At 65.2% G+C, this 57,671-nt stretch carries 46 protein-coding genes (2 of these 46 cut by a window edge); 26 read left to right on the top strand and 20 right to left on the bottom strand.

The genetic code is table 11. The features are described 5' to 3' along the window. From J4P02_RS02000 to J4P02_RS01980, 5 genes are all read right to left on the bottom strand, one after another. A protein-coding gene (locus J4P02_RS02000; protein WP_426187245.1) for an SDR family oxidoreductase crosses the window boundary here: on the bottom strand, positions 1–83 show its start. It extends 679 nt beyond the left edge of the window; 83 of the gene's 762 nt are visible here — the first part of the coding sequence; it begins with the start codon at positions 81–83; its stop codon lies beyond the left edge, outside the window. Beyond that, positions 80–1,462: an aspartate aminotransferase family protein gene (locus J4P02_RS01995; RefSeq protein WP_426187243.1), complete on the bottom strand. Its 1,383-nt coding sequence runs from the start codon at positions 1,460–1,462 to the stop codon at positions 80–82. The genes J4P02_RS02000 and J4P02_RS01995 overlap by 4 nt, the downstream gene beginning before the upstream one ends. A gap of 105 nt (positions 1,463–1,567) precedes the next feature. After that, positions 1,568–2,368, bottom strand: a complete 801-nt coding sequence (locus J4P02_RS01990; RefSeq protein ID WP_426187241.1) for a molybdenum cofactor biosynthesis F family protein — start codon at positions 2,366–2,368, stop codon at positions 1,568–1,570. A gap of 77 nt (positions 2,369–2,445) precedes the next feature. Next, positions 2,446–3,120, bottom strand: a complete 675-nt coding sequence (locus J4P02_RS01985; protein WP_426187239.1) for a helix-turn-helix transcriptional regulator — start codon at positions 3,118–3,120, stop codon at positions 2,446–2,448. Between the two features lie 165 nt (positions 3,121–3,285). Then, the gene (locus tag J4P02_RS01980) at positions 3,286–4,620 is read right to left on the bottom strand and encodes an aspartate aminotransferase family protein (protein ID WP_426187237.1); all 1,335 of its coding nucleotides are present in this window, start codon (positions 4,618–4,620) and stop codon (positions 3,286–3,288) included. 229 nt (positions 4,621–4,849) lie between these two features. Here J4P02_RS01980 and J4P02_RS01975 point away from each other — a divergent pair, with 229 nt between their 5' ends. The 5 genes from J4P02_RS01975 to J4P02_RS01955 all read left to right on the top strand — a co-directional run bounded on the left by J4P02_RS01975 (position 4,850) and on the right by J4P02_RS01955 (position 10,443). Then, positions 4,850–6,337 carry an aldehyde dehydrogenase family protein gene (locus tag J4P02_RS01975; protein ID WP_426187235.1) on the top strand — a complete coding sequence of 496 codons (1,488 nt, stop codon included), beginning with the start codon at positions 4,850–4,852 and terminating at the stop codon, positions 6,335–6,337. 205 nt (positions 6,338–6,542) lie between these two features. Continuing rightward, positions 6,543–8,063 carry an APC family permease gene (locus tag J4P02_RS01970; RefSeq protein WP_426187233.1) on the top strand — a complete coding sequence of 507 codons (1,521 nt, stop codon included), beginning with the start codon at positions 6,543–6,545 and terminating at the stop codon, positions 8,061–8,063. Continuing rightward, positions 8,029–8,622 carry a DUF3156 family protein gene (locus tag J4P02_RS01965; RefSeq protein WP_426187231.1) on the top strand — a complete coding sequence of 198 codons (594 nt, stop codon included), beginning with the start codon at positions 8,029–8,031 and terminating at the stop codon, positions 8,620–8,622. Before J4P02_RS01970 ends, J4P02_RS01965 begins: the two co-directional genes overlap by 35 nt. Before the next feature lie 149 nt (positions 8,623–8,771). After that, a complete protein-coding gene (gene feaR, locus J4P02_RS01960) occupies positions 8,772–9,707 on the top strand; it encodes a transcriptional regulator FeaR (RefSeq protein ID WP_426187229.1) in 936 nt (311 codons plus the stop codon). Between the two features lie 277 nt (positions 9,708–9,984). Further along, positions 9,985–10,443, top strand: coding sequence for an REP-associated tyrosine transposase (locus J4P02_RS01955; protein WP_426187227.1), 459 nt, complete (start codon positions 9,985–9,987; stop codon positions 10,441–10,443). Between the two features lie 138 nt (positions 10,444–10,581). Here J4P02_RS01955 and J4P02_RS01950 read toward each other — a convergent pair whose 3' ends face one another. Next, complete coding sequence (locus J4P02_RS01950) at positions 10,582–11,385, bottom strand: response regulator transcription factor (RefSeq protein ID WP_426187225.1); 804 nt, start codon at positions 11,383–11,385, stop codon at positions 10,582–10,584. A gap of 205 nt (positions 11,386–11,590) precedes the next feature. Here J4P02_RS01950 and J4P02_RS01945 point away from each other — a divergent pair, with 205 nt between their 5' ends. The 12 genes from J4P02_RS01945 to J4P02_RS01890 all read left to right on the top strand — a co-directional run bounded on the left by J4P02_RS01945 (position 11,591) and on the right by J4P02_RS01890 (position 31,495). After that, positions 11,591–12,955, top strand: a complete 1,365-nt coding sequence (locus tag J4P02_RS01945) for an APC family permease (protein WP_426187223.1) — start codon at positions 11,591–11,593, stop codon at positions 12,953–12,955. 9 nt (positions 12,956–12,964) lie between these two features. Beyond that, complete coding sequence (locus J4P02_RS01940; RefSeq protein ID WP_426187221.1) at positions 12,965–14,065, top strand: P1 family peptidase; 1,101 nt, start codon at positions 12,965–12,967, stop codon at positions 14,063–14,065. 300 nt (positions 14,066–14,365) lie between these two features. After that, positions 14,366–15,814: a serralysin family metalloprotease gene (locus J4P02_RS01935; protein WP_426187219.1), complete on the top strand. Its 1,449-nt coding sequence runs from the start codon at positions 14,366–14,368 to the stop codon at positions 15,812–15,814. Between the two features lie 91 nt (positions 15,815–15,905). Beyond that, positions 15,906–16,292: an AprI/Inh family metalloprotease inhibitor gene (locus J4P02_RS01930; protein ID WP_426187217.1), complete on the top strand. Its 387-nt coding sequence runs from the start codon at positions 15,906–15,908 to the stop codon at positions 16,290–16,292. Positions 16,293–16,501: 209 nt separating this feature from the next. Next, complete coding sequence (locus J4P02_RS01925) at positions 16,502–18,283, top strand: type I secretion system permease/ATPase (protein ID WP_426187215.1); 1,782 nt, start codon at positions 16,502–16,504, stop codon at positions 18,281–18,283. Further along, on the top strand, positions 18,280–19,614 hold the full coding sequence (locus J4P02_RS01920; RefSeq protein WP_426187213.1) for an HlyD family type I secretion periplasmic adaptor subunit: 1,335 nt from the start codon (positions 18,280–18,282) through the stop codon (positions 19,612–19,614). The genes J4P02_RS01925 and J4P02_RS01920 overlap by 4 nt, the downstream gene beginning before the upstream one ends. Positions 19,615–19,628: 14 nt before the next feature. Then, a complete protein-coding gene (locus J4P02_RS01915; RefSeq protein ID WP_426187211.1) occupies positions 19,629–20,978 on the top strand; it encodes a TolC family outer membrane protein in 1,350 nt (449 codons plus the stop codon). 47 nt (positions 20,979–21,025) lie between these two features. Then, complete coding sequence (locus tag J4P02_RS01910) at positions 21,026–22,711, top strand: polyurethane esterase (protein WP_426187210.1); 1,686 nt, start codon at positions 21,026–21,028, stop codon at positions 22,709–22,711. 148 nt (positions 22,712–22,859) lie between these two features. After that, positions 22,860–25,844, top strand: a complete 2,985-nt coding sequence (locus J4P02_RS01905; RefSeq protein WP_426187208.1) for an autotransporter domain-containing protein — start codon at positions 22,860–22,862, stop codon at positions 25,842–25,844. Positions 25,845–26,002: 158 nt separating this feature from the next. Continuing rightward, positions 26,003–29,002, top strand: a complete 3,000-nt coding sequence (locus J4P02_RS01900; protein WP_426187705.1) for an autotransporter domain-containing protein — start codon at positions 26,003–26,005, stop codon at positions 29,000–29,002. A gap of 109 nt (positions 29,003–29,111) precedes the next feature. After that, positions 29,112–30,965, top strand: coding sequence for a polyurethane esterase (locus tag J4P02_RS01895; RefSeq protein WP_426187206.1), 1,854 nt, complete (start codon positions 29,112–29,114; stop codon positions 30,963–30,965). Between the two features lie 188 nt (positions 30,966–31,153). Further along, entirely contained in the window at positions 31,154–31,495 is a 342-nt protein-coding gene (locus tag J4P02_RS01890; protein ID WP_426187204.1) for a hypothetical protein, read from the top strand. A gap of 14 nt (positions 31,496–31,509) precedes the next feature. Here J4P02_RS01890 and J4P02_RS01885 read toward each other — a convergent pair whose 3' ends face one another. Continuing rightward, entirely contained in the window at positions 31,510–31,734 is a 225-nt protein-coding gene (locus J4P02_RS01885) for a YgdI/YgdR family lipoprotein (RefSeq protein WP_426187202.1), read from the bottom strand. A 204-nt stretch (positions 31,735–31,938) separates the two neighbouring features. Between J4P02_RS01885 and J4P02_RS01880 the strand changes: the two genes are divergently transcribed. Continuing rightward, positions 31,939–33,591 (top strand): VRR-NUC domain-containing protein, encoded by a 1,653-nt coding sequence (locus J4P02_RS01880; RefSeq protein ID WP_426187200.1) that lies wholly within the window; start codon positions 31,939–31,941, stop codon positions 33,589–33,591. Then, positions 33,588–35,858, top strand: a complete 2,271-nt coding sequence (locus J4P02_RS01875; protein ID WP_426187198.1) for an ATP-dependent DNA helicase — start codon at positions 33,588–33,590, stop codon at positions 35,856–35,858. Before J4P02_RS01880 ends, J4P02_RS01875 begins: the two co-directional genes overlap by 4 nt. Before the next feature lie 43 nt (positions 35,859–35,901). On the opposite strand, the gene J4P02_RS01870 is transcribed toward J4P02_RS01875, so the two are convergent. From J4P02_RS01870 to J4P02_RS01845, 6 genes are all read right to left on the bottom strand, one after another. Continuing rightward, the gene (locus J4P02_RS01870; RefSeq protein WP_426187196.1) at positions 35,902–36,312 is read right to left on the bottom strand and encodes a TIGR03067 domain-containing protein; all 411 of its coding nucleotides are present in this window, start codon (positions 36,310–36,312) and stop codon (positions 35,902–35,904) included. A gap of 21 nt (positions 36,313–36,333) precedes the next feature. Beyond that, a complete protein-coding gene (locus J4P02_RS01865) occupies positions 36,334–36,981 on the bottom strand; it encodes a response regulator (RefSeq protein WP_426187194.1) in 648 nt (215 codons plus the stop codon). Positions 36,982–37,057: 76 nt separating this feature from the next. Then, a complete protein-coding gene (locus J4P02_RS01860) occupies positions 37,058–40,237 on the bottom strand; it encodes a response regulator (protein ID WP_426187192.1) in 3,180 nt (1,059 codons plus the stop codon). 109 nt (positions 40,238–40,346) lie between these two features. Continuing rightward, a complete protein-coding gene (locus J4P02_RS01855) occupies positions 40,347–41,537 on the bottom strand; it encodes an EAL domain-containing response regulator (protein ID WP_426187190.1) in 1,191 nt (396 codons plus the stop codon). Beyond that, the gene (locus J4P02_RS01850) at positions 41,524–44,358 is read right to left on the bottom strand and encodes an ATP-binding protein (RefSeq protein ID WP_426187188.1); all 2,835 of its coding nucleotides are present in this window, start codon (positions 44,356–44,358) and stop codon (positions 41,524–41,526) included. The genes J4P02_RS01855 and J4P02_RS01850 overlap by 14 nt, the downstream gene beginning before the upstream one ends. 145 nt (positions 44,359–44,503) lie before the next feature. Further along, the gene (locus J4P02_RS01845) at positions 44,504–45,325 is read right to left on the bottom strand and encodes an aldo/keto reductase (RefSeq protein ID WP_426187186.1); all 822 of its coding nucleotides are present in this window, start codon (positions 45,323–45,325) and stop codon (positions 44,504–44,506) included. A 207-nt stretch (positions 45,326–45,532) separates the two neighbouring features. On the opposite strand from J4P02_RS01845, the gene J4P02_RS01840 reads away from it, so the two are divergent. Beyond that, positions 45,533–45,748 carry a TOBE domain-containing protein gene (locus tag J4P02_RS01840; RefSeq protein ID WP_426187184.1) on the top strand — a complete coding sequence of 72 codons (216 nt, stop codon included), beginning with the start codon at positions 45,533–45,535 and terminating at the stop codon, positions 45,746–45,748. A 72-nt stretch (positions 45,749–45,820) separates the two neighbouring features. Here the strand turns inward: J4P02_RS01840 and J4P02_RS01835 are convergent, their stop codons facing one another. Further along, positions 45,821–46,750: a LysR family transcriptional regulator gene (locus J4P02_RS01835; protein WP_426187182.1), complete on the bottom strand. Its 930-nt coding sequence runs from the start codon at positions 46,748–46,750 to the stop codon at positions 45,821–45,823. A gap of 88 nt (positions 46,751–46,838) precedes the next feature. On the opposite strand from J4P02_RS01835, the gene J4P02_RS01830 reads away from it, so the two are divergent. Beyond that, positions 46,839–48,359, top strand: a complete 1,521-nt coding sequence (locus J4P02_RS01830) for an MFS transporter (protein ID WP_426187180.1) — start codon at positions 46,839–46,841, stop codon at positions 48,357–48,359. Between the two features lie 9 nt (positions 48,360–48,368). Here the strand turns inward: J4P02_RS01830 and J4P02_RS01825 are convergent, their stop codons facing one another. After that, positions 48,369–49,280 (bottom strand): cupin domain-containing protein, encoded by a 912-nt coding sequence (locus tag J4P02_RS01825; protein WP_426187178.1) that lies wholly within the window; start codon positions 49,278–49,280, stop codon positions 48,369–48,371. A gap of 104 nt (positions 49,281–49,384) precedes the next feature. Between J4P02_RS01825 and J4P02_RS01820 the strand changes: the two genes are divergently transcribed. From J4P02_RS01820 to J4P02_RS01800, 5 genes are read left to right on the top strand one after another with little or no spacing between them, the layout of a single operon-like run. After that, positions 49,385–49,945 carry a carboxymuconolactone decarboxylase family protein gene (locus J4P02_RS01820; protein ID WP_426187176.1) on the top strand — a complete coding sequence of 187 codons (561 nt, stop codon included), beginning with the start codon at positions 49,385–49,387 and terminating at the stop codon, positions 49,943–49,945. 48 nt (positions 49,946–49,993) lie between these two features. Next, positions 49,994–51,061, top strand: a complete 1,068-nt coding sequence (locus J4P02_RS01815) for an acyl-CoA dehydrogenase family protein (RefSeq protein ID WP_426187174.1) — start codon at positions 49,994–49,996, stop codon at positions 51,059–51,061. Further along, entirely contained in the window at positions 51,058–51,897 is an 840-nt protein-coding gene (locus J4P02_RS01810; protein ID WP_426187172.1) for an ABC transporter ATP-binding protein, read from the top strand. The genes J4P02_RS01815 and J4P02_RS01810 overlap by 4 nt, the downstream gene beginning before the upstream one ends. Further along, the gene (locus J4P02_RS01805; protein WP_426187170.1) at positions 51,863–53,062 is read left to right on the top strand and encodes an ABC transporter substrate-binding protein; all 1,200 of its coding nucleotides are present in this window, start codon (positions 51,863–51,865) and stop codon (positions 53,060–53,062) included. The genes J4P02_RS01810 and J4P02_RS01805 overlap by 35 nt, the downstream gene beginning before the upstream one ends. Next, on the top strand, positions 53,062–53,826 hold the full coding sequence (locus tag J4P02_RS01800) for an ABC transporter permease (protein WP_426187168.1): 765 nt from the start codon (positions 53,062–53,064) through the stop codon (positions 53,824–53,826). Before J4P02_RS01805 ends, J4P02_RS01800 begins: the two co-directional genes overlap by 1 nt. Positions 53,827–53,985: 159 nt before the next feature. On the opposite strand, the gene J4P02_RS01795 is transcribed toward J4P02_RS01800, so the two are convergent. From J4P02_RS01795 to J4P02_RS01775, 5 genes are all read right to left on the bottom strand, one after another. After that, positions 53,986–54,762 (bottom strand): type 1 glutamine amidotransferase domain-containing protein, encoded by a 777-nt coding sequence (locus J4P02_RS01795; RefSeq protein ID WP_426187166.1) that lies wholly within the window; start codon positions 54,760–54,762, stop codon positions 53,986–53,988. A 61-nt stretch (positions 54,763–54,823) separates the two neighbouring features. Further along, positions 54,824–55,222, bottom strand: coding sequence for a DUF3224 domain-containing protein (locus J4P02_RS01790; protein WP_426187164.1), 399 nt, complete (start codon positions 55,220–55,222; stop codon positions 54,824–54,826). A 153-nt stretch (positions 55,223–55,375) separates the two neighbouring features. Continuing rightward, a complete protein-coding gene (locus J4P02_RS01785; RefSeq protein WP_426187162.1) occupies positions 55,376–56,218 on the bottom strand; it encodes a metal-dependent hydrolase in 843 nt (280 codons plus the stop codon). 36 nt (positions 56,219–56,254) lie between these two features. Beyond that, positions 56,255–57,154 carry an SDR family NAD(P)-dependent oxidoreductase gene (locus tag J4P02_RS01780; RefSeq protein ID WP_426187160.1) on the bottom strand — a complete coding sequence of 300 codons (900 nt, stop codon included), beginning with the start codon at positions 57,152–57,154 and terminating at the stop codon, positions 56,255–56,257. Next, positions 57,141–57,671, bottom strand: partial view of a flavin-containing monooxygenase gene (locus J4P02_RS01775; protein WP_426187158.1) — the 3' end only. Its footprint extends 1,038 nt past the window's final position; 531 of the gene's 1,569 nt are visible here — the last part of the coding sequence; its start codon lies off the right edge, out of view — the gene reads right to left on this strand; it ends in the stop codon at positions 57,141–57,143. The genes J4P02_RS01780 and J4P02_RS01775 overlap by 14 nt, the downstream gene beginning before the upstream one ends.

Here is a 57,671-nt window from a genome sequence, read left to right as displayed (position 1 = left end):
GCGAACAGCTGGGCGATTGCCCGGCCGATGCCCTGGCCCGAGCCGGTGACCAGGGCGATGCGTCCCGCTTGATCCTGGTTCATGCCGGGGCTCCTTGTCGGACCTGGGCGATGCACTGCTCCAGCAGTTGGTTGTGCAGATCGACCTGGGCCTCACTGGCGCTGGGGCAGAGCAGGGCCATGTTGTGGAACGGGGTCAGCAGCACCCCGCGATTGAGCAGGTACAGGTGCAGATAGGCTTCGATCAGCCCGTGGCGGGCGTGGTGGGCCTCGCCACCGTTGCGTGGTGCCTGCTGCATGAACAGGTATTCCACCCGGGCGCCGATGCGGGTCACGTGCCAGGGCAGGCGATGCCGCTCGATGATCGCCGCCACCCCGGCCCGCAGGCGCTCGGCCAGCGCGAACATGCGCCCGTAGTTCTCATCGTTCATCACTTGGCTGAAGGTGGCGCGCATGGCGGCCATTTGCAGGGCATTGCCGGCCAGGGTGCCGCCGAAGCCGAAGTGGTTGATCGCCTGGCCCGGCTGGAAATGCGGCAGCACCTGCCAGATGCGCTCGGCCATGGCCTGGCTGCTGCCCCACACCGCGCAGGGAATGCCTCCGGCAATCGACTTGCCGAGCACGAAGAAGTCCGGTTGCAGGCCATGCTCGCCACAGTAGCCGCCGGGGCCGCAGGACAGGGTATGGGTTTCATCGATGATCAGCGGCACGTCGTAGCGCCGGGTCAACGCCCGCAGCCCCTCATGAAAGCCCGCGGCCGGAGGCACCATGCCGACGTTGGTCATAAAGGGTTCGGTCAGCACCGCCGCCACGTCGCCATGGGCCAGGGCCGCTTCCAGAGCCGGCAGGTCGTTGAACTCCACCAGGCGCGTGGTGGCCTGGTGCTGCAGGCCGTTGGCGTGCACGCCGTCCCGGGCAATCATCTGCCCCTGGGCATCGAACTCCACCTGGGACTCGTCGACGCTGCCGTGGTAGTTGCAGTTGAACACCAGCACCTTCTGCCGCCCGGTGATCATCCGGCACAGGCGCAGCACGAAGCGGTTGGCATCGGTGGCCGAGGTGGTGACCTGCCAGTAGGGCAGGCCGAAGCGCCGGCTCAGTTCCTGGCCGACCCACAGGCTGTCGGCGGTGGGCAGCATCAGGGTCGAGCCGCGCTGCACCTGCTGGGCGATGGCCGCGCTCACTGCCGGCTGGGCATGGCCGAACATGGCGCCGGTGTCACCCAGGGCGAAGTCCACGTATTCATGGCCATCGCAGTCGACCAGGGTGGCGCCTTGGGCCTCGGCCACGGTAATCGGGTAGCGGCCGGGCCACTGCTGCATCCAGTGCAGCGGCGCGCCATACAGCCAGTGCTTGAGGTTGTCCTGGTAAAAGGCGCCGGAGCGCGGATGGCGTTCGGCGAAGCGTTGCAGTTCAGCCTGGTAACACTGGCTGACAAGGTCTAGATCGAGGCCCAAGGTCATGGAGAGGTCCTGAGCAGCTAGCGGCAAGCGGCTAGCTGCAAGTGAAAAGCCAAAAAATCCAAACGCCAGCCTGCATGTGACTGGCAGTGAACTTACCGCTTGTAGCTAGCCGCTTGCCGCTGCTTGTGCGCCTACTGGGAAGTTGGCGGCCTGGCTGAAGTCGCTGCCCTGGTAGCCGAAGATCTTGCCGTCGCTGCGCCCGGCCTTGAGGTCGATCAGCACCAGGCCCAGGGTCGGGATGATCTTTTCCCGCCAGACGAACAGATACAGCTGTTCGGCGATCTTGTAGTAGTGGCAGCGGTCGGTGTCCGCCAGGCCTTGTTCAACCCCTCGCAGGCATTGCCAGCTGTAGAAATTGGCATTCAGGTAGTAGTGCTCGTAGGCCTCGCTGGCGCTGTAGACATATTGCTTGCGCAGGCCAATCAGCTCGTCGGTGGGGGCATGGGCCGGGGTTTCGGCGCGGCTCGGGCGGTCGATGCCGCCGTGCAGGAACTGCGCCTTGACCGAGGTCAGCTCGCCGCCGGCCAGGGCTCGGCTGAACAGGTCGACGCTGGCTTCGGCGCGGCTGGGCATCTGGCCGATCACCGCAGTGAAGCACTGGCGCTCAAGGTCGAGGATCAGGCTTACCGAGTGGGTCTGGCCCTGCTCCTGCTTGAGAAAGTCCACCAGGACAATGCCCGGGCGTACTGACGTGGCGCGATAGGGCAGCTCGGCACTGGCGCTTTCGCCCAGCAGGTTCCAGCTCAGGCTGCTGCTGGCGAAGTGATGCTCGATCTGCCAGCCATTGTCGAAGTGCAGGGTCAGGCTGCGGCCGGCCAACTGGTCGGTTGCCTCGAGGATGTGGTTGTCGTGGGCGAAACCATCGGCCAGGGCGCCAACGGTGATCCATTCAGGTTGCGAATTCATGGCAAGGCTCTTGTCTGCCGGAGGAGAGCCCATGTTCGGCATTCAAGGCAGCGCTGCCCATCAACCTTATGGTTGAACTAGAGGAACAATGTGCGCACCAGCTCCGTGCGACTGCCGACCCCGACCTTGCGGAACAGGTTGATCAGGTGGGTCTTGACCGTTGGCAGGCCCAGGTCCAGGCGACGGGCAATGGACTTGTTGTCCGCGCCGTCACGCAGCAGCCAGGCGATCTGCCGCTCCCGCGGGGTCAGCCCGGACAGGCGTTCATCGACCTGGGAGTAGGGCGCCAGGGCAGCCATTTCCAGCAGGCCCTGCAGGGCATCCAGGGTGCCCAGTTCCTCGACGCTGAAATGCCCCAGGGCGCTGTCGCGCAGCAGGGACAGGCCGGCGATGGGGCGCCCACCGTCATGGGCGAGAATCTCCACCACGTCCAGCACTCCGTGACGTTGCAGGAAACCCTGGTAGATCTCGCTGGCATGGCGACCTTGCTGGGCCATGCCCATGCGCAAGGACAGCACCGGGCGCCCGGCGGCGGCGCAGTGGCGCGGTTGCAGGGGGTCGTACTGGCGGTAGCGTTGCAGGTAGGCCTGGTGCATCGGCTCGGGCATGCGGTACAGCGAGAAGTCCCGGGCCTGCAGCGCTGGGTCGATGCGGTAGAAGGCGCAGAGGGTGGCGGGCACCACCCGGGTAAAGGCGGCGATGCAGCGTTGCCCCAGCTCGTGGGCCTCGGGCAGGGAGGCGGGCGTGCTCATGGCAGGGCTCCTGGGCTGCCCGGCGGGCAGGGGCTGCGGTGGTTGGCGTGAGGTTGAATCCTGTGGGGGCCGCGGCTGCGGCCAGGTGATTGAACGCCCGTAACGACCAGCCTGGCAATAGTTGCGGGCACAGGCTGCGAACGCTCTCGCAGCCTGTGCCGGCCATCAGCGCCTGGCCTGGCTCAGGCCTTCGGCCAGGGCCGCGACTATGGCGTCGGCCTGGGCCTGCTGGATCACCAGCGGCGGCGAGAGAATGATCTTGGTGCCCACCGGGCGCACCATCACGCCGTTGTCCCGGGCGATCTGCGCCACCTGGTTGGCATAGCCGCTCATGGGGTCGATGGGCTCGCGGGTGGTCTTGTCCGCCACCAGGTCCAGGGCCAGCATCAGGCCCTGGCCGCGCACCTCGCCAACGCTGTCGAAGCGCTCGGCGAACGGGCGCAGTTGCTGCAGCAGGTAGTCGCCCATCTTCGCCGCGTTGGCCGGCAGGTCTTCCTTCACCACTATGTCCAGGCAGGCCAGGGCGGCGGCGCAGGCCACCGGGTGCCCGGAATAGGTGTAGCCGTGCATGATCGCGCCGGTGAAGTTGGCGTTTTTCTCGAAGGCCGCCTCGACCCGCCGGTTGACCAGGGTGGCGCCCAGGGGGATGTAGCCCGAGGTGATGCCTTTGGCCAGGCACATGATGTCGGGCTTCACGCCCCACAGGCGGCTGCCGAACATCGAGCCACTGCGGCCGAAGCCGGTGACCACCTCGTCGGCGATCAACAGCACGCCGTACTTGTCGCAGACCTCGCGAATCAACGGCCAGTAGTTGGCCGGCGGCACTATCACCCCGCCCGCGCCCTGGATCGGCTCGGCGATAAAGGCCGCCACGGTGTCCGGGCTCTGGAACTGGATTTCCCGTTCCAAAAGGTCGGCGCAGATCTTGCCCAGCTCTTCCGGATCCTGGCTGTAGGGGTTGCGGTACAGCCAGGGGGTGTCGATATGGAAGCAGCCGGGCAGCAGCGGCTCGTAGTTGCGCCGGAACACCGTGTTGCCATTCACCGAAGCGCCGCCGAAGTGAGTGCCGTGGTAGCCCTGGCGCAGGGAGATGAACTTGGTGCGGTCGGCCTGGCCTTCAAGCTTCCAGTACTGGCGGGCCAGCTTCAGCGCGCTTTCGATGGCGTCCGAGCCGCCGGAGCTGAAGGTGACCCGGGCCATGTCCTCGGGTTCGGCGAGGTTCATCAGCACCCGCGACAGCTCCTCGGCGCGTGGATGGCTGACGCCGTCGAACAGCTGGAAGTACTCCAGCTCGTCGAGCTGGGCGGTGATTGCCGCCTTCACTTCCTTGCGGTTGTGGCCGACGTTGACGTTCCACAGCCCGGCCACGCCGTCCACCAACTGGTGGCCCTGGTCGTCATACACATAGCAGCCATCGCCGCGGACGATGCGGATCGGTTCGCGTTGCTTCATTTCGTTGGGGTGCAGCATGGGGTGCCAGAAACGGCTTGCTTGGCTCACGTTGAATCTCCTGATGGGGCAAGGACAGCGTGGGGCTATTAGTGCGTCATTTATTGGCGCCTGGCTTGCCTCTGTGTGCCAGGGCATTTGATCCAGGCTGCCAGTGGTGCAGTGGGGGTGGGCAGCGCTGGCAGCCAGGGCCAAGTTTTGCGGCAGCCAGAATCAAGACGCCAGTGCGCTTTGCGCTCAAAGTCCTCCTCGAACAAGGCCCCTATTGCGAGGTTTCAAGATGAGCGTTGCCATCGACCCACGTGTCGCCGCATTCATAGACAGTCAGCACGGTCTGCTGATCGACGGTCACAGCCAGCCGGCGCTCGGCGGCGGGCGTATGCCGGTGTACAACCCGGCCAGCGGCGAGCAACTGACCGAGGTCGCGGCGGCAGCCCAAGCCGACGTCGACCTGGCGGTGGCTGCCGCGCGCCGGGCCTTCGAGGGCAGCTGGAAGGCCCAGCGCCCGGCCGATCGCGAGCGCCTGCTGCTGAAGCTGGCCGACTTGCTGGAGGCCCATGGCGAGGAACTGGCCCAGCTGGAAACCCTCAACAATGGCCAGTCGATTCATTTGGCGCGGGCCCTGGAGGTGGGGGCGGCGGCGGAGTTCACCCGCTACATGGCCGGCTGGGCCACCAAGATCGAAGGCAAGAGCCTGGACCTGTCCATCGCCGCCGTACCGGGTGCCCAGTACCGTGCCTATACAGTGCCCGAGCCGGTGGGCGTGGTGGGGGCCATAGTGCCGTGGAACTTCCCGTTGCTGATGGCCATCTGGAAGGTGGTGCCGGCCCTGGCCTGCGGTTGCACCCTGGTGCTCAAGCCGGCGGACGAAACCCCGCTCACCGCGCTGCGCCTGGGCCAGCTGTGCCTGGAGGCGGGCATTCCTCCCGGCGTGGTCAATGTGATCACCGGCAGCGGTGCCGGGGCCGGTGCGGCGCTGGCCGCCCACCCGGGGGGCGACAAGCTGGCCTTCACCGGTTCGACCCAGGTCGGCAAGCTGATCGGCCATGCCGCGGTGGACAACATGACGCGCTTTTCCCTGGAGTTGGGTGGCAAGTCGCCGGTGATCGTCCTTGACGACTGCGACCCGCAAACCGCCGCCGCCGGGGCTGCGGCGGCGATCTTCTTCAACCAGGGCCAGGTCTGCACCGCCGGTTCGCGGTTGTATGTGCAGCGCGGGATCTACGATCAGGTGCTGCAGCGGCTGGTGGCCATCGCCGAGTCACTGAGCATTGGCCCGGGCCTGGACGAGCAGGCGCAGATCAACCCGCTGATTTCCGCCAAGCAGCAGCAGCGCGTGCTGCAGATGATCCAGCGTGGGGTCGAGGAGGGTGCCAGGCTGCTCTGCGGCGGTGTTGCCCATGGCGAGCGCGGCTTCTATGTGCGGCCCACGGTGGTGGCCGATGTCGGCGCCGAGCAGCAACTGCTGCGCGAGGAAATCTTCGGCCCGGTGCTGGTGGCTACGCCCTTCGACAGCCTGGAGGAGGTGGTGGCCATGGCCAACGACAACCAGTACGGGCTGGGGGCGAGCATCTGGTCCAACGACCTGGGGCGGGTCATGCAACTGATTCCGCAGATCCAGGCCGGTACAGTCTGGGTCAACACCCACAATATGCTCGACCCCTCGATGCCCTTTGGCGGCTACAAGCAGTCCGGCATCGGCCGCGAGATGGGCCATGCGGCCATCGAGGCCTACACCGAGAACAAGTCGGTGTGCATCGCCTATTGAAATCGGCCTGTAGGAGCCGGCTTGTCGGCGAACGGGCACTTGGTTTGGGCGCTGCTCTTGCCGATGCCTTCGCTGGCAGGCCAGCGCCCAGCGCCTTGAAGATTACAGCTGCAACAGACAGCCAAGCCCTACGCCTCGGTTTTCGGCGTGCCCTTGAAATGCCTAGAACAATAATCATCAACCCCTGCTTTCGAGGTTTACCATCATGTCGCTCAACGACAGACTCAACCGCCACCTGGATCGAGGGGTGGTCGGTTTTCCCACGGCGCTGGCCAGTGCCGTGGGCCTGATCATGGCCAGCCCGGTGATCCTCACCGCCACCACCGGCTTCGGCATCGGTGGCGGGGCATTTGCCATGGCCATGCTGATTGCCCTGCTGATGATGCTGGCGCAATCCACCACCTTCGCCGAAGCCGCCTGCCTGTTGCCCACCAACGGCTCGGTGTACGACTACCTGGCCTGCGGCCTGGGGCGCTTCTTCGCCATCACCGGCACCTTGTCCGCCTACCTGATCGTGCATGTGTTCGCCGGCACTGCGGAAACCATTCTCAGCGGCATCATGGCCCTGGTGAACTTCGAATCCCTCAATACCCTGATGGAGCAGAGCGGCAGCGCCTGGCTGGTGGGGGTCGGCCTGGTGCTGTTCTTCGGCCTGCTCAACGCGGTGGGCATCACCGCCTTCAGCCGCGCCGAGGTGATCCTGACCTTTGGCATGTGGACCACCTTGATCATCTTTGGCGTGCTGGGGCTGATCAAGGCGCCGGCGGTGGCGCTGGATGGCTGGTTCGGCGCTTCCATGGTGGGCAGCGACTTGCCGACCATCCTCTCGCTGGTGGGCATGGCCATGTTCATGTTCGTCGGTTGCGAGTTCGTCACCCCGTTGACCCCGGATGTGCGCCAGGCTGCGCGCAACATTCCCCGAGCCATGGCCCTGGGGTTGGTGGGGGTGGCGGCGTGCATGTTCATCTATGGCGCGGCGATGAAGCGCCAGGTGGAGAACGTCGCGCTGAGCGCGGATGGCAGCGTGCATCTGCTGGAAACCCCCATGGCCATCCCGCATTTTGCCGAGCAGGTGATGGGCCCGTTCGGGCGCATCTGGCTGGGAATCGGCCTGCTGTTCGCCGGGGCTGCCACCATCAATACGCTGATGGCCGGCCTGCCGCGGATTCTCTATGGCATGGCCCTGGACGGCGCCTTGCCCAAGGTCTTCACCTACCTGCATCCGCGCTTCAAGACGCCCTTGCTGTGCATTGCCGTGGCGGTGCTGATTCCCTGCCTGCATGCCTGGTGGCTGGGGGGCAGCACCGACAGCATCATGCACCTGGTGCTGGCGGCGGTCTGCGCCTGGAGCACGGCCTACCTGCTGGTGACCCTGTCGGTGGTGATGCTGCGCATTAGTCGTCCGGACCTGCCCCGGGCCTACAAGTCGCCGTGGTTTCCCTTGCCGCAGATCCTGTCGTCGGCGGGCATTCTGCTGGGCATGTGGTTTATCACTCCGCCGGGGATGAACCCGCGGGATATCTATGTGCCTTTCGGCAGCATGCTGGGCCTGACCGCGCTCTATGCCCTGGCCTGGACCCTGCTGGTGCAGAAGGTCAATCCGTTTCGTCCGGTGCCGGTTGAAGAGGTGCTGGAACAGGCCCTGGGCCTGAGCGCGGCAACCACCGACAGCCCACGGGAGGGCCTGGCCGATGAGCATTGCAAGCTGGCGACAAAACCTCTTTGAATACTGGCACCGGCCGCCTTCGGGCTATCGCCCGGGGGTGACCCTGGGGCAGTTACGGCGGGATCTGGCGGGGCTCGACTTCACCCCGAATGGTGCGGCCCAGGGTGTTTTCCGTTGCCCGCAAAGCGCCCTTGCGTTCGAGGTGCAGGAGCGGCCCCAGGCACAGTTCCTGATGCATATCGTGGTGTGCCAGTGGTGCATGCGGGTGCCGGTGGCACGGCCCGGGTCGGCACGTATCAGCCTGCGCCATACCGGGGCTATCCGCCGCCAGGGCGTCGCCGCCCGCTTGCTTGCAGGCGCTGCGGTGCCATGGGCGCCCCTGCTGCAGCGGCTGGACAGCGACCCGCAGTTGCTGGCGCGGCTGCTGCCTTTGGACTTCAAGCACCTGGAGTTACAGCGTGATGGGCAAGGCTGGCAGGTACGCCTTGAACACTTCGGCGCCAGCGAGGTGGTCAATCGCTTGCCGGGGTTCCGGCGTTACATCCGCCTGAGCGCTGAACAGCGGATTGCCCTGCTGGGCAGCTTCACCGAGTTGTACAGGCTTCTGCGAGAGTTCTGACCCAAATAACCGTAAGTGCTGGCATACACCCTGCTTGAGCCATAACAAGCTATCCATGCTGACAGGCTTCTTGCCTGGCAAATAGATAACATGTTAATGATATCGCCATAACAACAAAGGCGGTCTGAACCGGTTTCTGGAGGTGCACAGTGCTTGCTACCCATAGTTTCAGTTCCTGGTTGGGCGCCCTGCAGGGCGTATGCGGTCGCTTCGACGCGCGTCCGGCGCGCGATCCTTCCTTGTTTATCGGTGAGGTGGGCATGCAGGACTACGCCGGGCTGGAGGTGGCGCAGATCCGCACCAATGCCGGGCTGATTTCCCGGCAGGGCACCAAGGTCGACCAGGAGGACGACCGCCATTGTTTCCTGATCGTCCAGCGCAGCGGCCATGCGCGTTTGAGCCAGGGCGGCGAAAGCATCGAACTGGCCCCCGGCGACATGGCCTTGCTGGATTCTGCCGGCGCCTGCGAAATCGTGCCCCACGGCTTGATCGAGCACGCCTCGTTCCACCTCTGCCGGGAAGAGGTCTACCGGCACCTGCCGAGCCAGCAGCGCAAGTTCGGCAAGCTCTCGCAGAACTGCGCCAGTGGGCGCCTGATGCGCCTGCTGGTGGAGCAGGTCTGCGCCGGCGAGCTGCAAGGCTGCAGCGCCCGCCAGGAGGGGCAGGCCCTGCAAGAAGCGTTGATTGCCCTGCTCGGGCCAACCCTGTGCCACAGCCAGACCCTGGACGGCCTGGACCACAGCCTGCATGGCCAGTGCCTGCGGGATCAGGCACGGCAGCTGATCCAGCAGTCCCTCAATGAGCCGGGGCTGACTCCGGTATCCCTGGCCGGGCAGTTGAATATCTCGGTGCGTCAGCTGTACCGCCTGTTCGAAGAACAGGGCGACAGCGTCTGCCGCTTCATCCAGCGTTCGCGGCTCAAGCGCAGCGCAGCGGACCTGAGCAACCCGCATCTGCGCAATGAATCGATCACCGATATCGCCTTCAAATGGGGCTTTACCGACTCTGCGCATTTCAGTCGTACCTTCAAGAAGCATTTCGAGCAATCGCCCCGTGACTATCGGGCCCGCTCCCTGAGTGCCTAGGTGTCCGGCCATCGGGGGCGGTGTTCTTGCGACCGCCGCGCTGCGTAGGAGCCGGCTTGCCGGCGAATAGGCCCTTGAGCCTTGCGCAGGGCTTGCGGGCGCTTTCGCGGGCAAGCCCGCTCCTACGGCGGTTGCGGTGCCGGGTAGCGTTTTTCGTAGGAGCCGGCTTGCCGGCGAAAGGGCCGCCACAGACATGCCTTGATCCACCATTCACCGCGACATTCGCCCATCACGCATTAGCCTTGCGTTGTGTGCCCATCACTCGGAGGGCAAGCCAATGTCCCAACGCTTTCATGGCAACCGATTGCGCGTTGGACGCCATTCCCAGCAGGGTCAGATCTACCTGCTCACTGCTGTGACCCATCGACGTGAACCGTTCTTCAATAACTGGCGCATTGGCCGTCTGCTGGTACGTCAACTGCGTCTGGCCCAGGCCGAGAGCCTGGCCAATTCTCTGGCCTGGGTGGTGATGCCGGAGCATTTTCACTGGCTGTTGGAGCTGGGCAGTGGTTCGCTGTCGAGCTTGATGCGCAGCATCAAGTCTCGCAGTGCGCGGGACATCAATGCGTGCCTAGGACGCTCCGGTTGTGTCTGGCAAAAGGGTTATCACGACCGCGCCCTACGGCAAGACCAAGATCTGCAGGCAGTGGCCCGATATATCGTGGCCAACCCGGTTCGCGCCAGGCTGGTCACCCGTGTGCACGATTACCCCCTGTGGGACGCCATCTGGCTGTAGGAGCCGGCTTGCCGGCGAAGAGGCCCTAGAGTCTTGCACACGGCTTGCGGACGCTTTCGCTGGCAAGCGGAACGCCGCCCGGCCAGCTCCTACGATGGCGATGGCGATCTCCTACGGTGGGGGCGGTGCTGGAGGGCTTCAGGGGTTTTCCAGGTCGTGCCCCAAGGACTGGATAAACAGCGAGAACAGCTCCGGCTGGCTGGAAATATCCAGCTTGGCGTAGAGGTGGCGGCGGTGCACCTTGACCGTGTCCGGTGAGATCTTCAGGCGTTCGGCCATGGCCTTGGAGGAAAACCCGCGAAGAATCAGCCGGGCAATCTCCAGTTCGCGTTCCGAGAGCACGGCGCTGCCGAAATGGCTCAGGGCGTCGCGGATCTGGCTGGCCATTTCCGCGGCCACCGGCACCTGGGGGCGGGCCTGGCTGTGCTGCCAATGCTGCTGCATCAGCGGCAGCACCCAGACGGCGAAGGTGGTGAGCTGGCCGATCTGTTCGCTGTCGAACAGCCGCTGGCTGCCCAGCGACAGCGACAGGGTGCCGCTCTCGGGCAGTTGCAGGATGAACTGCACTTCGTCTTCCAGCACGTTGTCGTGGAAATAGCTGAGAAAGTACTCGCTCTGGCGGAAGTGGTCCGGGGCCACTTCCTCCAGGCGGTACAGGCCGCTGGGGTAGCCCTCGCGGCAGGCCTGGAAGAACGGGTCCAGCAGGTACAGGCCATTGAGGTAGGTAAGCATCGACGCCGGCTTGCTGCTGGGCTCGGCGTCATATTCCTCCAGGGCCCGGGGCGGGCCATCCAGCGGGTAGAAGATCGCCAGGGCATTGTCGAAGGGCGTGGCCTGGTGCAGCAGCAGGATCAGCTGTTTCCACAGGCGTGGGTTGCCGATCAGAGAGAGGGTGCGCCCGAGGCCGGCATGCAGGCCGACTTCCCTGAACAGGTTGGTCAAAGGTGGTGCTCCATTGCGGCATATAAAGGGTCGTGGCAGGGTTTCGTCGATTTGCCCGCTCAGGTCAAGAGGGGTACTCCAATAGGGGAATTGGTGGGCCCCGCCTGACTGCCTAGAGTAGCTCCCATCCAGTGCGCCCCAGAGCGCATCCGCCCGATGGATTTCGTTTCTGCCTCAGACCAACAATAAACACGAGGATAACGATATGAGCTCTTCCTCCGCGCCCGACGGCGCGCTGAAACCCACCTTGAGTGTGTTCGATGTGGTGGCCATCACCGTTTCCGGGGTGACACCCGCCAGTTCGGTGTTCGTGATCGCGCCCTTTGCCATCCATCAGGCCGGCAGCGGGGTATTCCTGGCCTTTGTCCTGGCCGGCCTGCTGGCGCTGATGTTCGCCTTTTGCTATGCCGAGCTGGGCCGCGCCCATAACAGCGCCGGGGGCGAATACGTCTATGCCAAGCGGGTGTTCGGCGGCATGGCCGGCTACGCCACCTTCCTCACCGTGCTGGTGATGCTGCTGTTCATTCCGCCGGTGCTGGCCACGGGCGCGGCGACCTACCTGAACAATGCCCTGGGCACCCAGTACGACTCGCAGACTGTGGCCCTGGCGATTGTCACCTGCAGCTACCTGCTGGGCATCCTCAATATCAAGCTCAATGCCTGGATCACCGGCACCTGCCTGTTGCTGGAAGTGGCGGCCCTGCTGGTGATCGTCTGGCTGGGGTTTGGTAATGCCACGCAGCCGCTGAGCATTCTGCTGCAACCGCAGATCGTCGATCACGGTGTGTTGCAACTGGCGCCCTGGGCCCTGGTGATCGGTGCGGTGGGCATCGGCCTGTTTTCCTATAACGGCTACGGGCCGGCGGTGCTGCTGGCCGAGGACATGAAATGCGGTGGCCGCGGCGTGCACAAGGCGGTGCTCTGGTCCCTGGTGCTGGTGGTGATCATCGAACTGGTGCCGCTGACTGCACTGCTGATCGGCGCGCCGTCCTTGAGCGAAATGCTCGCCAGCCCCGACCCCATCGGCTACCTGCTGACCAGCCATGGCAACCCGACCCTGGCCCGGGTGGTCAGCGCCGGGATCTTTCTCTCGGTGTTCAACGCGATTGTCGCCATCGTCATCCAGATCGGCCGGGTGGTGTTCAGCAGCGGCCGCGATGCGCTCTGGACCCCGAGCATCAACCGCCTGTTCACCCGGATCCACCCACGCTGGGATTCGCCCTGGCTGGCCACCTTGTTCCTGGCCATCCCCTCGGCGGTGCTCAGCTTCAGCTCGAACCTGGCGGACCTGACGTCCTTCAGCGTGCTGCTGATCATGCTGGTGTACCTGGTGGTGGCCCTCAGTGCGCTGATGAGCCGGGTACTGCTGCGTGATCGCGAGCATCCCTATCGCATGCCGCTGTGGCCCTTTCCGGCGCTGCTGGCGGTGCTGGGGGCGGGTTATCTGCTGGTGAATCTGTTCCTCGAGGCCTCGCTCAAGGACATCATGATCATTCTCGGGCTGCTGGCCTTGTCGGTGATCCTCTATGGCACCAATGGCCGGTTCAGCCCGGCGTTTCAGAAACTCTAAGGAGAAATTATGCGAGCACGTCAATTGGGCATCCGCCTGGGCCTGGGCACCCCCGGCCCGTTCAATGCAATCACCGATGTGCCCGGGGTGCGGGTTGGGCACAGCACCCTGAACACCCGGGTCGAGGGCAAGCAGGTGCGTACCGGGGTCACCCTGGTGCAGCCCCGGGCCGGGCATGCGCGGCTGCAACCCTGTTTCGCCGGCTGCCATGTGCTCAACGGCAATGGCGACGCCACGGGCCTGGAGTGGATTCGCGAGGCCGGCATCCTGGCCACGCCACTGGCGATTACCAACACCCACAGCGTGGGGGTGGTGCGCGACAGCCTGATCGCCCTGGAGCGCGAGGCCCTGGCAGACTCGGCGGTGTACTGGTGCATGCCGGTGGTGATGGAAACCTACGACGGCCTGCTCAACGATATCTGGGGCCAGCATGTGGGCCCGCAGCAGGTACGCGAGGCGCTGCTAGCAGCCGAGTCCGGGCCGGTGGCCGAAGGCGCGGTGGGTGGCGGCACCGGGATGATCTGCCACGAATTCAAGGGCGGCATCGGCACCGCCTCGCGGCGCCTGACGGCGGAGCAGGGTGGTTACACCGTGGGGGCTCTGGTCCAGGCCAATCATGGCAAGCGCGAGGAGTTGCGGGTCGATGGCTATCCGGTGGGGCGCCAGCTGCGCGGCATTGTCTCGCTCTTCGCCGAGCGTGGTACTCCGGGCATGGGGTCGATCGTGGTGATCCTGGCCACCGATGCACCGCTGCTGCCCCATCAATGCCAGCGCCTGGCCCAGCGAGCGTCCATCGGTATTGCCCGTACCGGTGGCGGCACCGAGGATTCCAGTGGCGATATCTTCCTGGCTTTTGCCACGGGAAACAGGGACTTGCCGACGGCGGACTACGGGCGCAAGGACCTGGCCCTGACCACGCCCCTGGCGATGCTCAACAACGATCATATTTCGCCGCTGTTCAGCGCCGCCGCCGAAGCGGTGGAAGAGGCAATCATCAACGCTATGTTGGCGGCCGAGCCAGTGACCTGCGACGACGGCACGCAAGTCCCTGCCCTGACGGCAAAAGTATTGCTCGAGGCATTGGAACTAACTGGTTGGAACATAAGTTGATGGACTAAGAAGTGCGACACAGTTGGCATAAGCGCTTATATGGATATTTAATAATTAAATTGTAGATTGTCGGACAATGACCGCTACGGGAGCAGCAAATAAAGATTATTTCGACTGCGCGGTCATTATTTGCTGGAGTTTGCCGGAACAGTGAAATTTGACGCCAAAAAAAGTAGTGGACGTCAGATTTCAAATTGTGTCAGGTTGCTTGCGCCTCTTAGGGCGAGTGATAGGACGATCTCGCCAGGGATTGTCGCTATCGGACAAAAACTGTTCCATTGATTACAAGGAAGTGTGTTTATGTCGAAAATAAAAATGAACGCTATTGACGCTGCCGAACAACAACTGGTGCCCTTGGCGGCAGCAAGTTCTGCATATAACCAGATCAATAGCTTCAGTCACCAATACGACCGTGGCGGCAATCTCACGGTCAACGGCAAGCCTTCGTACTCGGTCGATCAGGCCGCTACCCAACTGCTGCGTGACGGTGCTTCCTACAAGGACCTGAACGGTAACGGCAAGATCGACCTGACCTATACCTTCCTGACCTCGGCCTCCTCGAGCACCATGTACAAGCATGGCATCTCCGGGTTTAGCCAGTTCAGCGCCCAACAGAAAGCCCAGGCCGTGCTGGCCATGCAATCCTGGGCCGATGTGGCCAATGTGGTGTTTACCGAAAAGGCTTCGGGCGGTGATGGTCACATGACCTTCGGCAACTACAGTGGGGGCCAGGACGGCGCAGCAGCGTTCGCCTACCTGCCGGGCACTGGCGCCGGTTATGACGGTACCTCCTGGTACCTGATCAACAGCAGCTACACCCAGAACAAGAACCCCGACCTGAACAACTATGGCCGTCAGACCCTGACCCATGAGATCGGTCATACCCTGGGCCTGGCTCACCCTGGCGACTACAACGCCGGCGAAGGCAACCCAACCTACAAGGACGCCACCTACGGCCAGGACACCCGTGGCTACAGCGTCATGAGCTACTGGAGTGAAAGCAATACCAGCCAGAACTTCAGCAAGGGCGGGGTCGAAGCCTATTCGTCCGGCCCGCTGATGGATGATATCGCCGCTATCCAGAAACTCTACGGGGCCAACTACAGCACCCGTGCCGGTGACACCACCTACGGTTTCAACTCCAACACCGGGCGCGATTTCTACAGCGCCAGTTCCGCCGCCGACAAGCTGGTGTTTTCGGTGTGGGACGGTGGCGGCAACGACACCCTGGACTTCTCCGGCTTCACCCAGAACCAGAAGATCAACCTCAATGCCGGCACCTTCTCCGATGTAGGCGGCATGGTGGGTAACGTCTCCATCGCCCAGGGCGTGACCGTGGAGAACGCCATTGGCGGTTCGGGCAACGACCTGCTGATCGGCAACAATGCGGCCAACGAGCTCAAGGGCGGTGCCGGCAACGACATCATCTACGGCGGCGGCGGTGCCGATAAGCTCTGGGGCGGTTCCGGCTCGGACACCTTCGTGTTCGGCGCCAGCACCGATTCCAAGCCGGGTGCGGCCGATCAGATCATGGATTTTGCCAGTGGCCTGGACAAGATCGACCTGACCGGAATCACCAAGGGTGCGGGCCTGCACTTCGTCAACGCCTTCACCGGCGCGGCGGGTGATGCCATTCTCACCACCTCCGGTGGCGTCAGCACCCTGTCGGTAGACTTCTCCGGGCATGGCGTGGCGGACTTCCTGGTCACCACCGTCGGCCAGGCAGCCGTCAGCGACATCGTGGCCTGAGTGCAGTAGGCGCAAGGCGGCGCTCGCGCCGCCTTGCGCTCTTGCATTGGCCCCGAGCTTGAGCGAGTCTTGCCCGCCCACGGAGCACCCTATGAATCGACATACCCCCAGTTGCACGGCGGCTCGCTGGCTGCTGGCAACCCTGATGATCTTTTACGGAGCAACAAGCATGGCCAGCAGCTTGCGTTTGGCGGACCCCTCGGAACTGGTTGGACACTGGCAGCTGCAGCAGGCCGCCGAGCCGCGCCAGAGCTGTGCCCTGGACCTGTTGCAGAATGCCGTCCTGGGTGCTGGCGCCGACTGCCTGTCGACCTGGATCGGCGAAGCGGCACTGGGCTGGTTTCCCGAGCCCGACGGCATCGCCATTACCGGACGCGAAGGGTCGAAAGTGATCTTCTTCAGCCGGCAGCAGGAAGGGCTGTACGAGGCCCGGCTGAAAAACGACGCGCTGATTGTTTTGCAGCGGGGCACTAATTAGAGGTTGACGATCTTCGTCTAATAGATGTCGGCCATTATATTGCCACTTGCTTGAATGACGGGAATGCCTTCGGGCTGCTGTTGAGTACAGCTGCCTGATTTGTCTGTGTCTGCAGGATTTACAACTAACAAGAGTGCCTTGTAAGTTATGTACTACATTGGTTGTTCGCAATTGGATGCGAAAAAACAGTTCAGGGAAATGGTTAAGAAATGGTGAATAACAATAAGCCTGCTCCACTGTTCAAGGCATTGGGCGAATATAAGGGCATCTTGATCAGCGTTGGCTGTTTCACTGCATTGATCAATTTGTTGATGCTGGTGCCCTCCATTTATATGTTGCAGGTCTACGACCGCGTGCTGTCTTCGCAGAATGAAACCACCCTGGTGATGCTGTCGCTGATGGTGGTGGGTTTCTTCCTGTTTATCGGCCTGCTGGAAGTGCTGCGCAGCTTTATCGTGATCCGTATCGGCAGCCAGCTGGAACGGCGCTTCAACCTGCGGGTGTATCAGGCGGCCTTCGAGCGCAACCTGGCCCGAGGTGAGGGTTACGCCGGGCAATCCCTGGGCGACCTGACGCAGATCCGCCAGTTCCTCACCGGGCCTGCGCTGTTCGCCTTTTTCGATGCGCCCTGGTTTCCCATCTACCTGTTGGTGATTTTCCTGTTCAACGTGTGGCTGGGGGTGTTCGCCACCGTGGGCGCGGTGCTGCTGATCGCCCTGGCGTACCTCAACGAAGCCATGACCAAGAAGCCCCTGGCCGAGGCCGGCGGCTATTCGCAGAAATCCACCCAACTGGCCACCAGCCATTTGCACAACGCCGAGACCATCCAGGCCATGGGCATGCTCGGCGCCTTGCGCAAGCGCTGGTTCGGTGTGCACTCGCGCTTCCTCGGCCAGCAGAACCAGGCCAGCGACACGGGCGCGGTAATCAGTTCCCTGAGCAAGACCTTGCGCCTGTGCCTGCAATCCTTGGTGCTGGGGCTAGGGGCCTTGCTGGTGATCAAGGGCGATATGACCGCCGGCATGATGATCGCCGGGTCGATCCTGATGGGCCGGGTGCTGAGCCCCATCGACCAGTTGATTGCCGTGTGGAAGCAGTGGAGTTCGGCCAAGCTGGCCTACGGCCGCCTGGATGCGCTGCTGCGGGAGTTCCCGCCCAGCGACACCGCCATGTCCCTGCCGGCGCCTAAGGGCCATGTGAGTTTCGAGGCGGTCAGCGCCGGGCCGCCCGGGCGCCGCATGGCGACCCTGCAACAGGTGAGTTTCAGCATCAATGCCGGTGAAGTGCTGGGGGTACTGGGTGCCTCGGGTTCCGGCAAGTCGACCCTGGCCCGGGTGCTGGTGGGCGTGTGGCCGACCCTGGGCGGCACGGTGCGCCTGGACGGCGCCGATATCCATCGTTGGAACCGCGAGGAACTGGGCCCCTATATCGGTTACCTGCCCCAGGACATCGAGTTGTTCACCGGCAGCGTCGCCGAGAATATCGCGCGCTTTCGCCAGGCCGACCCCGAGCGGGTGGTCCAGGCCGCGCAAATGGCCGGGGTGCACGAATTGATCCTGCGCCTGCCCCAGGGCTACGACACCCTGCTGGGCGATGACGGCAGCGGCCTGTCCGGCGGGCAGAAGCAGCGGGTGGCCCTGGCCCGGGCGCTGTATGGCGATCCGCGCCTGGTGGTGCTCGACGAACCCAATTCCAACCTCGATACCGTGGGCGAAAGCGCCCTGGCCGCGGCCATTGCCCAGCTCAAGGCGCGGGGTACCAGCGTGGTGCTGGTGACCCATCGCTCGTCGGTGCTGGCCCTGGCCGACAAGCTGCTGGTGCTCAACGAGGGCCGCTTGCAGGCCTTCGGCCCCAGCCAGGAGGTGCTCAAGGCCTTGGCCGGTGGCCAGCAAAGCCAGGCCCAGGAAGCGCCCAAGCCTGCGGCAGTGGCACCCGGCGGCCTCAGCATGAGCCGTCAATATCAGGCCCCGACACGGAATTCAGGCGCATGAGCAAGCACAACGACATGATGATCGAAGAGGATTACGCGCCGGAGCGGGTCGAACGTGACGCCGGTTTTTTTGCCCGCATGGGCTGGTTCCTGGCCCTGGCGGGGGCGGGCAGTTTCTTTCTCTGGGCGGCCTTGGCCCCTTTGGACCAGGGGATTCCGGTGCAGGGCACGGTGGTGGTGTCCGGCAAGCGCAAGGCGGTGCAGTCGATGAGCAGTGGGGTGGTCAGCCGCATCCTGGTGCGTGAGGGTGAAAGCGTGAAGCAGGGCCAGCCGCTGTTTCGCCTGGACCAGACCCAGGTCGCTGCCGATGTGCAGTCGCTGCAGGCCCAGTACCGCATGGCCATGGCCAGCCTGGCGCGCTGGCGCAGTGAACGCGACAACCTCAAGCAGGTGGATTTCCCGCCCGCCCTGAGCAGCAGCGACGACCCGCGCCTGGCCCTGGTGCTGGAAGGCCAGCGCCAGCTGTTCAGCAGCCGTCGCGAGGCGTTCTCCCGGGAGCAGGCGGGTATCCGCGCCAATATCGAAGGCGCCACCGCGCAACTGGCGGGCATGCGCCGGGCCCGTACCGACCTGGACAACCAAGCCCAATCCCTGCGCCAGCAACTGAGCAACCTGCAACCCCTGGCGGATAACGGCTATATCCCGCGCAACCGCTTGCTGGAGTACCAGCGCCAGCTGTCCCAGGTGCAGCAGGAGCTGGCGCAGAACACCGGCGAAAGCGGGCGGGTCGAGCAGGGCATTCTCGAGTCCCGGCTCAAGTTGCAGCAGCACGGCGAGGAGTACCAGAAAGAAGTACGCAGCCAACTGGCCGAGGCCCAGCTCAAGACCCAGACCCTGGAGCAGCAACTGACCTCTGCCGGTTTCGACTTGCAGCACAGCGAGATCATCGCCACCGCCGACGGCATTGCGGTCAACCTCGGGGTGCACACCGAAGGCGCGGTGGTGCGCCAGGGCGAGACCCTGCTGGAAATCGTGCCCCAGGGCACTCACCTGGAGGTGGAAGGGCGGTTGCCGGTGAACCTGATCGACAAGGTCGGCACCCACTTGCCGGTGGACATCCTGTTCACTGCCTTCAATCAGAACCGCACGCCGCGGGTGCCGGGGGAGGTCAGCCTGATTTCCGCCGACCAGATGCTCGACGAGAAAACCGGCATGCCCTACTACGTGCTGCGCAGCAGCGTCAGCGACCAGGCCATGGACAAACTCAACGGCCTGGTGATCAAGCCCGGCATGCCAGCGGAAATGTTCGTGCGTACCGGCGAACGCTCGCTGCTCAATTACCTGTTCAAGCCCCTGCTCGACCGGGCTGGCTCCGCACTGACCGAAGAATAAGGATGTCGCGTCGTATGAGTAAGCTTTCCATTCTCGCGGCGGCCGTGGCGCTACTGGTTTGCCAGGGCGCCCAGGCCATGGGCCCGTTCCAGATCTACGAGCAGGCGGTACGCAACGACCCGGTGTTTCTCGGCGCCATCAAGGAGCGCGATGCGGGCCTTGAGAACCGCGTCATCGGCCGCGCCGGGCTGCTGCCCAGGGTCGGCTACAGCTACAACAAGGGCCACAACAACTCCAAGGTCACCTACCTCGACACCGTGCGCGGCACAGTGACCGAAAAGCGCAACTACGACAGCTACGGGTCGTCCCTGACCGTGCAGCAGCCGCTGCTCGACTACGAGGCCTACGCCAACTACCGCAAGGGCGTGGCCCAGGCGCTGTTTGCCGACGAGACTTTTCGCAGCAAGAGCCAGGAGCTGCTGGTACGGGTGCTCAGCTACTACACCAAGGCGCTGTTCGCCCAGGACCAGATCGACATCGCCCAGGCCAAGAAAAAGGCCTTCGAGCAGCAGTTCCAGCAGAACCAGCACCTGTTCCAGCAGGGCGAGGGCACCCGCACCGATATACTCGAGGCCGAGTCGCGCTATGAACTGGCCACCGCCGAGGAAATCGCCGCCCGCGACGAGCAGGATGCCGCCCTGCGGGAGCTGGGGGCACTGATTGGCGTGGCGAATATCGATGTGCGCGACCTCGACCCCCTGCATCAGGATTTCCAGTCCTTCAGCCTGACCCCGGCCAACTACGACACCTGGCACGAGATGGCCCTGAGCAACAACCCGCTGCTGGCCTCCCAGCGCCAGCGGGTGGAAGTGGCGCGCTTCGATGTGGAACGCAATCGCGCCGGGCACCTGCCCAAGCTCAGCGCCTACGCCACCATGCGCAAGAACGAGTCGGAAAGCGGCAACACCTACAACCAGCGCTACGACACCAACACCATCGGCATCGAAGTCAGCGTGCCGCTGTACGCCGGTGGCGGGGTGTCGGCCTCCACGCGCCAGGCCAGCCGCAACATGGAGCAGGCCGAATACGACCTGGAAGGCAAGACCCGGGAAACCCTGATTGAACTGCGCCGGCAATTCAGTGCCTGTCTTTCTGGGGTGAGCAAGTTGCGCGCCTACCAGAAGGCCCTGACCTCGGCCGAGGCCCTGGTGGTGTCCACCAAGCAGAGCATTCTCGGTGGCGAGCGGGTCAACCTGGATGCATTGAACGCCGAGCAGCAGCTCTACACCACCCGGCGCGACCTGGCCCAGGCCCGTTATGACTACCTGATGGCCTGGACCAAGTTGCACTACTACGCCGGCACCCTGCGGGAAGAGGACCTGGCCAGGGTCGACGAAGCCTTTGGCCAGCGCGCGGCGCCCTAGGCCGCAGTGCGACCCTGGGGCAGCGGGACAATAAAAGAGGAATGAGCATGAGTATCTTCGACTACAAGACCGCCCTTGGCGGTGATGGCAAGGCCCTCTACAGCGAGGCCATCACCCTGGCCCTGTACGCCTCGACCCCCACCGGCGAGCCCTTGCCGGGTACTGCCTGGCGACCGCTGAGCGCCTCCCAGCTGGGCTACCAGGGCCATGTCAGCGCCCAGGGCACGATTTCCGGCGAGCAGGCCAGCGTCAGCGATGCCCAGGTGGAGATCCTGGGCAAGTACGACGCGGCCGGGCAGTTGTTGTCCATCGGCATCAGCTTTCGCGGTACCGACAGCCTCAAGGATGGAATCAACGACTTGCAGGCGGCCTTCGTCCCGGGTTTCGCCGACAACTACAGCCGCCTGGCCTTCGACAACCTGCTGGGCAAGGTGGCGGCCTTCGCCGCGGCCCAGGGCTTGAGCGGCAGCGATGTGCTGGTGACCGGGCACAGCCTCGGCGGCCTGGCAGTCAATAGCCTGGCAGCCATGAGTGGCGAGCACTGGGGAGGTTTCTTCAAGGACGCCAGCTACGTGGCCTTCGCCTCGCCGACCCAGAGCGCCGACAGCCAGCAGGTGCTGAATATCGGCTATGAGAACGACCCGGTGTTCCGGGTGCTGGACGGCACTCATTTCAACGCCTCGTCCCTGGGTACCCACGACCAGCCCCAGGCCTCGGCGACCAACAACATTGTGAGTTTCAACGATCACTATTCGTCGTTCCTCGGCAAGCTGATTCCCCAGAGCATTCTCAACCCGCAGTCCTGGTCGGCGCACAGCGCAGTGGATTACGCCGCGGGCCTCAATCGCCTGATCGGCTCGGACTTCTACGACCTCACCAGTCGCGACTCCACCGTGGTCGTCTCCAATCTGTCCGAGGCCAAGCGCGACCAGGTATGGGTCAAGGACCTCAACCTGTACGCGGAAAAGCACACTGGCAGCACCTTGATCATCGGCACCCAGGGCAACGACTTGCTGCACGGCGGCAAGGGCAACGACTACCTGGATGGTGGGGCCGGCGACGACCGTTTCCGCGATGACGGCGGCTACAACATCATCCATGGCGGGCAGGGGCACAACGTGCTGGAGCTGCAGCAGCCGTTGAAGAACTTCTCCATCGCCAATGATGGCGACGGCACCCTGTATATCCGCGATGCCTACGGCGGCATCAGCATGACCCGGGACATTGGCGCCCTGGTCAGCCACGAGGCCGGCAGCTGGTGGCAACTGCTGGGCAAGGACGTGAGCTACAGCGTGACCGACAGCGGCCTGTACAACGGTAACCAATGGACCGCCTACAACCACTCCCTCAATGGTGACGCCTATGGCAATGCGCTGGTGGCCAGTGTCGATGGCGACTGGCTGTTCGGCCACGCTGGCGACGACCTGCTGAGCAGCGACAAGGCCAACGTGACCTTTGTCGGCGGTGCCGGCAACGATGTGCTGCAGTCCAGCGGCGGGGGCAGCAACACTTTCCTGTTCAGCGGCCACTTCGGTTTCGACCTGATCCAGGGTTACCAGCAGAGCGACAAGCTGGTGTTCATGGGCATACCCGGGGTTGACGCCCACTACGACTACAGCCAGCACCTGTCGCAGAACGGCGCCGACACCCTGCTCAAGGTGGGGGATTACTCGGTGACCCTGGTGGGGATCGGCATGGAGGGCTTGAACGGCTCCGGCATCGTCTTCGCCTGAGCCAGGCACAGGCGGGCAGGTCGTTGCGACCTGCCCGCAACCCCGGCTGCCGGGTATCAGCCGCCTGAACCTGGGGGCTGGCGGCAAGCAAGGGATCGCCCCCGGATGGGCGATCCGACTTCAACAAGAACAATGAGAAGTCATCGACATGGATGTGAAAGGTCATCAGCTCAAGACGCTGGCGGGCACCCTGTGCCTGGCATTTGCCGCCAGCCAGCCCCTCACGGCTCGCGCCGTCTACCAGGACAGCGGTCGCCTGGGCGACGCCAGCAGTTGGCGTTCCGCCGAATACCAGCAGGACTGGGGGCTGGCGCGCATGCAGGCGGACCAGGCCTATGCCGCCGGGATCACCGGCGCCGGGGTGAAGATCGGCGCCCTGGATTCGGGTTTCGATAGCCGCCACCCCGAAGCCAGCCCCGAGCGCTATCACCCGGTGACCGCCAATGGCCAGTACCTGGACGGCAGCCCCTTCAGTGTCAGCGGTGTGCTCAATGGCGCCAACGACAGCCATGGCACCCATGTCACCGGCACCATGGGCGCGGCCCGTGATGGCAACGGCATGCACGGGGTGGCCTTCGAGGCCCAGGTGTATGTGGGCAACACCAATCACAACGACGGCTTTTTGTTCGGCCCGGCCCCCGACTCGCGCTACTTTCACGCGGTGTACGGCGCGCTGGCGGATGCCGGGGTGCGGGCGATCAACAACAGCTGGGGCAGCCAGCCCAAGGATGTCAGCTACCAGACCCTGGACGGGTTGCGCGCGGCCTATGCCCAGCATTTCCAGCAGGACACCTGGCTCGATGCCGCTGCCGAAGTGTCGCGGCGCGGGGTGATCAATGTGTTCAGCGCCGGCAACAGCGGCTATGCCAATGCCAGCGTGCGCGCGGCGCTGCCGTATTTTCAGCCGGAGCTGGAAGGCCACTGGCTGGCGGTCTCGGGCCTGGACAAGTTCAACCAGCAGAAATACAACCAGTGCGGCATCGCCAAGTACTGGTGCCTGGCGACCCCGGGCGCGGCCATTACCAGCACGGTGCCGGGGGGCGGTTACGCCACCTATAACGGCACCTCGATGGCCGCGCCCCATGCCACCGGGGCCCTGGCCCTGGTGATGCAGCGCTATCCCTACCTGGACAACCAGCAGGCCCTGCAGGTGCTGCTGACCACCTCGCGCCAGCTCGACGGTACGCCGACCCAGGCGCCTTCGAGCCGGGTGGGCTGGGGCGTGCCCGATCTGGGCCGGGCGCTGCACGGGCCGGGGCAGTTGCTGGGCGAATTGCGGGTCAACCTGGGGGCCGGGCAGGGTGATACCTGGAGCAACGGCATCTCCGATCAGGCCCTGGTGCAGCGCCAGGCCGAAGACGCCGCCGAGCACCTGGCCTGGCAGCAGACCCTTAGGGACCGCGGCTGGGAGCAGGGCTTGCCCTCTAGTGCCAGCCAGCAGGAGCGCAGCGACTATGCCCTGGGCATGGCCCGGGATGCCGCGGCGGCGCTGCGGGTGTATCAGGGCAGCCTGGTCAAGTCCGGCGCCGGCTGGCTGCTGCTGGGTGGCGACAGCAGCTACCGCGGCCCGACCCGGGTCAATGGCGGCCTGCTGGCGGTCAACGGCCGCTTGCAGTCGGCGGTGACGGTGAATGCCGGTGGCACCCTGGGTGGTTCCGGGCAAGTCGCCGGGCTCACCGTCAACGCGGGCGGGCAAGTGGCGCCGGGCAATTCCATCGGCACCTTGAACGTGGCCGGCAATGTGGATTTCCAGCCCGGCTCCAGCTACCGGGTGGAACTGTCGCCCAGCGCCAGCGACCGGATTGTCGCCAGCGGCCAGGCCCGCCTGGATGGCGCCACTGTGCAACTGCTGCCCGAGCCACGGGGCAATGTGCTGGATCAGCGCCAGGTGCCGAGCCTGGTGGGGCGCCAGTTCGACATTCTGCAAGCCGCCGGCGGGGTGCTCGGACGCTTTGCCAGTGTCGAGCCGGGCTATCTGTTTCTCGACGGCAACCTGGGTTATTCCGCCAGCGGCGTGCAATTGGCGTTGCAGCGCGGCGCCACCTTCGACAGCGTCGGTGCCAGCCCCAACCAGCGTTCGGCAGGCGCCGCCATCGAGCAGTTGGGGGCGGGCAACGCGGTGTATGAAAGCCTGTTGCTGCTGACCTCGGCAGCCCAGGCCCAGGGCGCCTTGCGCCAGTTGTCCGGAGAGGTTTACCCAGCCCTGGACTCGCTGCTGGTGAGCCAGGGCTCGGTGCTGCGCGATGCCTTGGGCGAGCGCCTGCAAGCCCCGGGGCTGAATGCCCCGCAGCCCGAGGGTGAAGGGCCCAGGCTGTGGCTCAAGGGCCTGGGCAACTGGGGGCGGATCGAAGGCACGGATGGCAGCCAAACCTATACCAGCTCCCTGGGCGGGGTGCTGGCGGGCGCCGAGAGCGATATCGACCCGCAAACCCGCCTCGGCCTGGCCGCCGGCTACAGCGACAGCTCGCTGCATATGGGCGGCGGCAGTGCCGCCCGGGCCGAGGTCGACAGCTATCACCTGGGGGCCTATGCCAAGCATGACCTGGACGCGCTGCGCCTGAGCCTGGGCGGCAGCTACAGCTGGCACCGCGGCGAAGTGCGCCGCGACCTCGACTATGGCGCCGGCAGCGGCCGGCAGAAGGCCCGGGTCGAGGCTCGCAGCCAGCAGCTGTTCGTCGAAGCCGCCTATGGCCTGGAACGGCCGGCGCTGCGCCTGGAGCCCTTCGCCAACCTGGCCTATGTGCACCTGGACCGCGATGGCTTCGATGAAAAGGGCAATGCCGCGGCCCTTAGCGCCAATAAAGAGCAGCGCGATGCCTGGCTCGGCACCCTGGGCCTGCGCGGTCGCCAGCAGTTGCGCCTCGCTAGCGGGCAGCCCCTGGAACTGGCCGCGAGTCTTGGCTGGCAGCACCGCCTGAGCAGCGCCCAGGCCGGCGAGCGGCTGTCCTTTGCCGACAGTACCCAGAGTTTTGACGTCAGCAGCGCACCGGCCCTGCGCGATGCTGCGCTGGTGGGCGGCCAGGCGCGCCTGGGGCTGGCCCGCGACCTGGAATTGAGCCTGGACTACCAGGGGCGCCTGGCCAGTCGCGAACAACAACATGGCGTCGGACTCAACCTGCAGTGGCGCTTTTGAGGTGCCCCTGCAACCTGAGGGCGGGGCACGGAGCCCGCCCGGGATTTTTGTCAACACAACTAAGGAAGGTCGGAGTGAAGCAAGACAAACGCAAGGATGGTGGCTTGAGTGGTCCCAATGTGCTGCGCAGCCCATTGGGCCGGGCGGTGCTCGGCGGCATGGCGCTGATTGGCAGTGTGCAGGCCGCGCCCTATGTGGAGAGCGGGCGCCAGGGGGATGCCAGCAGTTGGCGCAGCGCCGAGTTCAAGGCCGATTGGGGGCTGGGGGCGATTCATGCCGACAGCGCCTATGCCGCCGGCTACAGCGGCAAGGGGGTCAAGCTGGGGATCTTCGACCAGCCGGTGTATGCCCGGCACCCGGAGTTCGCCGGTACGGGCAAGATCGTGACCCTGGTCACCAGCGGCATTCGCCAGTACGACGACCCCTATATTCATGTAAAGGCCGGCGAGGCTTTTCGCTATGACGGCAGCCCCTCGGTGGGTTCGGACGGCAAGCTTGGCTCCCACGGCACCCACGTCGGCGGTATCGCCGCCGGTAACCGCGACGGCGTGTCGATGCACGGGGTGGCTTTCGATGCGCAGATCATCAGCGCCGACAACGGCGACCCCGGCCCCGAGGACGGCATCATCCTCGGCAACGACGGTGCGGTGTACAAGGCCGGCTGGGACGGGCTGGTGGCCAGCGGCGCGCGAATCATCAACAACAGCTGGGGCATCGGCATCACCGATCGCTTTGCCAAGGGCGGGCGCGACCCGGCCTTCCCGCACTTCACGGTGGGCGATGCCCAGGCCCAGTTCAGCCAGATCCAGCCGCTGCTCGGCAGCCTGCCGGGTGGTGCCTACGATGGCGCCATCGCCGCCGCCCGCAGCGGCGTGCTGACGATTTTCGCCGCCGGCAACGACTACAACCTGAACAACCCCGATGCCATTGCCGGGCTCGGCTACTTCGTGCCGGAGATCGCCCCCAACTGGCTGACGGTCTCGGCCTTGCAGCAGAACCCCGATACCAGCAGCGCCACGCCCTATGTAATCAGCACCTTTTCCTCGCGCTGCGGCTACACCGCAAGCTTTTGCGTGTCGGCGCCCGGCACCAAGATCTACAGCGCGGTGATCGGCGGCACCAACCTCGACAACATGACCCTGGGTTATGCCAACAAGAACGGCACCTCGATGGCCGCGCCCCATGCTGCCGGGGCTGCGGCGGTGCTGATGGAGCGCTTCCCCTACATGAACGGCGCGCAGATCGCCAGCGTGCTGCGCACCACGGCCACCGACCTGGGCGCCCCCGGCATCGATGCGCTGTACGGCTGGGGCATGATCGACCTGGCCAAGGGCATTCGCGGGCCGGGCATGCTGGTGACCGAGCAGGACATCCCCGCGGAGTTTCGTATCCAGGGGGGCTATGGCTCGGGCCAGTTCATCGCCGACCTGCCGGGTTACGGCGCACTGCTGGATGCCGGCAAGCCGACCCAGCGCCGCTGCAACGACCTGAGCTGCGTGCTGGATCTGTGGAGCAACGACATCAGCGGCCATGGCGGCCTGACCAAGCAGGGGGTTGGCACCCTGGTGCTCAGCGGCGCCAACACCTACTCCGGGCCGACCCTGGTCAATCAGGGGCGGTTGGCGGTCAACGGTTCCCTGGCCTCCACGGTGACGGTGAATGCCGGCGGGATCCTCGGCGGCACCGGGCGCATCGGCGGGCTGACTGCCAATGCCGGGTCGATCGTTGCCCCGGGCAACTCCATCGGCACCTTGCATGTGGCCTCCGATGTGACCTTCCTGCCGGGCTCGACCTATGCGGTGGAAGTCTCCCCCAGCGGCAGCGACCGCCTGGTCAGCGACGGCCAGGTGAACCTGGGCGGCGCCAGCCTGGCCCTGGAGCTGGAAAACCCCGGGCTGTCGCTGAATGGGTCGCGGGTGCCGAGCCTGCTGGGCCGGCAACTGGATATTGTCGATGCGGCCAATGGCGTGCAGGGCAGCTTCGGTCCGCTGCTGTCCAACTCGCTGTTCCTCGGCGGCAACCTGAGCTACGGCAGCAACGGCGTGCAGTTGGCGGTGGCGCGCAATGCCACGAGTTTCGGCAGCGTCGCGGCGACTCCCAACCAACAGGCGGTGGCGGCCGCCGCAGACCAACTGGGGGCCGGCGATGCGCTGTATGAAAGCCTGCTGCTGGCGGCCAGTGCGGTTAGCGCGCAACAGGCCTTCGAGCAGTTGTCCGGGGAAATTCACCCGGCCATCGGCAGCCTGCTGATCAACGACAGTCGTTACCTGCGCGACGCCGTGGGCGAGCGCCTGCGTTCGCCGGCCACGCCTGGCGCCGAGGGCGCGGAGCAGGGGCTGTGGGTCAAGGCCCTGGGTGCCTGGGGCAAGGCCGACGGCAACCATGACCAGGCCCGTTACAGCAGCTCGATTGGCGGGCTGCTGCTGGGGGTCGACGGCCAGCTGGACGAAGACACCCGCCTCGGGCTGTTCAGCGGCTACAGCGACAGCTCCCTGAGCATGGGCGATGGCCGGCATTCCTCGGCCAGCATCGACAGCTACCACCTGGGTGCCTATGTCGGGCAGCAGCAGGAACAGCTGCGCCTGAGCCTGGGCGGCGCCTACAGCTGGCACCGCATCGACAGCAAGCGCGAGCTGTATTTCGACGGGCAGAGTGATCGGCAGAAGAGCAAGCGCGATGCCCGCAGCCTGCAAGTGTTCGGCGAAGCGGCCTGGCGCCTGGAGCAGCAACCCCTGGCCCTGGAACCGTTCGCCAGCCTGGCCTATGTGCATGTGGCCAGCGACAGCTTCAAGGAACATGGCGGCGCCACCTCGCTCAAGGGCTCAGCCGACAACCGCGAGGCCTGGCTCTCGACCCTCGGCATGCGCGTCGGCAAGCAGTTGCAACTGTCCAGCGGGCCGGCCCTGGAGCTGTCGGCCAGCCTGGGCTGGCAGCACAACCTGAGTGCCACCGGTTCCGAGCAGCACCTGGCGTTCGCCAGCGGCGGGCCGGACTACAAGGTCCAGAGCCTGTCCCTGGACCGCGACGCCGCGGTGCTCGGCGCCCGGGCCGGCATGGCCGTGGGGCACGGTGCCCGGGTCAATCTGGATTACAACGGCCTGCTCGGCAGTCGCGAGCAGGATCACGGGGTCGGCCTGACCCTGGACTGGGCGTTCTAACGCCCGGGCAACGGATGTGCAAGGTGTTGTAAGGCGTCCTCCGGGCTCGGCGACGGGCTCGGGGGGCAGCAGCTGTCTCTGACAAATTCAACAAAAGAGAGGCAATACCATGGGTGTCTATGACTACAAGAACTTCAACGCCGCCGAGTCCAAGGCGCTGTTCGCCGATGCGCTGGCGATCACGTTGTATTCCTACCACAACCTCGACAACGGCTTTGCCGAGGGCTACCAGCACAATGGCTTCGGCCTCGGCTTGCCGGCAACCCTGGTCACGGCGCTGATCGGCAGCAGCGATTCCCAGGGGGTGATCCCCGGCATTCCCTGGAACCCGGATTCGGAAAAGGCCGCCAAGCAGGCGCTGAACCAGGCTGGCTGGTCCACTATCAGCGCCCAGCAGCTGGGCTACAGCGGCAAGGTGGATGCCCGGGGGACCTTCTTCGGCGAAACCGCCGGTTATGAAACGGCCCAGGTGGAGATCGTCGGCAAGTACGATGCCCAGGGCCACCTGAGCTCCATCGGCATTGCTTTTCGCGGCACCAGCGGGCCGCGGGAATCGGTGATCGGCGACACCATCGGCGATCTGATCAACGACGTGCTGGCGGCCCTGGGCCCCAAGGACTACGCCAAGAACTACGCCGGCGAAGCCTTCGGCAAGCTGCTGGGCAATGTCGCCGCCTTTGCCCAGGCCAATGGCCTGTCGGGCAAGGACATCCTGGTCAGCGGCCACAGCCTGGGGGGCCTGGCGGTGAACAGTCTGGCCGACCTCAGCAGCGGGCGCTGGTCGGGGTTCTACAAGGACGCCAACTACATCGCCTATGCCTCGCCGACCCAGAGCGCCAGCGACAAGGTGCTGAATATCGGCTATGAAAACGATCCGGTGTTCCGTGCCCTGGACGGCTCCACCTTCAACCCGTCGACGCTCCTGGTGCACGATGCCCACCAGGCTTCGGCGACCAACAATATCGTCAGCTTCAACGACCATTACGCCTCGGATGTATGGAACGCGCTGCCGTTCTCGATCCTCAATATCCCCACCTGGATCTCCCACCTGCCCACCGGCTACGGCGATGGCCTGACCCGGGTGCTGGACTCGAAGTTCTACGACTTCACCAGCAAGGACTCGACCATCATAGTCGCCAACCTGTCGGACCCGGCCCGGGCCACGACCTGGGTCCAGGACTTGAACCGCAATGCCGAAACCCACAAGGGCAGCACCTTTATCATCGGCAGCAACGGCGACGACCTGATCCAGGGCGGACGCGGCAACGACTACCTGGAAGGCCGCGATGGCAACGACACCTTCCGCGACGACGGTGGCTACAACATCATCCTCGGCGGCAAGGGCCACAACACCCTGGACCTGCAGCATTCGATCAAGGACTACAGCTTCGCCAACGACGGCGCCGGCACCCTGTATGTGCGCGACGCCAATGGCGGGATCAGCATCACCCGGGATATCGGCGCGATCCAGAGCAAGGAGCCGGGGCTGCTCTGGGGCCTGTTCAAGGACGATGTGATCCACCAGGTTGGCGCCAAGGGCTTGCAGGTGGGCGGGCAGTCGACGGCTTATGTCGCTTCGGCCAAGGGCAGTGGCGCTGACGATCTGCTCAAGGCCCAGGCCAAGGGCGAGTGGCTGTTCGGCCTGGACGGTAACGATCACCTGGTGGGCAAGCTGGGCAACCATGTGTTCGTCGGCGGTGCCGGCAACGACCTGATGGAGGCGGCGGGGGGCAACAACAGCTTCCTGTTCAATGGCCATTTTGGCCAGGACCGCATCGTCGGTTACCAGAATGGCGACAAGCTGGTGTTCATGGGGGTAACGGGGGTATTGCCTGATCAGGACTTCCGGGCCCACGCCAGCAGCCACGGCAATGACACCGTGCTGACCTTCGGCCAGGACTCGGTGACCCTGGTGGGCGTCAGCCTGGGGCAACTCAACGGTTCAGGCATCGTTCTCGCCTGATGCTATGCGGCGCGGGGCCCGCAATGGGCTCCGCGCTGGTTCGGTTTGTGACCTGTCGGTCGCGCTCTGGCTCCAATAGGGGTAAAACCCGGGCCCGGTCACCCGTTATCAAGGGATCGGGCCGTTATCCAGGCAAGGACAGGAGAGTTTTGACAGTGAGTAACAGTAAGAGGTATGCGAGCGGATTGATGCTGGCCCTGTGGGGAGCCATGGTCTCGGCCGATACGCTGCCTCACCGCTCGATTTTGCAACGTTACGGGGTCACCCCGGAGCAGTTGCCGGCCTGGCCGCCGGCCTCAGAGCAGAAGCAGGCGCCGGAGCCGGAGCCCTATCGTTTCAGTTTCGACGCCGAAGACAGCCAGGCGCCGGTCGGCCCTGGGAATAGCGCAACGCCACACCTGTTCAGCGAGCTGGATGACATTCGGCAGTTGAAGGAATGCCAGAGGATTCGTGCCGAACTGCAGCGGCGCGGCAAGTCCCAGAGCATCTACTGTCAGCCGGGGCAGGGGCCCTTTCCCTGGTCCCACTGAGTTTGGGGCTTGAATCACTTTTCCTTGCGCACCGTGGCCACATCGTCGGACTTGACCCGGATAGTCTTGCCGGAAATGTCCTGGAACTCATAGAAGCCATCGGCGCTGTGGGTCTTGGGCATGTCCCGGGTCAGGTACTGGGTGCCGTTCTGCAGCGTCACCACGGTGGGCGAAGCGCAACCGGCCAGGGCCAGCAGGCTGGTGGTGGCCAGCAGCAGTCCGAGTTTCTTCACATTCATAAGAGACCTCTCGTCAATGGGGTGTCCAGATGGCGGCGGACACTATAATCCTGGGCTCTTGGTGTAGTGAAGACGACGAAAGTTCGCCAGGTAATTGTAAAATTCTTCCGCTGGCCATTTATCCAATAGTGTTTGCCAGGGCAGGGCATGGGCTGTTATCTGTACGCATAACCAGTACTCACCCAGTTGTGGCGCCTTTCTCCCGTGACTTCCGACCCCCGCGAAAACCCCCTCTATTACCTGCACAATTTCCAGCAAGTGCTGCTCTGGCTCGAGCAGCGCTACGCCGATGTGCTGAGCGCCGAGGAGCAGCGTTTTATCGCCGACTTCGGCGCTGTGCCCCAGGCCTCCCAGGCGCTGCTGGTACGCATGGTGATGCGCAAGGGGCGGCATTTTCGCCTGAGCAAGCTCAACTACGGGGAAATTGGCGACAGCGCCCGGGCCTTGGCGCCACTGCTGGCCTTGGGCTGGGTCGAGGAGCAGGCGCCGCTGGCCCTGGAGGAGCTGTTCGGCCTGCTGCAAAAGGCCGAGATCCTGCACAGCTTCGCCACCCATGAACTGCCGGCCAAGGCCCGCAAGGAGCAGTGGCTGGAGCTGCTGGCGGCCGAGGAACCGGCGCCGCGGGCCTTCGCCCAGTGGTGCCCGCAGCTTCCCGACCGGTTGCTGAGCCTGACCCTGATGACCCTGTGCGATCGCCTGCGGCTGATGTTCTTCGGCAACCTGTACCAGGACTGGTCGGAGTTCGTGCTTGCCGACCTGGGCATCTACAGCTACGAGCAGGTGGAGATCAGCGCCGATGCCCGCGCACTGTGCAGCCGCGAGGACCTGGACGGCTTCTGCTACCTGCACCAGTGCCAGGAGGCTTTCGAGGCCGGCGTGCCGCTGACGGATATCTGGCCCCAGGTCGCCGCTTTCGCCAGCGCCAACCCCTGGCTGCACAAGCGTCGCGACAAGCTGCTGTTCCTGCTGGGCCAGCATGGCGAACGCCTGGGGGATCTGCCGTTGGCGCGCAGCCTCTACCAGCAGTGCGCCTATCCCGGCGCGCGGCTGCGGCTGATCCGCGTGCTGGAGTTGAGCGATGAAGTGCAGGCCGCCCTGGCCCTGGCCGAACAGGCCGCCGCCGCGCCGCAGAGCGCCGCCGAGGCCCAGCAGTTGCTGCGGGTCATGCCGCGGTTGCGGCGCAAGCTGGGCGGGCCGCCGCAGCCACGAGCCAGCCATCGCGAGGTGCAGCGGCTCGACCTGTGCCTGCCCCGCGACCCCGACGGGCAGTCGGTGGAAGCGCTGGTGCAGGCCCATCTGCAGCAGCCTGGCGGGCCGGTGCACTATGTGGAGAACGGCCTGATCAATTCACTGTTCGGCCTGCTGTGCTGGCCGGCGATCTTTGCGCCCTTGCCAGGGGCCTTTTTCCACCCGTTCCAGCGCGGGCCGGTGGACCTGTTGAGCGAGGATTTCCATGAGCGGCGCAGCGCGCTGTTCCAGGCCTGCCTGGCGGAACTGGAAGACGGTCGCTACCGCACCAGCATCCGCCAGCGCTTCGCGGCCAAGTGGGGGCTGCAATCGCCGTTCGTGTTCTGGAACCTGCTCAGCGAAGAGCTGCTGGAGCAGGCCCTGGACTGCCTGCCGGCGGAGCATCTGCGCCACTGGTTCCAGCGCTTGCTGCTGGATATCAAGGCTAACCGCGCCGGCATGCCGGACCTGATCCAGTTCTGGCCGGCGCAAAAGACCTACCGCATGATCGAGGTCAAGGGGCCGGGGGACCGGCTGCAGGACAACCAGTTGCGCTGGCTGGACTTCTGCCAGGAGCACCGCATGCCGGTGACGGTGTGCTACGTGCAATGGCAGGACCCGCTGGCGTGAGTTACCGCATTGCAGTGCGTGCCCTGTGCGAGTTCAGCGCCAAGTGCGGCGACCTGGACCTGCGCTTCACCCCCTCGCCCAGCGCCCAGGAAGGCATGCTCGGCCACCGCACCGTGGCCGCCCGGCGCAACCCCGGCTACCAGACGGAAGTGGCCCTGGAAGGCCAGTACGGCGAGCTGCTGGTCAGGGGCCGGGCGGACGGCTACGACCCGGCGCAGAACCTGCTGGAAGAGATCAAGACCTATCGCGGCGACCTGGCGCGCATGCCCGACAATCATCGGCAATTGCACTGGGCCCAGGCCAAGGTCTATGGCTGGTTGCTGTGCCAGAGCCTGGGGTTGGCCAGCCTGCGGCTGTCGCTGGTGTATTTCGAGGTGTCCAGCGAAGCGGAAACTGCCCTGGTGGAGGAGCACAGCGCCGAGGCCCTGCAGGCGTTCTTCAACCAGCAGTGCGCGCTGTTCCTGCACTGGGCGCAGCAGGAAATGCGCCATCGCGCAGCCCGGGACCAGGCCACGCAGAGGCTGGTGTTTCCCCATCAGACCTTTCGCGATGGCCAACGGCAGTTGGCCGAGGCGGTGTACAAGGCGGTCAGCACCGGCCGCTGCCTGCTGGCCCAGGCCCCCACCGGCATTGGCAAGACCCTGGGCACGATCTTCCCGATGCTCAAGGCCATGGTTCCGCAGCAGTTGGACAAGTTGTTGTTTCTCACCGCCAAGACCCCGGGCCGGCAACTGGCCCTGGATGCGGCCCGGGTGTTGTTCGCTGATGAGCCTGCGCTGCCGTTGCGGGTGCTGGAACTGGTGGCCCGGGACAAGGCTTGCGAGCATCCGCAACTGGCTTGTCATGGTGAATCCTGCCCGCTGGCCCGGGGCTTCTACCAGCGCTTGCCGGCGGCGCGCGAGCAGGCCAGCCAGGTGCCGCTGCTGGATCGCCAGGCCCTGCGCCAGGTGGCCCTGGAACATCAGGTCTGCCCTTATTATCTGAGCCAGGAGATGGCCCGCTGGAGCGACTTGCTGGTGGCCGACTACAACTACTACTTCGATTTCAGCGCCTTGCTGTTCGGCCTGGCCCAGGCCAACCAGTGGCAGTTGGCGGTGCTGGTGGACGAGGCCCACAACCTGGTGGAGCGCGGGCGCGGCATGTACAGCGCCAGCCTCGACCAGCAGGGCCTGGCCACGGTGCGCAAGGGCGCGCCCCAGGCCCTCAAGGGCACGCTGCAACGGCTGAACCGCGAATGGAATGCCCTGCAACAGGCGCAGCAGGCGGCGTATCAGGCCTATGACTGCTTGCCCACGGCCTTCCTGCGTGCCTTGACCCTGTGCATCAGCCGCCTGGGGGACTATTTCAACGAGCAGCCCCAGGGCCTGGACAGTGGCTTGCAGGGGCTGTACTTCGAACTGCTGCAATTTGCCCGGGTGGCGGAGCTGTTCGAGGCGCGGCAGTTCATCTTCGATATCGGCAAGCGCTCACTGAATGCCAGCCGCAGCCTGTCGCGCCTGAGCCTGCGCAACGTGGTGCCGGCGGCCTTGCTGGCGCCGCGGCTGGCGGCGGCGCGCAGCACGGTGCTGTTTTCCGCCACCCTCAACCCCTGGCATTACTACCTCGATCTGTTGGGATTGCCGGCCAACAGCGTGTGCCTGGAAGTGCAGTCGCCGTTCGCCGCGACCCAGCTGGAGGTACAGATCGTCAGCCGCATTTCCACCCGCTATGTGCATCGCCAAGCATCGCTGGCGCCCATCGTCGAGTTGATGGCCCGGCAGTACGCGGCGCGGCCGGGCAACTACCTGGCGTTTTTCAGCAGCTTCGAATACTTGCAGCAGGTGGCCGAGCTGCTGGCCCGCGAGCATCCGCAGATCCCCCGGTGGTTGCAGTCGCGGGGCATGGACGAGGCTTCGCGCCAGGCCTTTCTCCAGCAGTTTCGCGCCGAGGGGCAGGGCATAGGTTTCGCCGTGCTCGGCGGTGCCTTCGGTGAGGGTATCGACCTGCCGGGCTCGCGCTTGATCGGTGCCTTTGTCGCCACCCTGGGGCTGCCCCAGCTCAACCCGCTGAACGAGCAGATCAAGCAGCGCATGGCCGCGCTGTTTGGCGCAGGTTACGACTACACCTACCTGTACCCCGGGTTGCAGAAGGTGGTGCAAGCGGCCGGGCGGGTGATTCGCAGCCAGAGCGATCGTGGGGTGCTGATGCTGATCGACGATCGTTTTGCCGAACCCCGGGTGCGCCAGTTGCTGCCCCGCTGGTGGGCCATCGACAGCACGGCAGGGTGATGGGTAGGGGGCGGCACCGGCGCCTGGGCGCCGGGCGCGGGGGTCAGTTTGCCTGGCGGCGCACGAAGCGGCGCAGGGTCTGGCCCGGGCCGGTGCGGAACTGAGTCGGGCGTGGCTGGCCCTCGTCGGCGGCGATAAACACGAACTCGTCGTCGGTCAATTCGTAGCTGGCGGGCAGGGCCTTGCCGGCGTCCTCACCCACGGCGTCGACCCAGGTGATGGCCTTGGGCGTGCTGCTGCTGTCGAGGGTGAAGCTGCCCCGCAGCAGGGTTTCGCCGGCCACCGTGACCACGCGAAATTGCTCGCCCTCGATAAAGGTCAGGGCACCCGGCGCGCTGTGCTGGTCCGGTGGGTTGAGCACGCCGTTGTCTTCCATGCCAATCTGCTCCCAGGCCCCTTGCAGGCGTTGCAGTTCCAGCAGGTTGGCAGCATTGGGCGAGGACGAAGTATCCATTTCCGACAGTTCCTTGTGGGGTCAGTTGAAGATGTTGCGACCGATGCAGTAGGTCAGCAAATCCTGGTCGCTTTGTACCTCAAGCTTGCGCATGGCGGAAATCTTTTGTGCGCTGATGGTCTTGGAACTGCGGTTCTGGCTGCGGGCGATATCGCTGACGCTCTTGCCGGACACGAACAGCCGCAAAATCTCGAACTCCTTGGGCGACAGGGTGGAGATGCGCTCGTCGATCGCCACATTGGATTCCAGCACCGAATTGGAGAGGGGCTCCAGGCTGCGGTAGGTGCCCTTCTGGGCGATGGCCTTGAGCGCGGTCTGGATTTCCTCGTGCAGCTGGCTCTTCTGGATCACCCCGACCACCCCCAGCTCGTGCAGGCGGGTGAGGATCAGTTGATTGGAAATCATCGTCAGGATCAGGATCTGCAAGTGCGGATAGTTGCGCTTGAGGTACTCCACCAGTTTCAGGCCGTCGCCGTAGGGCGAGTCTCCCGGCATGTTGTAGTCAGTGATGACGATGTCCACCGGCTGGGATTCCAGCTGCTGGATCAGGGCCTTGGAACACACCGCTTCACCGACTATTTCGAAGCGCTCGTCGCGCTCCATCAGCTCGCGCACACCGAGCAAGACAATAGGGTGATCGTCGGCAATGACTACTTTAAGTTTTTCCATGGCTAACACACCCGTGTAATACGCTGATTGGTAAAAAGAGACATGAGGTTGTCGGTACATTAAACCCTGCGGGTCATTATTCAAGGGGCTGCAGGAGTTCGGACAAGCGTTGCATCAGTTGCCTGACCTGGCACTCCAGCACCGGGTTGAAAAGGTTGTCCAGCAGTTGGCATTCCAGCTCGGCGCAGGCCCGGGCCAGGTTGCCGGCCTGCACCGCGCCCATGGCGCCGGCAATACTGTGCAGGCGCTCGGCGGCCGCCTTGCCGGCGCCGCTTTCCAGGGCCGTGGCCAGGCGCAGCAGGTCGTTGTGCATGGTGCTCAGAAACAGCGGCCGCATCTTCTCCGAGACCTGGATACAGTCACTTTCGATAGCGGGCAGGGCGGGCTCCGGCGATTGAGCCTGATTGGCCGACGCGGGGGCGGCAGGCGGCGCCGGGCCAGGGGCCAGGCCGATTTTCACCAGTTGCCCGTAGAGGCTCGCCAGGCTCATGGGCTTGACGATCCAAGTGTTCATTCCCGCGGCCAGACAGCGCTGGCCTTCCTTGCGCAGGGCATTGGCGGTAACGCCGATGATCGGCAACTGCGGCTCGCGTTGGCGCAGCTCGCGGGTCAGTTCGTAGCCATTGATCAAGGGCATGTTGACGTCGGTGACCACCAGGTCGAAGCAGTGTGGCCGCCATTGTTCCAGGGCCTGCTGGCCATTGGCGGCGACACTTACCCGGCAGCCCAGGGCCTCGAGTTGCTCTTTGAGAATGGCCTGGTTGAGCGGGTTGTCCTCGGCCACCAGTACCTGCAGGCGCAACGGCTGCCAGGTGGCGCTCTGCGGCTGCCTGGGCGGCAGGGGCTGGCCCTGGTGTATTAGTACTGCGGCCTGGGCGATGGCGCGAATATCGTGGGCGTCGACCCAGCAGTGGTCGGGCTGTTCGCCGCTGTCACCCTGGACGCCGGAGAGTGCGTTGATACAAGGCCCGGGCCAGGGCGGCTGGTGACCTCGGGGCAGCATATCGATCAACACCCGGCCTGGCGGCTGCTGATCGACGCTGGCCGGTGCGGTGAGTGCCTGCAGCCCCAGGCGATTGAGCCAGTCGCAGGTGCTCTTGCTCAGTTCCGGCATCGCTGCTCGCACATAGACCGGCGGCCCATCGGGCAGTGCCCGGCTGCGCGGCAGTTCGCCCGGCAACTGCTGCAGGCTCAGGCGCAGGGAAAAACTGCTGCCCAGCCCCGGTTCGCTGACCACCTGCAACTGCCCCTGCATCATGTCGCTCAGGCGCTGACAGATCGCCAGCCCGAGCCCGGCGCCGGGCTCGCTGGAAGCATCGCGGACCTGGAAAAACGGCTCGAACAGCTGGGAGTGCAGTGCCGGCGAGATGCCGATGCCGGTATCCGTGACCTGCCATTCGATGCTGGCCTGCTGGTTCTGCAGCTCCAGCACCCGGACCCGCAGCACCACCCGGCCGCTGTCGGTGAACTTGATGGCGTTGCTCAGCAGGTTATTGAGGATCTGCCGCAGGCGCCCGGCGTCGCCCAGCAGCAGGTTCGGCAGGCCCGGGTCGATGCAGGCATAGAGCAGCAGGCCACGGCGTTCGGCCACGGCGGCATGACCGTGCAGGGTGTCTTCGAGCAGGTCCAGGGGGCAGAACTGCTGTGGCTCGATGCTCATCTGCCCGGATTCGATCTTGGCCACGTCGAGCACATCGCTGATCAGTTGAAACAGGGTGCCCGAGGAGCGCTGGATGGTCTGCAGGTACTCGTGTTGTTGTGCTTGCAGACGAGTCAGCCCCAGCAGTTCCAGGGTGCCGAGCATGCCGTACAGCGGTGTGCGGATCTCATGGCTCATGGTGGCCAGGAACAGTGCCTTGGCCTGGCTGGCGGCATTCGCCGAGGATCTGGCCTGCTCCAGTCGCTGGGTGTCGGCCAGGTGCCGGGTGACATCCCTGAAGGCACACAGCAATGCGTCCTGGCCGTGGTAGCAGGTGTCGACCAGCACCACCTGCAATCGCCAGTCGCCGATATCCAGATGCACCTCATTCGGAGCCCGCGGCGCTTGCCGCTGCAGCAGATCCAGCAGTTCAGCGGTGCCCGGCCACTGCCGGGCATGGCGGTTTTCCAGCAGCCGCTCGAAGTCGCCACGGCGCACCACACAGAGCCCGACCGGGGCGGTATCCAGCACCGCCTGGCCGAAGGCCTGGGTTTCCCTCAGGCGGCGCTGCGCCCGTTGCAGCGGCGCCAGCACCCGGGCCCGGTACCAGCGGCTGGCGCCCCAGCCACCGCCGATGGCGGCCAGCGCCAGTGCCAGCAGGCCCATGGCTGGCCACAGGGTGCCGTTGAAATAGCTGCGGTAGCTGCTGTGATAGAGCCCGGTCCAGAGTGCCGGGGTTTGGCTCGTGAGCTTGAGGGTCACGCCTTGCAGGCCGAAATTGAGGCCTTCGTGCAAGGCCCTGGAAGGGCTGGGCAGGCCACTGAGCAGGGCGCCCGAAGGGTCGATCAGGGTGAATTCGGCAGGCTCGGGCTGCTGCGCAGCGGGCGGGCTCAGGCCGAGCGAGGGCAGGTCGAGCAGGGATGCTGCGAGCATGCGCCGGTCGATGCCGTGCAACTGCCAGGGGAGTGTGGCGGCCGGCAGCTGGATATAGGCCAGCAGCCTGGGAGCCATGTCGTCAGCGCTCTGCATCGGATACGGCTGCCAGTGCACCCGAGGCCCCTGGGCGACCTCGCTGCCCTGGGGCAAGGCGTCCAGTAACCGCTCCATCAGGCGCTCATGACGGGCGGTAGTGGGCGTGCCGATATCGAAGCTGCCGAAGCGGTTGAACAGCAGGGTGGCTGGCGCGGCATGGGGCAACCGCGACCAGAAGGCGCTGTAGTCGTTCGCCAGGTGCAGGCCCAGGGCGAAGATCCGCGGCAGTTCGGCCGCCACTGGCTGCGGGTTCAAGTTCAGGTCGAGGACACCGCGCAAGGCCGCCCCCGAGAGTCTCGAGGCGCCAGGTTGGATGCCCGGTAGGGCAGGCGGCTGGGGCACAAACCTGTCGCTGGCCTGATAAGCGGCCAGGCGCTTGAGGAAGAGTTCCTGTTGCTGGATGTTTTCCATCAGCCGGGCGAAATGCTGGCGCTTGCCGTTGTTCTGCTCATCGATCAGGCGCTGGGCGGCCCAGCACAGGGTGGCGAACAGCAGGAGTGCCAGGCCCAGCAGAAGCAGCAGCCCCTTGTTCAACTGGTGCGAGCTTTGATTGAGGTTCTCCAGGACGATGTCGCTGTCGTTCATCACTGATTTTCCTAACACCTATCAGGGCCTTGCCGCCGAGATTCCTCTCTCGGCAACCGGGCCGTCAGCGATGAGTGACCCTTGCGCGAATGGGCAATGCGTTCATCGGCTAATACACGGTCGCCGGTCCGTCTTGGGCCAGCAGTTGCTGAAACTGTCGCGAGGAAACCGCATGGGAAATCAGGAAGCCCTGGACCTGGGTGCAATCGATCTTGCGCAGCAGGGCCAGCTCCTGGGCGCTTTCCACCCCTTCGGCGACCACTGTCAGGCCCAGTTGCCGGCCCAGGCCGATAATGCTGGTCAGGGCCTGGGCCAGTTCCTCGTTGTTGTGGCAGCCCTGGACCAGGCCGCGGTCGATCTTCAGTTCGGTAAAAGGCGCCGACACCAGGTTCATGTAGGAGCTGTAGCCCTTGCCAAAGTCGTCCTGGGACAGGCCGAAGCCCTTGATCCGCAGGCGGCAGGCCCCGGCGTAGAAGTTGCTGATATGTTCCGGGGTCGAGCATTCCATCAGTTCGAAGCAGATCTTGCCGGGCACGCCGTTGCGCTGGACCACGAAGTCGTGCAGGCGGTCGGCCAAGTCGGGGCTATTGAGCAGGTGGGTCGGCAGGTTGATCGACACCGGGATATCGTAGCCACCCTCGCGCCAGCGCTCCTGGGCCAGCAGCGCCTGGCGCAGAATGTGCCAGAGCAACTCCTCTTCCAGGCCGGCTTCGCCAAGCTGGGGCAGGAAGTCGCAAGGCAGCAACATGCCGTGTTGTGGGTGGACCCAGCGCACCAGGGCCTCGGCGGCAACGATACGGCCGTTGCTCAGGGCCTTCTTGGGCTGGAACCAGGCCTGGATTTGCCCGTTGCACAGGGCGGCTTGCAAGGTTTCCCGGTTGCGTTCGATCCACCGCTCGGGGGCGCGTTCGGCCTTGGCCAGGGCCGGCAACTGGGCGGTGAGATCGCGCAGCGCGGCCAGGTTCACCGGCTTGGAGATCAGCCCGATCACCTTCAGGCCCAGGTTGCGCGCCACCAGGCTCGCGCCCATCAGCATGCGTCGCGAAGAGGCACTCATGATCGCCAGGGCCGGGCGGCTGCGCTGGGTCGCCAGCCCCTGGATGAACTGCACGCCATCCATGCCGGGCATCAGCAGGTCCGTCAGCACCAGGTCGAAGTGCTGGCGCTTGAGTCGCTCCAGAGCGTCGCTGCCGTTGCTGGCGACCTCCAGCCGGTAAGGCCCCAGTTCGTTGAACAGGTGTTGCAGGTACATGTACTGAAACGGCTGATCTTCGACGATCAAAATGCTACAGGACTTCATGTGAGGCTCTTTCATAGGGGGCCAGGTAGTTGAACAAGGCCCTGAGGGCAAACGGCTTGACCAGGCAGTGGTTCATCCCGGCGGCAAGACACAGCTCTTCTTCGCCGCGCATCGCATTGGCCGTGGCGCCGATGATCGGCCCCGAACAGCCCTTGCGGCGTAGTTCCCTGGCCAGTTCGTAGCCATTGAGCTTGGGCATGTTGACATCGGTCAGGACTACGTCGAACTGCCCGGTGCTCCAGATCGACAGGGCTTCTTCGCCGTTGGAGGCCAGTTCCACGCTGCAGCCCAGTTCTTCCAGCTGGTCCTTGAGAATCAGCTGGTTGATCACGTTGTCCTCGGCCACCAGCACATGCAGGCTGAGTTTCTTCAACTCGCGGCAGTCGAGGTGCTCCTCGCTCTGGGCCACCCACACGCCCTGGGCCTGGCTGACGGCCTGGTGAATGGCCCGCAGGTTATTGGTGTTGGCCTGCCAGCTGTTGTTGCGCACCCGCGGTTCGTTGTGGCCGTCGCCGCTGGCCAGCACCACGGGGCCTTGCCAGTCAGGCTCTAAACGCTGTTCCAGAGGGCCGGGGTGCAGTTCGATCAGCACATTGCCGCGGTTGCGGTCGGCCTGGCTGGGCAGGTTGAACTGGGCCCGGGCACCCCAGCGGCGCAACCAGCCGGCCACGGACTCGGCCAGCTCGCGCACTGGCGACACCACGTAGATCATCTCCGGCAGCAAGGGGCTGAACGGCGGCCTGGCGGAAACCGCAGAGAAGGCTTCCAGGGGCAGGGTCAGGGTGAAGCTGCTGCCCAGCCCGAGTTCGCTGACCATGCGGATGCTGCCATTCATCAATTGGGTCAGGCGCTGGCAGATCGGCAGGCCGAGACCGGTGCCGGCAATCACGTTGGTGTTGCCCTCGGTCTGGTAGAAGGGCTCGAAGATCAGCGCCTGATCCTCCTGGGCAATGCCGCGCCCGGTGTCGGAAACCTGCCAGAGGATATTGCTCCGCTCGCCGTCACGGCTGTCGACCCGGACCCGCAGCACAATGCGCCCGGAATCGGTGAACTTGACCGCGTTGTTCAGCAGGTTGCTGAGGATCTGGCGGATCCGTGTGACGTCGCCAAGCAGGATCTGCGGCAGGTGCGGGTCGACGCAGGCATAGAATTGCAGGCCCTTGGCCTGGGCGGCCGCGGCGTAGCCCTGGATGATCTCGTGCACCAGGTCCAGGGAGGAGAATTCGCTGAGCTCCAGGGCCAGTTGCCCAGCCTCGATCTTCGACACGTCCAGCACGTCGCAGATCAGTTGCAGCAGGGTGGCCGATGAGCCTTCGATGGCCCGCAGGTAGTCCTGCTGCTGGTTGTCCAGGCGGGTGCGGGCAAGCAGTTCCAGGGTGCCGAGCACCCCATACAGCGGCGTACGGATCTCGTGGCTCATGGTGGCCAGGAACAGGGTCTTGGCTTCGTTGGCGGCGTCGGCCATGCGCTTGGCCTCTTCCAGGGCCGCTTCGATCTGCTTGCGGGCGCTGATATCGCTGAAGGCGCAGAACAGCACATCTTCACCCTTGTAGCGGGTGGGGGCGGAGCTGAGGTAGAGGTGGCGGCCGTCGGCGGTTTCAAAATAGTCCGAGCTGTTGGGGCGGTTGGGGTCGAAGGCCTGTTCGATCCAGCCGGCACACAGCTGATCGCGTTCGTTGCCCTTGCCCAGCCATTGCTGCGACAGGGCATTCTCCAGCACCACCCGCCCATCGCTGCGCCGCAGTACACAGAGCGCCACCGGGGCGATCTGGATCACGTCGCGGCTGAAGGCTTCGCTTTCGACCATGGCCTGGATGCGGTGCAGCGCCGGGGCGATCAGGCGCTGCTCGACCCATTGGCACAGCAGGCCGATCAGGGTCGCGCCCAGCACGCTGGCCAGCAGCGCCAGCAGCAGCTGCGGCCACAGGCTCCGGAGCAGGTTGTGCAGGTCGAAGGCATACACCAGCTGCCAGTCCGAGGTGCCCAGCTGCTTGCGGATCACCAGTTGCTCGGGCCACCAGCGGCCGCCGAGAAAACCGAAGAAACTGTCGCCCTGGACCTGTTGCACGTCATGGCTGAGGCGCGCGCTGGGGGTGCTGCTGAAGATCAGCCCGCCCTGGGAGTTGAACATCATGAAATTGCCGGCGCTCTGGTCGCTGAGGGCGGCGCAGACATTCCTGCCATCCATCTCCAGGCCCAGCCAGCCGGAGTTGGCGAAGCGTTCGTCGAGGCGGGTGAAGATGTATAGGCGCGGGTTTGGTGAGGCAGGGTCCATCAGCCACAGCTCTTCGCCGGCGTCGATCTCATCCGGCTCGACGCTGGCCAGGCGGGCCAGCAGCGCCGCGGACAGCGGTGAGGTTTCGCCCTGGGTGTCGAATAGGCGTTGCACCTGCAGCTGTTGCCCGCCGTGGACATACAGCAAGTTGAGCTTCTTGCTGTGCAGGTAGTCGCGCATCCGCCGGGTCAGCCAGACGCCCCATTGCTGCTCGCCGGGGGCGCCCAGTTGCAGGAGCACTTCCTCGGCCGGGTTGCTGTTTGAGTCAAGGCTGCTGGCCAGGCGCGACTGGTGCACCGCGGAGAGGCTCAGGCTTTCCAGCAGGGCTTCGCGGGTGGTGAAGAAGGCCTGGGCCTCGGCGATGGCGCTGCTCATGTAGCCGCGTCGCTGCGACAGTTCGTGGTTCACGCTCGAGCGCAGGAAGTTGTAGACGGCGCCGAGCATGCCGATCAGCACAATCAGCGCCACGACACGAAGCAGCCGACGGGCTGCTTCTGGACTGGAAAATAGAGGATTGATCTGAGGGAGGTAGCTTTTTAATCTCATGCGCCAACTGTAATTGGGGGCATGCCGAGCAGGGATCAGACAATTCTTAAATGGCCGGTAAACCAGGCTGCATCCGCGCCGATATGTGCTACAGGGCCATGGGTTGTTGCTGACAGTGGCCTCGACGCCTGCTCGGCGCGACGGCTCAGACCATCTCCAGGCGCTGCTTGCGCCGTGGCGGGGTGAACACCCGATCCAGGGTCAGCAGGTCCTCGGGGGGCAGGCGAAGCTGCTCGGCCTGGGCGTTCTGGCGGATATGCGCCGGGCGTACCGCCTTGGGAATCACCAGCACACCCTCCTGGCGCAGCAGCCAGGCCAGGGCCACCTGGGCCGGGGTGACCCCATGCCCATCGGCGATCTGCTGCAGCACCGGCTCGGCCAGCAGGGCGCCGCCCTGACCGATCGGGCAATAGGCCATGACGGGCATCCGGCGCTGCTGGCAAGCCGGCAGCAGGTCGAACTCGATGCCCCGGGACTCCAGGTTGTACAGCACCTGGTTGGTGGCGCAGGCCGGCGCATCGAGTTCGTCCAGGTCCGCCACATCGAAGTTGGAGACGCCCCAGCGGCGTATTTTCCCGGCCTCGCGCAGGCGTTCCAGGGCCTCGACGGTTTCCGCCAGCGGGTACTGGCCGCGCCAGTGCAGCAGGTACAGGTCGATGAAGTCGCTGCCCAGGCGTTTCAGGCTGCGTTCGCAGGCCAGCGGCAGGCCCCGGCGGCTGGCATTGTGCGGGTAGACCTTGCTCACCAGGAACACCTGCTCGCGACGCCCGGCAATGGCCTGGCCGACCACTTCCTCGGCACCACCCTCGCCATACATCTCGGCGGTATCGATCAGGGTCATGCCCAGGTCGATGCCGGTGCGCAGCGCGGCGATTTCCTGGTCCCGCTGCCGGTGATCCTCGCCCATCCGCCAGGTGCCCTGGCCAATGACCGCAACCTGAGTGTCCGCAAGCTCGAGCGTACGCATGGCTATCTCCTGGTATCCGTGAGGGGATGGATTTGCAGGGCACAGGGAAACAAAGCCCTGATCGACGGTCAAGGCCGCGGGGTACGCAATATTCCATAAAGTAATAAAATACTAATTATTTATTCCTTTGAAGGCTTTGGCCAAAGGTGCATGTTTAGCACCAGCCGCTCAGTCCTTGAGCCCGGCACCAGCAGAGGATTTGCCCCCATGACCATTCAAGCCATCAACGTACGCAATCAGTTCAAGGGTGTGATCAAGGCGATCCACGAAGGCCAGGTGGTCTCGGAAATTGATGTGCAGACCGCCTCGGGCATCGTCACCTCGGTGATCACCACGCGCTCGGTACGCGACCTGGAACTCAAGATCGGCAGCGAAGTGATCGCCTTCGTCAAATCCACCGAAGTGTCCATCGCCAAGCTCTGAGCCACGTGCCTCGGACGTCGTCGACTCACTGGGGGCAACGTGCCGCACTCGCGGATCTATCTGGGGCGCGGGTTACCCTTCGTGGTGCTGCTGATCGACGGGCAGTTGTTGCCAGCATTCCACCAGCCAGTCGCTCAGGGCACTGACACGCTCCGCAACGAAGCGACTGTTCAAGCGCAGCAGATTCACCGGCAGCGAGGGCAGTTGCCATTGCGGCAACAGCCGCAGCAGTTGCCCCCGTTGCAGCGATTCGCCCAGCAGCCAGTCCGGCCCGGCGTGCAGCCCGGCCCCCGCCAGCAAGGCAGCCTGTATGGCGCCGACGTTGTTGAGATAGAAGCTGCCCTTGAGCTCGACCTTGTGTACCTGGCCCTGGTGGCTCAGCGACAGTTGGCTGGGGCTGCGCTCGGTCATCCAGGCGTAGATCAGTGCCCGGTGGCTCGACAGGTCTGCGGGGTGCCGGGGGGTACCGTGGCGCCGCAAGTAGTCGGGGCTGGCATACAAGCCGTGGGACAGTTCCCCCAGGGGCCGGGCCACCAGGGATGAGTCCGGCAGGTGGCCGATGCGCAACGCCAGGTCGATGCCCTCGGTCATCAGGTCCAGGCAGCGGTCGGACAGCACCAGGTCGAGGATCAGTTGCGGGTGGCGCTGCTGGAAGGCCGCGAGCCAGGCGGTGACATGGCGTTCCCCCAGGGCCACCGGAGCACTGACCCGCAAGCGTCCGGACAATGCCGTATGACGTTGATCGAGGCTGGCCAGCAGCGCGTCCATTTCCTCGATCAGCGGCCGCAGTTGCTCATAGGCCCGGGCCCCGGCGGGGGTCAGGCTGACTTTGCGGGTGCTGCGATTGAGCAACTGGGTATTGAGCCGCTGCTCCAGGGCACTGAGCTGGCGGCTGACGGAGGAGGGTTCCAGTTGCAGGTCTTCAGCCGCCAGGGTCAGGCTGCCGCGATCCACCACACGGAAGAATACTCGCCAGATGGCGTTGTCTTGATTTTTGCGCATGGCGCAATTTGCTTTTGATCTTGGCGCCATGTCAATGCACGAAGTGCAGCAATAGCATCGGCCTCCCTGGTTGCCTGGAGTGCCTCTTATGCCCGCGTGTCCCACCGTCACAACCTCTGCCGAGCGTTACTGGGTGCTGTTCGCCGTGTGCGCGGCGGGCCTGATCCTGCCGTTGGAGTACACCGGCCCGGCCATGGCGCTGCCGGCCATCGAGCGCGCCCTGGGAGGCAGCCCGATTGCCCTGGCCTGGGTGATCAACGCCTTCGCCTTGAGCTTTGGCAGTGCGGTGATGCTGGCCGGCACCCTGGCCGACCGCTACGGGCGCAAACGCATCTTTACCCTGGGCATGGCCAGTTTCACCCTGTTCTCGCTGCTGATCGGCTTCTCGCCCAATGTGCTGGTGCTGGACCTGCTGCGCGGCCTGCAAGGCATCGCTGCGGCCCTGGCCATGTCCGCCGGTGCGGCAGCCCTGGCCCAGGAGTTCCAGGGCAGAGAGCGAACCAAGGCCTTCAGCTTGCTGGGCAGCGCCTTTGGGCTGGGCCTGGCCATGGGCCCGGTCATCGCCGGAGCCCTGGTGCAGGGGTTGGGCTGGCGGGCGATCTTTCTCCTGGGGGCGCTAATCGGCATCGCGGTGCTGATCCTGGGTGTGCCGCGCATGAAGGAAAGCCGCGACCCAGGGGCACAGGCCCTGGACAAGCTCGGCAGCCTGACATTCAGCACGTTCCTGGTGTTTCTCACCTTCGCCATCATGCAGATTCCCCAGCACGGCCTGGACAGCCTGGAAGTCGGGGGCCTGCTGGTCGGCGCAGTGCTGTGCTTGTGGGCCTTTATCCGGGTGGAGCGAGGTCAGCCACGGCCGATGCTGGATCTGCGCCTGTTCGGCAATGGGCGTTTTGTCGGCGTGCAAATGTTGCCGGTGGCCACCGCCACCAGTTTTATCGTGCTGTTGATCATCCTGCCCCTGCGCCTGATCGGTGCCGAGGGCCTGAGCGAATGGCAGGCCGGAGCAATGCTGATCGCGCTGTCGGCGCCTATGGCCATCGTGCCTTTCACTGCGGCCTTGCTGACCCGCTGGGTCAGCGCCGCGACTTTGGCCTGCCTGGGCCTGGTGGTGGCGGCACTGGGCCTGCTCTGGCTCAGCCAGGTGCCGGTGGGGCAGGCCGGCATGTCCATGGTCTGGCCGTTGCTGGTGATCGGCATGGGCACCGGCCTGCCCTGGGGGCTGATGGACGATCTGGCGATCGGCCTGGTGCCGGTGGCGCGCGCCGGCATGGCCACGGGCATCTTCACCACCATGCGTGCCTGTGGTGAAGCCATCTGCGTGGCGGCGGGGCTGGCGTTGCTCAAGGCATTGTTGTGGCGCGAACTGGCCAATGCCGACGCGCCGGGCCCGCACCTGGATAGCGCGGCCAATGCACTGGCTATGGGCGATATGGCCAAGCTCCAGCCGTTGTCCCGGGCGTTGCTGCCGATGCCGCTGGAGACGCTCTACAGCAACGCTTTTGCCAGCCTGTTGCAGGTGTTGGCGGGCGTCACCTTGCTGGCCGCCGCATGCAGCGCCCTGGCACTGCGCCGGCCAGGCCCGAAAGGTTGCCAGGCGAGCCATTGAACGCTGCTTTCAACGCCCCTCATGCTGTTTGCGATAGGCGCCGGGTTGCAGGCCCACGGCCTTGGTGAAGGCTCGGGTGAAGGCGGCGATGGACTGATAGCCCACGGCCGTCGCCGCTTGCTCGACGTTCTGGTTGGCCTTGAGCAACTGGCAGGCGTGGCGCATGCGCAGGGCCAGCAGCACCTGCCCCGGGGATTGCCCGGCCAGCTCATTGAAACGCTTGAAGAACGCCGAGCGCGAGAGCCCGGTCAGGGCCGCCATGGCCTCCAGGGGCCAGGGTTCGCCGGGGCGCTGGATCAAGGCTTCGAGCAGGGGCGCGAACCCCGGGTGGCGGGCCAGGGCCACCAGGCCGCCAAGGTCCTGGTTGGCGCTGACCTGCTGGCGCAGCACATAGAGAAACAGCAGGTGACTGAGGCGTTCGAGCAGGCTCGAGGATGGCGCAGGCGTGCGCTGGCACTCCTCGAGAATCAGCTGGAACAGTGCCCGGGCGGCGCTGAGCGACGGGTCGCCGGCCCGCAGCACCAGCCAGCCCGGCAGGCTGTCGATGATCAGCGACGACAGCCCCGGCTTGAAATGAAAGAACCCGCAGACCAGGCCCACGCCATCCTGGGCGCTGGCATCCAGGGCCGTCATGCGGATGCGCGGCAGTTGCTGCGCCGCTTCGCACTGCTGGGCGCTGGACAGTCGATAGCCCAGGTCGCGCAGCACAAACACTGCATCCCCGGCATCCAGGCGCAGGGCCTCGGGCTGGCCATCGATATGCAGCCAGCAATGACCTTGCACGATCAGGTGGAAACTGGCCCGGGCCAGGCCCTGGGTGCTGGCGTGCCAGCCACCGCAGTAGCGTCCGACATGAAACAGGCTGGCATCCAGTTCCAGGCCTTCTAATAACCAATCCACCAGGGGGCTCGACGAAATCATCTAAGGGAAACACTCAGGAGCAAGTAATAGCGACTTTAGAATATGGATCGAAATTCTTATAACCAACAGACTTGACGCTCATCTACACAACAGGAGTCCACTCCATGTCCCGCGTCACTCTACACAGCTTGCACAGCGCTCCAGAAGCGGCACGTCCATTTCTTGAAAACGCCCAGAAGAACTCCGGCTTCATCCCCAATCTGCTAGGCATCCTGGCCAACGCCCCGGCGGCCCTGGAAACCTATGTCACGGTGTCGGCGCTGAACGCCAAGGCCGAGCTGAGCCTGGCCGAGCGTGAAGTGGTGCAGTTGGTTGCCGCCACCACCCATGGCTGCGATTTCTGTGTCGCAGGTCATACCGCGGTGGCCCTGAACAAGGCCAAACTGGCCGACCCGGTGGTCAGCGCCCTGCGCGAGCAGAGCACCTTGCCCGAGGCCCGGCTGGAAGCCCTGGCGGCTTTCGCCCGGGAAGTGATCGCCACCCGGGGCAAGGTCAGCGACGCCGGCTATGAGCAATTCAAGGCCGCAGGATACAGCGAAGGCAATGCCCTGGAAGTGATCCTGGGCATCAGCCTGGCCACCCTGTGCAACTTTGCCAATGTGTTTGCCGGCACCGAACTCAACCCCGAGCTGGCCAAGTATCGCTGGTCCGTGCAAGGTCAATGATTCAGGGCGCCGGCTACCCGGCGGCGCCCCCATCAAGGAGAACATTTCATGCTCAGTGCGCAATTGAGTGAATGGCTGGATGCCCAGGCCCAGGCCCTCGACCAGGGCCAATGCGACCCGCAGCAGGTGCTCGGGCAACTGGCGGCGGCCGGTGTGCTGCGTGTCGGTATCGACCCGGCCCAGGGCGGCAGCGGCGGCGACCTGGCTGACGCCCTGGAGGTCATGGCCGCGGTGGCCAGCCATTCCCTGGCGGCGGCCTTTGTCTGCTGGGGCCAGCGGGCCTTTATCGAATACCTGCTGCACAGCCCCAATACGGCCCTGCGCGAGCGCCTGCTGCCGAGCCTGCTCAGTGGTGAACTGGCCGGGGCCACCGGGCTTTCCAACGCGATGAAATTCCTCTCCGGGATCGAGGCTCTGCAAGTGCGGGCCCGTGACCAGGCCCCGGGCTGGAACCTCAACGGTCGCCTGCACTGGGTCACCAACCTGCGCAAGAGTGGCTTTGTGGTGGCCGCGGCGATCGAGCACGAGGAGGGCGGTACGCCCTTTGTCCTGGCGCTGGCCGATACCTTGCCGGGGCTGCAACGCTCCGAAGACCTGCAACTGATGGGCCTGCAATCGAGCAACACCGCAGCCATCGACCTGCATCAGGTGCAGGTTTCCCCCGACTGGCTGCTGCACGAAGACGCCCGGGTATTCTTGCCGGCGGTGCGGCCGGCCTTTCTCGGCCTGCAATGCGCCCTGGCCATCGGCCTGGCGCGCCGGGCCCTGGCTGAGGTGGAGCCGCATGTGCAGGGTGCCCGTTCGATTCTCCTGGAACCCTGGCAGGAACAACGCCAGCAGTTGGAACAGTCGGTTGCCGAACTCAAGAGCGGCCTGCTCGATGGGCGTTTCCTGACTCAACCCGGGGCGCTGTTCCGGGTGCGCATCGCCCTCGCCGAAGCCACCGCCAACGCCGTGCAACTGGAGTTGCAGGCCAGCGGCGGCAAGGCCTACCTGTGCGAGCACGGCAGTGGTTTCGCCCGGCGCTGGCGCGAGTCGGCCTTTGTGCCCATCGTCACCCCGAGCCTGGTGCAACTGCGCGCCGAGCTGCAACGCCAGGCGCGGAGCGCCGCATGAGCGAGTTGTTGAACGCACGCAATATCAGCCTCGGCTACCCCGGGGCCACGGGCTGGCACCCGGTATTGCAAGACTTCGAACTGCACTTGCAGCCCGGCGAAGTGGTGTCGATCCTCGGCCCCAGCGGGGTGGGCAAATCCAGCCTGCTGCGGGTCCTGGCGGGCTTGCAGCAGCCCCATGCCGGGCAGGTGAGCCTGCTTGGCGAAGTGCTCAGCGGCCCGCACCCGCGGGTTGCCGTGGCCTTTCAGGACCCCAGCCTGCTGCCCTGGCTGAACCTGGAACAGAACGTCGCCTTCGGCCTGGACTTCGCTCGCCAGCCGCACCTCGGCGCCCAGCAGCGCCAGGCGCGCATCGACCAGGCCATCGCTGCGGTGGGCCTTGGGCACGCGCGTCGGCAGTACCCGGCGCAGTTGTCCGGCGGCATGGCCCAGCGCACCGCGCTGGCTCGCTGCCTGGCCCGCCAGCCCCAGGTGCTGCTGCTGGACGAACCCTTCGGCGCCCTGGACGAGGTGACCCGGGCCGATATGCAGCAATTGCTGCTCAAGGTCATAGGCCAGCACCGCACCGCGGCGCTGCTGATCACCCACGACATCGACGAAGCCCTGCTGCTGTCCGACCGGGTGCTGCTACTGGGTAACAGCCCGGCGCGCACCCTTGGCCAGTGGCACATCGACCTGCCGGCGCCACGTGCCGAACGGATCGAGGAACTGGGCGCGCTGCGTGTCGAGATGCTCAAGACCCTTCGGCGGGCGAGCCGCAACCCCCTTCATTCCCCTTTGCCTGCACCGTCGGAGATTGACCATGTGCCTGGACGACTTCACTCACAGCCGTCGTGACTTCCTCAAACTCAGTGCGCTGCTGACCGCGGGCGGCGCCTTGCCGCTGCTCAACAGCCTGCACGCCCGCGCCGCCCAGGAACCGGACGCGCCGGTGCGTATCGGCTACCTGCCGATCACCGATGCCACGCCCTTGCTGGTGGCCCACAACAACGGCCTGTTCGAAGCCCAGGGCATCAAGGCCGAGCGCCCGGTGCTGCTGCGCAGTTGGGCGCAGGTGATCGAGGCGTTCATTTCCGGCCAGGTGAATGTGATTCACCTGCTGTCGCCGATGACCGTCTGGGCCCGCTATGGCAGCCGCGTGCCGGCCAAGGTGGTGGCCTGGAACCATGTCGGCGGCTCCGGCCTGACCGTGGCCCCGGGCATCACCGAGGTTCGCCAGTTGGCCGGGCAGTCGGTGGCGATTCCGTTCTGGTACTCGATCCATAACGTGGTGGTGCAGCAGCTGTTTCGCGACAACGGCCTGGTGCCGGTGAGCAAGGCTGCCGGCAGCGCCCTGGGCACCAACGAAGTCAACCTGGTGGTGCTGCCGCCCTCGGACATGCCGCCGGCCCTGGCCAGCAAGCGGATTGCCGGCTACATAGTCGCCGAGCCTTTCAACGCCCTGGCCGAGGAACTCAAGGTCGGCCGGGTGCAGCGCTTTACCGGGGATGTGTGGCGCAACCACGCCTGCTGCGTGGTGTTCATGCACGAGCACGACCTGAACAACCGGCCCGAGTGGTCGCAGAAAGTGGTCAACGCCATCGTCCAGGCCCAGCTCTGGACCCGCGAGCACCGCGCCGAGGCCGCGCAACTGCTGTCCAAGGACGGCGCCAACCGCTACACCCCCCATGCGCCTCAGGTACTGAACCGAGTGCTGGCTCCGGCGGCCGACCAGCGCCAGGCCTACCTCGCCAGCGGGGCGATCCAGCACCCGCACTGGGATGAACAGCGCATCGACTTCCAGCCCTATCCGTTCCCCAGCTACACCGAGGAACTGGTCAAGCGCCTCAAGGACACCCTGATCGAAGGCGACAAGGGCTTTCTTGCCGCACTCGACCCGGTGCACACCGCCCAGGACCTGGTGGACGAGCGCTTCGTGCGCAACGCCATCGCGGCGGTGGGCGGGCTCAAGGCTTTCGGCCTGGCGGACAGCTTCGAGCGCAGCGAGGAGTTCGGTCTCTGATGGGCAAGCCTGTTTCTGCTGTGAGCCACTGGGGGCTGGGCCTGGCCGGGCTGTTGAGCTTGCTGGGGTGCTGGTGGCTGGGGGTGCATCTGCTGGGCAGTGAAGACGGCCTGGCGGCGCGCTTCTCGCCCCAGGCGACCTTTGCCAGCCTGTGGGAGCTGCTGGGGCGCGGTGAACTCTATGAGCATGTCTGGGTTAGCCTCCGGCGCATTCTCGTGGGCCTGCTCCTGGCGCTGCTGATCGGCGTGCCCCTGGGGCTGCTGGTGGGCAGCTACCGGCACCTGGAGTCGGCCACCACCCCGGCGTTCCAGTTCTTGCGGATGATCTCGCCGCTGTCATGGATGCCGGTGGTGGTGATGTTGATGGGGGTAGGGGACCAGCCGATCTATTTCCTCCTGGCCTTTGCCGCGCTGTGGCCGATTCTGCTCAACACCGCGGCCGGGGTACGCCAGCTCGACCCGCGCTGGCTGCAACTGAGCCGCAGCCTCAGCGCCACCCGCAGGGAAACCCTGTGCAAGGTGATACTGCCGGGGGTGCTGGGGCACGTGTTGACCGGGGTGCGGCTGGCCATCGGCATTCTGTGGATAGTGCTGGTGCCCTGCGAAATGCTCGGGGTCAGTGCCGGGCTGGGCTATTTCATCCTCGATACCCGGGATCGCCTGGCCTATTCGGAGCTGATGGCCATGGTGCTGCTGATCGGGGTCCTGGGCTTCGCCCTCGATGCCTGCGCCCGCGCCCTGCATCGGCGTTGGTCCCACGGCTGAACGCGATACAACCCCGCCGCTCCTACGATAGCCCGACCTAGCTCGCCGCCTCTCGTAGGAGCCGGCTTGCCGGCGAAAGGGCCCGCGAGTCTTGCATCGCCTTTGCGGACGCCTTCGCGGGCAAGCCCGCTCCTACGTAAACGCGCCGCGTCGAGGTTCCTACCTGGGGGAGGCGTTGGCGACCGCCTGGGCCTGTTGCAACAGGCTGACCCACTCCTTGGCGAAGCGATGGCAGTCCCCTGGCCAGCGGGCCGTCAGCAGGTTGCGGTCGCGCACCACGAAGCCGCGCTCGGGGTGGGCGGCCGAGTCCCGGCGGGGCAGCCAGGGGCCGGAATGGAAGTCTGCCGGGCTGGCCAGCACCTGCTTGATCTCGGCTTCGACGCTGCAGTCGTAGGTGCGGTAGTAGCGTCCCAGCCAGGGCGCGGTGACCAGCCAGGCCGCCAGTTCCATGGGGCCGGCCAGCAACGCGGTGACCTTGCGCCCGTAGAGCACCGAGCGCCCGCTCTCGGGGTCGAGGCAGCGAGCCAGGGCCAGGGGGCCATGGCACACCGCGGCCATGGGTTTGTCGGCCTTGAAGAACGCCAGGATGATCCGTCGCACCTCGGCAGACTCCAGCAGGCTACGCATGCCCCGGGCATGGCCGCCGGGAACCAGCAGGCCCTCGAAGGCTTGCGGGTCGACCTCGGCGTAGTTCAGCGGCTGCTGAAAGGCCGGGTCGCGGGTCATGGCGTGGTAGCACTCAAGGTCGGCGGCCGGGGTCATCAGCAACGGGTTGAGCGGACCGAAGCCCAGGCTCACCAGGCGCGCATCGGCGTAGGCCGGCATGCCCTGGGGCGTGGCGAACTGCGCGCTGAAACCGGCATCACGGGCCGCCTGCCAGGGTAGGCTGCTTTCGCTGGGGTCGTAGTCGGCATGGGGCAGCAGGATCAGGATCATGGCGCGCGCTCACAGGGCAAGGTGCGCAGCAGATTAGCAGCCTGCCGGGCAACCGCTAGCCTCAGGCTTCTGGCGACAGACGGTAGTCGAACTGGTAATGGTGCTGTCCGGCCTCGATGCGAATCTGCATCTCGCCGCGCAGGCCTTGCAGTTCGCCATCGGCGGAATCGGGCACCACTTCGATCCGCAGCCCTGACTGGCCACGGTCCATGGTGCCGTAGTGCATCAAGGCAAAGCTGCCGCGGCGGCCGCCCAAGGTGCCCTCGAAACGCTCCAGGGCCACGTAGCCGGCGGAACCGGGCACCGTGCCCATGCAACTGAGCATTTCCCCGAGGCTCTGGCCTTGCAGTTCGCCCGCGAATTGCTTGTGGATCGCCTTGCGTCCCAGTTGCGCCGCTTCGGTGCCCGGGGCAACGGGGTGGGAAGGCAGTTCCACAGTGAAAAGTCCTTTGACCTGCATGCTGCTCTCCGACATTTGCTGGGTGATAGGAATGCTGGATGTCCGAGCGCTGCGACCCGGCCCAGGACGAAGATGAAAGCACAAGACCGATGCCCCGGGTAAGCAAATGTGCATTCAACTGGCGCCGGGCCGGCGCCAGCTGAATGCGCGCTACTACTCGCTGGTCGCGGCGGCGCGGGTGCGTTCGATATCCCGCACCAGCTGGTCGATGCGCCGCAGTTGCTCGCGGTTGTCGTGATCCCAGGGGTGGAAGCCCGGCTTGAAGAATTGCAGCCAGGGCAGGGCGATGCGCGGGAACACCCCCTTGGGCCCGTAGAGGTACTTGATCACCTGCCACAGGCCGCGCCAGTGACCGCCGCGGCGGCGATCGGCGATCAGCATGCGCACATGGAAATCGAACACCACCAGCCAGAAGGTCAGGGTGGTGAAGAGCATGCTCCCGGTGCGGATCAGGTAGCGCTTGGGCCCGGGCTTGAGCACCCGGTTCCACACGTCGAAGGACACCGCCTTGTGCTCGGTTTCCTCCAGGGCATGCCACAGCCACATCTGCCGGTAGCCTTCGACCGAGCTGCCGAAGCGGCTGGGGTCGCGCAGCAACAGGTCGGCGAGGATCGCCGTGTAATGCTCCAGGGCCACGGTGATGGCCAGGTTGAACGAGGGGGCGAAGTGTTTTTTCTGGAAGTCGAGGATCATCCGCAGCCGCCGGTCCAGCAGCTTGGCCGGCAGCCCGGCGTTCTCCATCAGCTCGTTGTAGCGCAGGTGTTCGCGGCTGTGCATGGCCTCCTGGCCGATAAAACCCTGGATCTGGCGCTTGAGCTCGGGGTCGTGAATCTGCTCGCGGTAATGGCGCACGCTGTCCATGAAGAACAGCTCGCCGGAAGGAAACAGCAGGGACAGGGCGTTGAAGAAATGACTGACGTGGCTGCCTTGTTCGTGCCAGTCGCAGATGCGCTCGGCAGGCAGTTCGACTTGGATGTCGCGGCGGATGGGCAGCATGGCTGACGCTCCTCTAGACATGAAATGGAGGCGGCCTCAGAGGCCGCGTTCGTCCTGGGGCTCGTAGACCGGCGCGCGGGCCTTGCCCGGCTTGGGTGCCATGCGCCGAGTGATCCACACCACCAGGCCCTGGTAGGCACTGGGCAGCAGCCGCGCCAGCAGGTCGAGAAAGTGCGCATCGCGGCCAATCAGCACCCGCCGCTTGTTCTTGCGCACCGCCTGCAGAATCACCTTGGCCGCGGTTTGCGCCGAGGTGATGAACAGCTTCTCGAAGTCGTCCCGGGCTTGCTGTTCGTTGTCGATCAGGAAGCCCTTGACGTTGTCGCAGATACGGCTGGTGCGGGCGATTTCAGTGCGAATCCCGCCGGGGTGCACGCAGGTGGCGGAGACGCCGTTGCCTTGCAGGTCGAGTTCCTGGCGCAGGGCTTCGGTGAAGCCGCGCACGGCGAACTTGGTGGCGTTGTAGCCGCTCATGCCCGGTTGCGAGAACAGCCCGAAGACGCTGGAAGTGTTGATGATATGGCCTTCGCCAGTCTGCTTGAGGTAGGGCAGGAAGGCCTGGGTGCCATGCACCACGCCCCAGAAGTTGACGTCCACTATCCATTCAAGATCAGCCAGGCTGGAGCCTTCCACGGTGCTCGACAGGGCCACCCCGGCATTGTTGAAGATCAGGTTGATCTGTCCGTGTTCGGCGGCGCTGGCCGCGGCCCAGGCGAACATCGCCTGGCGATCGCCCACGTCCAGTTCCTGGCTGCTGATACGCAGCGGCAGCAGGGTCGCGGCCCGAGCCTGGGCGACGGTTTCGGCCAGGCCCTGGGGGTTCTTGTCGGCCAGGGCCAGGTGGCAGCCTTCGCGGGCCAGGGCGATGGCCAGGGCACGGCCCATGCCGGATGCGGCGCCGGTGATGGCAGCGACTTTACCGTTAAAGTTTTTCATCGAGGGCGGCCTCTACAAGGTTCAGTGGGCGCGCTGTGGCCGGGGTGGCGACAGGCCCGGGATGGGGCAGGTGGGTGCTCTGGTAGTCCTTGAGTTCGAAGTGCTGCAGGGCCTTGCCGAAGCTGCGCGCAGAGCCGGGCCACAGGGTGGTGTTCTGCCCGCTGCGCGGGTCCAGGTACCAGCTGCGGCAACCGCCGGTAGACCAGATGGCCCTGCCCAGGCGTTGCTGCAGGCGCAGGTTGTACTGGCGCTCGACGTCGGCGCGCACCTCGATGCTGGCGATGCCCGCCTGGCGCATGCGTTCCAGGGCCTTGAGGATGTAGGCCACTTGGGCCTCGATCATCAGGATCATCGAATTGTGCCCCAGGCCGGTGTTGGGGCCGATGATCATGAACAGGTTGGGGAAGCCCGGCAGGCAGGTGCCCAGGTAGGCGTGGGCACCCTGGGACCAGCAGTCCATCAGGTCCTGGCCGCCACGGCCGAACAGCAGGCCACGGGGCAGTGGGTCGGTGGCCTG

It is taken from the genome of Pseudomonas sp. NFXW11 (genome assembly GCF_049887815.1).
In the GTDB taxonomy this organism is placed as follows: domain Bacteria; phylum Pseudomonadota; class Gammaproteobacteria; order Pseudomonadales; family Pseudomonadaceae; genus Aquipseudomonas.
Note: the sequence above shows the minus strand (reverse complement) of the source record. Positions and strands in the feature narration are given on the sequence as shown.

Bases quoted from the DNA above. Each gene is read 5' to 3' on its own strand.
- J4P02_RS01835 (WP_426187182.1), bottom strand. From the start codon at position 46,750: ATGCGCAAAAATCAAGACAACGCCATCTGGCGAGTATTCTTCCGTGTG.
- J4P02_RS01785 (WP_426187162.1), bottom strand. From the start codon at position 56,218: ATGCTGCCCATCCGCCGCGACATCCAAGTCGAACTGCCTGCCGAGCGC.
- J4P02_RS01915 (WP_426187211.1), top strand. From the start codon at position 19,629: ATGAGTAAGCTTTCCATTCTCGCGGCGGCCGTGGCGCTACTGGTTTGC.
- J4P02_RS01925 (WP_426187215.1), top strand. From the start codon at position 16,502: ATGGTGAATAACAATAAGCCTGCTCCACTGTTCAAGGCATTGGGCGAA.
- J4P02_RS01850 (WP_426187188.1), bottom strand. From the start codon at position 44,358: ATGAGATTAAAAAGCTACCTCCCTCAGATCAATCCTCTATTTTCCAGT.
- J4P02_RS01855 (WP_426187190.1), bottom strand. From the start codon at position 41,537: ATGAAGTCCTGTAGCATTTTGATCGTCGAAGATCAGCCGTTTCAGTAC.
- J4P02_RS01945 (WP_426187223.1), top strand. From the start codon at position 11,591: ATGAGCTCTTCCTCCGCGCCCGACGGCGCGCTGAAACCCACCTTGAGT.
- J4P02_RS01820 (WP_426187176.1), top strand. From the start codon at position 49,385: ATGTCCCGCGTCACTCTACACAGCTTGCACAGCGCTCCAGAAGCGGCA.
- J4P02_RS01920 (WP_426187213.1), top strand. From the start codon at position 18,280: ATGAGCAAGCACAACGACATGATGATCGAAGAGGATTACGCGCCGGAG.
- J4P02_RS01885 (WP_426187202.1), bottom strand. From the start codon at position 31,734: ATGAATGTGAAGAAACTCGGACTGCTGCTGGCCACCACCAGCCTGCTG.
- J4P02_RS01810 (WP_426187172.1), top strand. From the start codon at position 51,058: ATGAGCGAGTTGTTGAACGCACGCAATATCAGCCTCGGCTACCCCGGG.
- J4P02_RS01825 (WP_426187178.1), bottom strand. From the start codon at position 49,280: ATGATTTCGTCGAGCCCCCTGGTGGATTGGTTATTAGAAGGCCTGGAA.
- J4P02_RS01970 (WP_426187233.1), top strand. From the start codon at position 6,543: ATGTCGCTCAACGACAGACTCAACCGCCACCTGGATCGAGGGGTGGTC.
- J4P02_RS01790 (WP_426187164.1), bottom strand. From the start codon at position 55,222: ATGCAGGTCAAAGGACTTTTCACTGTGGAACTGCCTTCCCACCCCGTT.
- J4P02_RS01930 (WP_426187217.1), top strand. From the start codon at position 15,906: ATGAATCGACATACCCCCAGTTGCACGGCGGCTCGCTGGCTGCTGGCA.
- J4P02_RS01990 (WP_426187241.1), bottom strand. From the start codon at position 2,368: ATGAATTCGCAACCTGAATGGATCACCGTTGGCGCCCTGGCCGATGGT.
- J4P02_RS01815 (WP_426187174.1), top strand. From the start codon at position 49,994: ATGCTCAGTGCGCAATTGAGTGAATGGCTGGATGCCCAGGCCCAGGCC.
- J4P02_RS01860 (WP_426187192.1), bottom strand. From the start codon at position 40,237: ATGAACGACAGCGACATCGTCCTGGAGAACCTCAATCAAAGCTCGCAC.
- J4P02_RS01870 (WP_426187196.1), bottom strand. From the start codon at position 36,312: ATGGATACTTCGTCCTCGCCCAATGCTGCCAACCTGCTGGAACTGCAA.
- J4P02_RS01975 (WP_426187235.1), top strand. From the start codon at position 4,850: ATGAGCGTTGCCATCGACCCACGTGTCGCCGCATTCATAGACAGTCAG.
- J4P02_RS01905 (WP_426187208.1), top strand. From the start codon at position 22,860: ATGGATGTGAAAGGTCATCAGCTCAAGACGCTGGCGGGCACCCTGTGC.
- J4P02_RS01780 (WP_426187160.1), bottom strand. From the start codon at position 57,154: ATGAAAAACTTTAACGGTAAAGTCGCTGCCATCACCGGCGCCGCATCC.
- J4P02_RS01805 (WP_426187170.1), top strand. From the start codon at position 51,863: ATGTGCCTGGACGACTTCACTCACAGCCGTCGTGACTTCCTCAAACTC.
- J4P02_RS01890 (WP_426187204.1), top strand. From the start codon at position 31,154: ATGCTGGCCCTGTGGGGAGCCATGGTCTCGGCCGATACGCTGCCTCAC.
- J4P02_RS01895 (WP_426187206.1), top strand. From the start codon at position 29,112: ATGGGTGTCTATGACTACAAGAACTTCAACGCCGCCGAGTCCAAGGCG.
- J4P02_RS01800 (WP_426187168.1), top strand. From the start codon at position 53,062: ATGGGCAAGCCTGTTTCTGCTGTGAGCCACTGGGGGCTGGGCCTGGCC.
- J4P02_RS01795 (WP_426187166.1), bottom strand. From the start codon at position 54,762: ATGATCCTGATCCTGCTGCCCCATGCCGACTACGACCCCAGCGAAAGC.
- J4P02_RS01940 (WP_426187221.1), top strand. From the start codon at position 12,965: ATGCGAGCACGTCAATTGGGCATCCGCCTGGGCCTGGGCACCCCCGGC.
- J4P02_RS01845 (WP_426187186.1), bottom strand. From the start codon at position 45,325: ATGCGTACGCTCGAGCTTGCGGACACTCAGGTTGCGGTCATTGGCCAG.
- J4P02_RS01955 (WP_426187227.1), top strand. From the start codon at position 9,985: ATGTCCCAACGCTTTCATGGCAACCGATTGCGCGTTGGACGCCATTCC.
- J4P02_RS01840 (WP_426187184.1), top strand. From the start codon at position 45,533: ATGACCATTCAAGCCATCAACGTACGCAATCAGTTCAAGGGTGTGATC.
- J4P02_RS01830 (WP_426187180.1), top strand. From the start codon at position 46,839: ATGCCCGCGTGTCCCACCGTCACAACCTCTGCCGAGCGTTACTGGGTG.
- J4P02_RS01910 (WP_426187210.1), top strand. From the start codon at position 21,026: ATGAGTATCTTCGACTACAAGACCGCCCTTGGCGGTGATGGCAAGGCC.
- J4P02_RS01865 (WP_426187194.1), bottom strand. From the start codon at position 36,981: ATGGAAAAACTTAAAGTAGTCATTGCCGACGATCACCCTATTGTCTTG.
- J4P02_RS01900 (WP_426187705.1), top strand. From the start codon at position 26,003: ATGGCGCTGATTGGCAGTGTGCAGGCCGCGCCCTATGTGGAGAGCGGG.
- J4P02_RS01965 (WP_426187231.1), top strand. From the start codon at position 8,029: ATGAGCATTGCAAGCTGGCGACAAAACCTCTTTGAATACTGGCACCGG.
- J4P02_RS01935 (WP_426187219.1), top strand. From the start codon at position 14,366: ATGTCGAAAATAAAAATGAACGCTATTGACGCTGCCGAACAACAACTG.
- J4P02_RS01995 (WP_426187243.1), bottom strand. From the start codon at position 1,462: ATGACCTTGGGCCTCGATCTAGACCTTGTCAGCCAGTGTTACCAGGCT.
- J4P02_RS01985 (WP_426187239.1), bottom strand. From the start codon at position 3,120: ATGAGCACGCCCGCCTCCCTGCCCGAGGCCCACGAGCTGGGGCAACGC.